We start from the raw sequence: 51,087 nt of genomic DNA on the forward strand, positions 1-51,087 counted from the left end.
CGCCCAGGAACAGCTCCAGCCGGTTGCCCGCGGGGATCGCGTAGCGCAGGAAGCCGTCGATGATGGCGGCCCCGTCGGGGGTGTTGATGCCGACCGCGGCCGCCACCGGCGCCGGCGTGATGCCGAAGGCCCAGGGCTCGACCACCGCGGCCACCGCGATGAACACCGCCGCCAGGCCGATCATGCTGTGGAAGAAGGCCACCAGCTCGGGCATTTGSGTCATCTCGACCGTCCTGGCCCGGTAGGCGCCGTAGCCCCCGCCGACCACCAGGCCCAGCAGCACCCAGGCCATGCCGATCGCCTTGCCGCCCGACAGCTGCACGATCAGCGCCGCGGTGGTCAGGATGGCGATCGCCATGCCCACCATGCCGAAGACGTTGCCGCGGATCGAAGTSGTSGGGTGGGAGAGGCCCTTSAGGGCCTGGATGAAGCAGACACTGGCAACGAGGTACAGCAGCGTGACGAGGTTCATGCTCATGCTGCATTCCCCTTGCCAGCGGCCGGTGCCTTTTTATCCTTCTTCTTGAACATCTCGAGCATGCGCCGCGTCACCAGGAAGCCGCCGAAGACGTTGACCGCGGCCAGCGCCACCGCCAGCACGCCCATGGTCTTGCCCAGGCCGGACTCGGTCAGCGCCGCGGCCAGCATCGCGCCCACGATCACGATCGCCGAGATCGCGTTGGTGACCGCCATCAGCGGCGTGTGCAGCGCCGGCGTGACGGTCCACACCACGTGGTAGCCGACGTAGATCGCCAGCACGAAGATGATCAGGTTGATGACGGTATGGGAAACGGGATCCATGTCTTCTCCTCCGGGGGTTCGCTTAGTTCTTGGTGACCTGGCCGTCYTGCGCCATCCGGCAGGCCGCCACGATGTCGTCCTCGAGGTCGATCTTGAGCGYGCCCTCCTTGGCCACGATCAGCTTGAGGAAGTCGAGCACGTTGCGCGCATACAGCGCCGACGCGTCCGCCGCCACCCGCGCSGCCAGGTTGGTCTCGCCSACGATGGTCACGCCGTGCCTGAYCACCGTCTGGTCGGCTTCGGACAAGGGGCAGTTGCCGCCCACGCCGCCAGGCCCCTTGCCGGCGGCGATGTCCACGATCACCGAGCCCGGCTTCATCGACTTGACCATGTCTTCGGTGATGAGSGTCGGCGCCGCGCGCCCCGGGATCAGCGCGGTGCTGATCACGATGTCGGCCAGCGCGACGCGCTTGGCGACYTCSACCTGCTGGCGCGCCAGCCAGCTCGCGGGCATCGGCTTGGCGTAGCCGCCGACACCGACCGCCGCTTCCTTCTCCTCGTCGGTGTCGTAGGACACCTCGATGAACTTGCCGCCCAGCGACTCGATCTGCTCCTTCACGCTCGGGCGCACATCGGACGCCTCGATCACCGCGCCCAGGCGCTTGGCGGTCGCGATCGCCTGCAGGCCGGCCACGCCGACGCCCAGGATCACGACCCGGGCGGCCTTCACGGTGCCCGCGGCGGTCATCAGCATCGGGAAGAAGCGCTGGTATTGGTCGGCCGCGATCATCACGGCCTTGTAGCCGGCGATGTTGGCCTGCGAGGAGAGCACGTCCATGCTCTGCGCGCGCGTGGTGCGCGGCGCGGCCTCCAGCGCGAAGGCCGTCAGCCCGGCGGCAGCCAGGCGCTGCAGCCCCGCTCCGTCGAAGGGGTTGAGCATGCCGATGACCACCGTGCCCGGCTTCATCAGCGCGCTCTCGCGCTCGTCCGGCGTGCGCACCTTGAGCACGATCTCGGCGCCGAAGGCCCCCGCCGCATCCGTGATCTCCGCCCCCGCGGCCTGGTACGCCGCATCGGTCACGCTCGCAGCCACGCCCGCGCCCGCTTGCACACGCACCACATGGCCCTGCGCCACGAGCTTCTTCGCGGTCTCCGGGGTCACGGCAACTCGGGTTTCGCCTGGCACAGTCTCGGCCGGCACGCCTATCTTCATACAGTCCGCCTCTCAGGATTCATTCGAATTCGATGATCACCGCGTCGAGCGCGAGCGCATCACCGCGGCCCACGTGAACCTTCGACACCACACCGGCGCGCTCGGCGCCGAGCGTGATTTCCATCTTCATGGCCTCGACGACGCACAGGGGATCGCCGGCCGCCACGGCCTGGCCCACTTCCGCGGAGATCGCGACGACCATCGCCGGCATCGGGCTGCGCAGTTGGGAACCGGTGGCCGCCTGCTGCCGCTTCGGCATCCACGCCAGCAGTTCAGCCTCGCGTGCCGACAGCACGCAGACCTCGGCCTGCGTGCCGGCATGGGCCAGCGTGGCGCCGTCGCCGGTGCGGCGAAACTGCATCGCCACCGCCTCGCCGTCGATCGAGCCCTTCCAGACCGGCTGCCCCGGAATCCAACCGGATATCACCTCGTGCACGATCCCCGGCAGATCGTCGAAGCCGACGCGCCAGTGGCCGCGCTGGCCCTCGACCGTGACCCGGTGCGCCGCAGCTCCCAGAAGCACCACACGACGCCCGACTGCAGCGGCGCCCCCATCGGCCAGCGCGTCCATCGAGGCAGCGACCGCGGCCATGCGTTGCGCCGTGAGTCCTTCAGGCGGCGGCAACACGAAGCCCCCCTTGAACTCGTCGGCAATGAAAGCCGTCGACAGCTTGCCGGCGCGCCAGCGCGGATGACGCATCAGCGCAGACAGGAATGCAATGTTGTGCCGGATGCCTTCGATGGCAAAGGCATCGAGCGCGAGCGCCTGCTGGTCGATCGCCTCGGCCCGCGTGGGCGCGTGCGTCACCAGCTTGGCGATCATCGGGTCGTAGTGGATCGATATCTCGCCGCCCTCGTACACGCCGGTGTCATTGCGCACCGTGACGCCATCGTGCTGGCCTTCGACGGGTGGGCGGTAGGTGGTGAGCCGCCCGGTCGCAGGCATGAAGTTGCGCGTCGGGTCTTCGGCATAGACGCGGCTTTCGACCGCCCAGCCCTTCAGCCGGATGTCTTCCTGAGCGAACGCCAGCTTGCCGCCGGCGGCCACATGGATCATCTGCTCGACCAGGTCGATGCCCGTGATCAGTTCCGTCACCGGATGCTCGACCTGCAGCCGCGTGTTCATCTCCAGGAAGTAGAAGGACTTGTCCTGCCCGCAGACGAACTCGACCGTGCCCGCCGAGTCGTAGTTCACGGCGCGCGCCAGCGCCACGGCCTGCTCGCCCATGCGCCTGCGCGTGGCCTCGTCGAGCAGCGGCGACGGCGCTTCCTCGATCACCTTCTGGTTGCGGCGTTGAATGGAGCATTCGCGCTCTCCGAGATAGACCACGTTGCCGTGCTTGTCGCCCAGGACCTGGATCTCGATGTGGCGCGGATCGACGATGAACTTCTCGACGAACACGCGGTCGTCCCCGAAGGACGATGCCGCCTCGGACTTGGCGCGCGCATAGCCCTCGGCCACCTCGGCGGCCGAGGCCGCGATGCGCATGCCCTTGCCGCCGCCGCCGGCCGAGGCCTTGATCATCACCGGATAGCCGATCTCGTTGGCGATCTCCACCGCATGGGCCGGGTCCGAGATCACGCCCAGGTAGCCCGGCACCGTCGAGACCCGTGCCGCGCTGGCGCGCTTCTTGGATTCGATCTTGTCGCCCATCGCCTCCATCGCGCCCGGGTTCGGTCCAATGAACACGATGCCGGCCGCCTTCAGCGCCGTGGCGAAGGCCGCACGCTCCGAGAGGAAGCCGTAGCCCGGATGCACCGCGTCGGCCCCGGTGCGACGGCAAGCCTCGATGATCTTGTCCATCACCAGGTAGGACTCGATCGCCGGCGCCGGTCCGATGTGGACGGCCTCGTCGGCCATCTGCACGTGCAGCGCCCGAGCGTCGGCATCGGAATACACCGCCACGGTCCGGATGCCCATCCGGCGCGCCGTCCTGATGATCCGGCAGGCAATCTCGCCGCGATTGGCGATCAGAATCTTGGAGAACATGGGGCTAGAGAGGTAGGTTGGCGTGCTTGCGCCAGGGCTGCGCACACGACTTCTGCGCCAGCAGTTCCAGCGCCTGCACGAGGTGCCCGCGGGTCTGGCGCGGAACGATGACATCGTCGATGTCGCCGCGGCGCGCCGCAGCGTCGGCCGCGAGGCGTTGCTGCGCCGCTTGCGGATCGTCGCCCAGCGCCACGGCGCCCTGGGCGTTCAGGAGTCCGATCTGCGCGTCGGGCCAGGCATAGACCAGGTCGGCGCCGAGCGCGCGCGATCCCATCGCACCGCCCGCACCGCCCAAGGCCTTGCGCAGCACCACCGTCACGAGCGGGACTGTGGCCTGCGCGTAGGCGCACAGCAACTTGCCCACGTGCCGGGCCACGCCGCCGTGCTCCTGCGCGACGCCGGGCAGGAAGCCGGGCGTGTCGACGAAGCTGAGCACCGCGATGCCGAAGGCGTCGCAGAAGCGCACGAAGCGCGCCATCTTGCGGGCCGCGTCGCAGTCGAGCACGCCGGCCAGCACCGACGACTGGTTGGCCACCACGCCGACGGTGCGGCCATCGACCCGCGCGAAGCCGATGACCGCATTCGGGGCGAAGTCGGACTGCAATTCGAAGAAGTCCGCTTCGTCGCTCACCTGCACGATGAGTTCCCTGACGTCGTAGGCGTCCGCATCGGCTTGCGGCACCAGCGTGTCCAGTGCAGGCGCCTCGCGGGCCGCATCATCCAGGCAGCGCCGCTGCGTCGGCCCCGCGCGGTTGTGCAGCGGCAGGAAGCCGAACAAGCGGCGCAACCGACGGATCGCCTGCACCTCGTTGTCGAACGCCCCATCCGCCAGGGACGAGGTCTTTCTGTGCACGCCTGCGCCCCCGAGTTGCTCGGCGCTCACCTCTTCGCCCGTCACCCGTTGGACCACGTCGGGTGCGCTGAGGAACAGGCTGCTGTCGTCGTTGGCCATGAAGACGAAGTCGGACAGCGGCGGCAGCAAGGCATCGGCGCCGGGACATCCGCCGACGATCAGCGAGATCTGCGGAACGACGCCGGAAGCGGCTGCGGCGTTGCGTACGATGGCGCCGTGGCCGGCCAGCGCATCCATGCCGCTTTCAAGCCGCAAACCGGCCGTGTCGAAGATTCCGATGATCGGCACCCGGCCTTCCAGCGCGAGTTCCTGCAACCGCCCTATCTTGCGGGCATGCACCTCGGCCAGTGTGCCGCGGCTCACCGACATGTCCTTGGCGAACACGCACACGGCGCGGCCGCCGATGGTGCCGCGCACGGTGACCACGCCGTCGCCGCTGCAGGCGTCGTCGCGGCCCAGGCGGGGCCCCAGTTCGGTCGACGAGCCTTCGTCGAGCAGCAACTCGACGCGTTCGCGGGCCGTCAGCCTGCCGCGGGCGTGCTGCGCTTCGGCCCAGGCCGCCCGCCCAGGGGCCGGCCCCGGCGCGCGGCATGCGGCCGACCGGTCGAGAATCGCTGCCATCGCCGGCTTCAGCGCTTCTTTTCGGCCACGTAGGCACGCAGGCGCGGAACGATCTCCTTGGCGATGATCTCGATCTGGTCCATCTCGTACTTGTACGGAACGAAGACCAGCTTCTGGACGCCGACGTCGATGTGCTCCTTGAGCTGGGCCACGCACTCGTCGACATTGCCCATGATGGCGCTGTCCATCGTCGACTGGCTGCCCTGGGCGATGTCGAAGTCGACATTCAACCACTCCATCATCTTGCCCTGCACGGCTTCGCGCGAGGCCCCCACCATGATGGGCAGCTGGTTGCCGTTCATCAGCGTGGCCGGATCCTTGTCCGCTTCAGCGGCGTACTTGCACACCTTCGCCCAGGACTCGACGAACGCCGCCGGCTTGTAGAAGTAGGTGAGCCAGCCGTCGCCATCCACCGCGGCGCGCTTGAGCACGCGATCGGCATAGCCGCCGATCAGGATCGGGCAGGGATTCTGAACCGGCTTGGGGAACATCACGCCGGCCGGGATCTTGTGGTGCGTCCAGTCTCCGGAGACCACATCCTCGGTCCAGAAGCGCTTGAGGATCTGGAGGTTGTCGTCCATGATCTTGCCGCGCTCCTCGTAGGCCACGCCGACAGCGTCGAACTCGCGCTTGTACCAGCCGGCGGCCATGGCCATCAGCAGGCGGCCGTTGGACAGCTGGTCGATGCTCGACAGCTGCTTGGCCAGCACCACCGGATTGCGCAGCGGCAGCACCAGGATTCCGGTCGACAGCTTGATCTTCTTGGTGCGCGCGGCGATGGCCGTCAGCAGCGTCAGCGAATCGATGATCGGGAAGTGCGGATCGACGCCGAGCAGGATGTGGTCCCAGACCCAGATCGAGTCGAAGCCGAGTTCCTCCATGCGCACGCCGTACTGCACCAGCGCCTCCGCGTTCGGGATTTCCGGAAAGGCCGTGAAATTGCGCGCTGCAATGCCAAACTGTCCATGCAAGGTTGCCATCAATGTTCTCCAGTGGTTCGATCTTCGAAATGCAGATGCTCGACCCGCGTCATGCGATGTAGAGCCGGTCCGGGTCCAGCTTGCGCAGGGCCGCGAGTTCGGCCGCGCTCGGGACCTCGGTGGTCGCGATGTGCTTGTCGTGCAGCAGCGTGAAGCCGGTGTTGTCCTGCACCTGCTCCAGGGTGACGCCCGGGTGCAGCGCGACGATCTTCATGTGCCTGGTCTTGTCGTCGAAGCCGAAGATGCCCAGGTCGGTCACCACCCGGAACATGCCGCCGGCCAGCAGGCCGCGGTCGTGGCGGCTGCTGCCGCCATCGAGGAAGCCCGGGCTGGTGACGAAATCCACCTTGTCGACGAAGCGCCGGCGCTCATGGCGCATGGCGACGATCATGTTCGTCAGGCTCGAGATGTCGTTGCCGCCGCCGGTGCCCGGTAGCCGCGTCTTCGGGTGGGCCGGGTTGCCGATGTAGGACGAATTCAGGTTGCCGTACTTGTCGATCTGCGCGCCCCCCATGAAGCCGACGTCGACATGGCCGCGCTGCAGCAGCAGCAGCACGTCGGTGCTGCTCAGCACCATGTTGGCTCGCTTGGTGCAACGCTGTTCGTTGGTCGACGGCGGCAGCTTGCCCGGCTCGATGATCGGGCCCACCACGCCGCCCTCGAACAGAATCGTGAGGCCGGGGCAGCGCAGGCCCTGGGCCAGCGTCGCGGCCAGGAGCGGCACGCCCACCCCGGCGAAGACGACCTGCCCTTCGTTGAGCAGGCGCGAGCTCATGACGGCCAGGATCTCGCTGGCGGTGCAATCGGCGATCTCAGTCATTGAGCATGCTCCTTCCGCGGCGCGCCGCATCCAGCAGTTCGTCCAGCCCCAGCAGGTTCAGATAGTCGTTCCACGACTTCGGCTGCCGGATGTAGCGCTCGATGTAGTCCTGCATGGCGGCCACCGGGTCGGCGTTGACCAGCGAGGTGTAGTAGTCCATGTGCTTGAACAGCGGCTCGTAGACGTTGCTGCACTCGTGCGGCGCGCAGCCGTAGGGCACCTCGACCACGGCGTCGACGGCGAAGAACGGGATCTTGGTCTGGTCCGGGGATCGGCGGATCTGGTCGTTCGAGACGATCCGCTCGGTCGTCAGGATCACGCGGGTGGCGGCCATGGCCAGGTCGATGTCCATGAACTGCAGGCCGTCCATCTGGGCATTGCCGTAGGCATCGCAGCGCTGCACGTGGATGATCGCCACGTCGGGATTCAAGGCCGGCACCAGCAGCACGTCCTCCTGGGTGAAGGGACAGGTGATGGTCCGGGCTTCGGGCCGCAGTTCCAGCACGTCCGAGCCGAGCATCGAGCGCATCGGCAGGAAAGGCACCCCCATCGCTCCGGCGCGAAAGCGCATGCCCATGGCCAGGTGGCTCCACTCGTCGTAGCGCGCCTGCTTGCTCTCCACGTAGTGGCGCATGACCTTCGAGATGCCCCAGACGATGCCCTGGCTGAACCAGCTGGTGATGATGTGGTCCGAGACCCCCGAGGCGAACAGCAGGTCGCCCTCGCTCGAGACGATGCTGCGCGAGACCTGCAGATGTTTCTTGCGCTCGCGGATCAGCTGCCAGATCATCGCCGTCGGCGTGCGCGACAGCGTGCTGCCGCCGATGCCGACCTTGTCGCCGTCGTTGACCAGCGCGGCCGCATCCTCGAGCGACATGACTTTCTCTCGCAAGCTCCGGTCGCGCTGCGCGAGCTTGTTCCTCAGTTCGAGATAGGGTGTACCTTCCATATTGCCTCCTGCTTTCCCCACAGATCCTGTGGATGTGTTGACTACCGCTGTGCCCCTGTCTTCCCGTTGAACGCCTCGACCAGCGCGTCCCAGGCCGGCACCGACGCTTGCAGGCGACCCCAGAAGGCCTGGTCCTTTCGAGCGTCGAACTGGTCCACGGAAATTCCTTGTTGCTCCACCCAGGTGAAATAGCCGAGGTTGAAGATCCTCTTGCGCTGCGAATGCGTGAGTTCCAGCAGGTGGTCGTCCTCGATGCCGCCCAGATGGCGCGCGAAGAGTTCGCCGGCATGGACCTCATCGAAGCCCTGCGCATAGTGGCGCTGCACATAGCGCTGGCGTTCGCTGGCGTACATCGGCGCGCTGTCGGTCGCCACGGTGACGATGGCGTCGTCGGCGCCGAGGTCGAAGTGCTTCGCCACCTTGATCGCGGCGACCACGTTGGCCCAGCCCGAGATGCCGATGGCCGCCAGCGCTTCGACACACGCCGGATCGAGCTTCTGGCGCTGCATCAGGTAGCGCTTGCCGACCTCCGAATTGAACAGCTGGTTCAGCGCGTCCGAGCTGCGGTCCGACACGCCGACGGCGACGTCGGTGTTCAAGACGTTGTGGATCAGCGGAATGTGCTTGTCGCCGATGCCCTGGATGTTGTGTTCGCCGTAGCCGTTCTCCAGCAGGGTCGGGCACTCGCTGGCCTCGACGGCGACGATGCGCGCGCCGTGGCGCTGCTTGAGATAGTCGCCGGCGGCAAGGGTGCCGGCCGAACCGGTCGCCGACACGAAGGCCGCCAGCCGCAGCGCGGGCGTTTCGACCTGCAATGCGTCGAACAGACGCCCCATCGCTCGGCCGGTGCAGTGATGGTGCACGATGTAGTTCCCGAACTCGGAGAACTGGTTCAGGATCACGTTGTCCGGGACCGCTGCGAGCGCGGCGCAGCGGTCGTAGATCTCCTTGACGTTGCTTTCCGTGCCCGGCGTGCGGACGATGTCTTCCGGCGCCGCCACCCAGCGCTCCAGCCAGTCGAAGCGCTCCCTGCTCATGCCGGCGGGCAGCACCGCGATGCCGCGGCAACCGAGGATCCGCGAGATGGCGACGCCGCCGCGGCAGTAGTTGCCGGTCGACGGCCACACGGCCCTGTGCCGGCCCGGATCGAAGCGCCCCGTGACCAGGCGCGGCACCAGACAGCCGTAGGCCGCCAGCACCTTGTGCGCGCCGATCATCGGAAAGCGGTCGCCCAGCGCGATGACGATCCTGGTCTTGACGCCGGTCAGCGCCTCGGGCAGCACCAGGTGGCCCGGCACGCTGGCCGGGGCGTTTCCGGCGGCGTCGTTGAACCAGTGGACGCGCCACAAATTGGCCGGGTGGGGCTGGCCGGGATCGACCTGCGCCAGCGCGGCGAGGCGCTCGGGCGGAATCGTCTCGGGGTCGGCCAGCTGGCTCAGGGTCGGCAGCGCCACACCCGCTTCGCGCAGGCAGGCGTGCGCCTTCGAGAGCGTCCGCTCATCGACCACTTCCGGCGAAATACTCAACTGGCTCATGTCTCTCCTGGGCTGGCTCTGGCGATCAGTGCCTCGGCATCATATGATGCCATCAGCTGGTCGTCCTATTATTAGTATCTTATCAGCGAGTAAGGGCCCAGGCAAACAACGGCTCGTCGGTGAAAACCATGAGTCGGTGCACGACGCATCGATATACAGTAGTCCTATTGTTAGATAGATAGTTTGAGTGATTGCGCGACAGCTCGAATGCGCCGGCATCCCGCCGGACGATTCGTCCCCCACCTCTCTCTAAGGAGCGGAAGATGAAGCAAACCTGGCTGAGACCGAGCCTGGTCGCCGCGGCAGCGTGTTTCGCCGTCGCTGCGGCAGCCCAGTCCAACATCATCAAGATCGGCGTCAACCAGCCGCTCACCGGCGCCGTGGCGGCGTCCGGCAACTTCGTGACGAGCGGCGCGAAGATCGCCGCCGACGAGATCAATGCGAAGGGCGGCATCAACGGCGCAAGGATCGAGCTGGTGATCGAGGACAGCAAGAGCAATCCGACCGAGGCCGCCAACGCCACCGAGAAGCTGATCGTGCGCGACAAGGTCCCGGTCATCATGGGCGCGTGGAGTTCGACCTACACGCTGGCCGCGATGCCCAAGCTGATGGAATACAAGGTGCCGATGGTGGTCGAGACCTCGGGGGCCGACAAGATCACGACCTCGGGCAACCCCTATGTGTTTCGCATCTGCCCGACCAACGACATGGAAGCCAAGAGCTTTGCCCGCCATGTCGAGCCGCTCAAGATCAAGAAGGCCGATCTGCTGGTCGTGAACAACGACTGGGGCCGCGGCTCGGCCGAGTCCTTCCAGCGCATGCTGGAAGCCAAGGGCGTGAAGGTGGGCCGCGTGCTGACCATGGACGCCTCGGCGCAGGACATGACCTCCCAGTTGTCCCAGCTCAAGGCCACGGATGCCGACACCCTCTTCGTCACCACGGCGGTCGAGCAGCTCACCCTGGTGCTCAAGCAGGCGCAGTCGGTGGGCCTGAAGCGCCAGATCATCACGCTGGGCGGCTCGCAGAGTCCGGACCAGTTGATCGAGCACGCAGGGTCTGCAGCCGCGGGCACCATGCACAACATGATGTTCGCGCCCTGGACGCCCGACGCCTCGGCCGATCCGGCCACCGCCAGGGCGTTCATCGCGGAGTGGAACAAGCGCAAGTACGACAAGGCCGGCCTGACCGAAGGCTTCCGCGGCTATGACGGCATCCGCACCATTGCCGCGGCCGTCACCAAGGCCGGCGCCGCCGATCCGGAAAAGATCCGCGCGGCGCTGTGGGACATCGAGCTGACCGGCCTGACCGGCAAGATCAAGTTCGAGAAGGTCGGCCCCTCGGGCCGCGAGAGCGGCCAGAGCACGCCCAACACCTACCTCGTGAAGATCGACAACGACAAGATCGGCATCGTCAACTAGCCGGCTGTATCGCCGTATCGCGCCCGGGCCGACTGTCGGCTCGACGACGGCGCAGTCCGGGCGTGGCCCCGTGCGTCGTGGAATCAGCGCTTTCCGCGATCGTTTCGTTCTTCCAGCGCGTGCGAGAAACCAAGTGGACCAACTCATCCAGCACATAGCCAATGCGCTGATCCTCGGAGGCACCTATGCGCTCCTGGGGATCGGCCTCACCCTGATCCTCGGGATCATGAAAGTCGTCAACTTCACGCATGGCGAGCTCTATGCGTTCGGCGGCTTCATGGCCTACTACTTCGTGTCCAGCCTCGGATGGAATTTCTTCCTGGCGATGGGCATGGCCATCATGCTGGGCATCCTGCTCGGCGCGCTGATCGAGCGCATCTTCCTGCGCCGCATGCGCAGCGCCGACATCGACTCGACCATGGTGGTCATGATCGGGTGCTGGATCGCCATGCAGAACATCGCGCTGCTGGTCTGGGGCGGCGTCGCCAAGTCGGTGCCGACGCCCTTTCCGACCGAGCCGCTGGTCATCGGCCCGGTGTCGATCTCCTGGCTGCGCCTGTTCGTGCTGGGCGCAGCGCTGCTGCTCATTCTCGCCACCTATGTGCTGATCCACCGCAGCCCCCTGGGCAAGGCGATGCGCGCCACCTTCCAGGACCGGGACACCGCCTCGCTGATGGGCGTCAACATCAACGCCATCTACACCGCCACCTTTGCGCTCGGCTCGGGCCTGGCCGCCGCCGCCGGTGCGCTGCTCGGACCGGTCTTCGTGGTCACCACCACGATGGGCAACACCGCCGCCCTGAAGGCCTTCGCGATCGTCATCCTGGGCGGCCTCGGCAGCATCCAGGGCGCGGCGATCGGCGGCTTCATCCTGGCTTTCGCGGAAGAGCTGGGCTCGGGCTACGTCTCGTCGGGCTACCGGGATGCGATGGGCTTCATCCTCATCATCCTGGTGCTCATGTTCAAACCTACCGGCCTGTTCTACGTACGCGGGGAGCGCATCGGATGAAAAACCTCAGAACCAGCCTGCTGCTCGTGGCGCTGCTCAGCGTGCCCCTCTGGGTCACGGACCAGTACTACCTGCACATCGTCATCACGACCGGCATCTTCATCATCGGGGCGATGAGCCTCAACCTGCTGCTCGGCTACACCGGTCAGCTGAGCCTGGGCCACATCGCCTTCTTCGGCATCGGCGCCTACACGAGCGCGCTGACCTCGCTGGGCTTCGACATTCCGGTCTTCTGGGGCGACGGACGCATCGTCCACACCCCCTGGCATCCAGTCATCGGCGTCCTGCTGGGCACTTTCGTGGCCGGCGTCTGCGGCTACATCGTGGGCAAGCTGTCGTTCAAGATCCGTGGCGCCTATTTCGTGATCGTGACGATCAGCTTCGCCGAAGTGGTGCGGCTGGTGGCGCTGAACTGGGTCGACCTGACGCAGGGGCCGCTGGCATTGAGCAACATTCCGCCGCTCGGCTTCAACTTGCCGCTGGTGGGCGAGAACGTGTTCTGGAGCAAGCTGCCGAACTACTACCTGGTGCTGGCGCTGGCCGTGGTCGCCTACGTGCTGATCCGCCGCGTGGTTCATTCCCGCATGGGCAGGGCCATGATCGCGCTGCGCGAGAACGAGTCGCTGGCAACCTCGGTCGGCATCGACGTCACGCGCTACCTGGTGTTCGCCGCCGTGATGTCCGCAGCCCTGGCGGGCGCGGCAGGCAGCCTCTATGCGCACTACATCCGCATCATCGATCCGGACATCTTCCTGTTCATCTACACGGTGACGATGGTGATCATGGTGGTGACCGGCGGCAAGGGCACCCTGGCCGGACCGATCGTCGGCGGCGTCATCTTCGGCGTGCTGCCGGTCGGCCTGCGCGCGGTGGCCGCGCCGGAGGTGCAATGGGTGGTCTACGGCATCGTGATGGTGCTGATCGTGTTCTTCCTGCCGCGCGGCATCGTGCCGGCGGTGTGCGACTTCTGGGCCCGCAGGACCGGTGGCATCCAGCGCCACCAGCGCGCCACACCGGCAGCGCCGGCGCAGGCCTCGCCACCCGAGTCGGCGGCCAAACTGAACGGCGCAGCCGGCTGACCATGCAAGCAACCATGAACCCCCCGATCCGACCCGCCGCGCCGGCCACCTCGAGCGGCAGGAAGATCCTGTCGATCGACCATGTCGCCGTGCATTTCGGCGGCCTGGTGGCCATCTCCGACATGAGTTTCCACGTCAACGAAGGCGAGCTGGTCAGCCTGATCGGCCCCAACGGCGCCGGCAAGACCACCGCCTTCAACGTGGTGACCGGCTTCCTGCGCCCGACCAAGGGCGAGGTGCACTTCCGCGACGTCGCGCTGCACAGGCTCAAGCCGCACGAAGTGGCCGGTGTGGGCCTGGTGCGCACCTTCCAGAAGACCAGCCTGTTCACCACCAACACGGTGTTCGAGAACGTGCTGACCGGATTGCACCGCCACGGCAACGCCTCCGCCTGGTCCACGCTGCTGGCGCTGCCGGGCATGCGCCGCGAGGAGGCCCGGCTGCGCGAAGCCGTCTGGGAGACGCTCGACTTCGTCGGCATCGCGCACCGGGCCAACGAACTCGGCGGCTCGCTGCCCTACGGCGAACAGCGCCTGCTGGGCGTGGCCGTGGCATTGGCGGCCAACCCGACGCTGCTGCTGCTCGACGAGCCGGCCGCCGGCATGAACCCCTCGGAGACCGGAGACTTCATGGCGCTGCTGGCCCGGATCCGCCAGCGCGGCATCTCGATCCTGCTGGTGGAACACGACATGCCGCTCGTGATGGGGGTCTCCGACCGCATCGTGGTGCTCAACTACGGCAAGATCATCGCCGACGGGTCGCCCGCGGAGATCCAGGCCAATCCGGAAGTCATTCGCGCCTACCTCGGCCAGGGGATCAAGCATGCTTGAGATCGACAACATCGTCTGCCGCTACGGCAAGGTCGACGCCATCAAGGGCGTCTCGCTGAAGGTCCGCAAGGGCGAACTGGTGACGGTCATCGGCGCCAACGGTGCCGGCAAGTCGTCCACCCTGAAAGCCATCTCGGGTCTGCTGCCGCCGGCCAGCGGCACCATTCGATTCGAAGGCGTGGACATCACGCGGGCCACGCCGCAGCGCATCCTGTCGATGGGCATCGCCCACTGCCCGGAAGGCCGACGCGTCTTTCCGCAGATGACCATCCAGGAGAACCTCGAGATGGGCGCCTACCGCCGCAAGGACAAGTCGGGCATCACGGCCGACATGGCGCGCATGTTCGACAACTTTCCGAAGCTCGCCGAACGGCGCTACCAGATGGCCGGCACGCTGTCCGGTGGCGAGCAGCAGATGCTCGCCATCGGCCGCGCGCTGATGTCCCGGCCCAAGCTCGTGATGTTCGACGAGCCGTCGCTGGGCCTGGCGCCGAACATCGTCGAGAAGACCTTCGAAATCATCCAGAAGGTGCGCGCCGATGGCGCCACGGTGCTGATGGTCGAGCAGAACGCCTATGCCGCATTGGACATGTGCGACCGCGCCTACCTGTACGAGTCAGGCTCGTTGGCGCTGGAGGGGACGGGCAAGGACATGATCCACGACCCCCACGTGCGCAAGGCCTACCTGGGGGGCTGATCCGGGACCGGACATCCATCCGGCGGCGCAATGAGCACGAAGATGTCCTTGCCGATGATCTTCACGGGGAACACCGCGATCGCCTCGGTCGCGGGACGGCAGAGGGCCTGGCCGGTCCGGATGTCGAAGCGCGCCTGGTGCAGCGGGCACTCGATCTCGCAACCATCGAGATAGCCTTCGGAGAGATGGGCACGCTCGTGCGAACAGATGTCTTGCGTGGCGTGCACCTCGCCATCGATCCTGTAGAGGGCAATCGGGCGACCGCCCGCGTGGACGCCCTTCACCTCGCCCTCCGCCACCTGGTCGACGCCGGCGGCGCGCTCCCAGCCTCGCCCTGCTTGTTGCTCGTCCATGGCGGGCCTCAGATCGGGTAGACGATCGAATTCGGAACCAGCTCGCTGTCGAAGACGCAGATGCGCTCCTTGAACTTCAGCCGGCCCTCCTCGCTGACGATGGTGTCGATGTAGCGCCCGGTGTTGAAGACCTCCGAGAAGGCGTCGAGCTTGGTGCGCAGCACGACGTAGTTGGCTTCGGCGTGGATCACGCCATCCTCGCTGCCGAGGATCCTCGGAGCGCCCACGACGTGGCGCTGCATGTAGGGCGCGTGGTAGATGGTCTCGTTCATCCCGTAGACGCGGTCCTTCAGCATGGCCTTGCTTTCGAGCGCCAGCGCCGACATCTTCAGGCCGGCGTCGAAGTTCTCACGCGAGACGATGCGGTACATGCATTCGTCGGTGAAGAAATCGGGCCACTCCTGGTACTGGGTGTCGTCCACGCAGCGGACGTAGTCGGTGTAGAGGTCCTGCACCGCGAATCGGGTCGTCGCATCCATCTTCAGATCTCCATCACTTTGCGGTAGTACTCGTACATGCCCCGGATCAAGGTCTCCGAGATATGAGTGTCGGTGTCGGCGACCTCGCGCCCGCCCAGTTCGCACAGCGACTCCGCCTCTGCGTTCTGCGATACGCCCTCCTCCACCAGCCCGATGATTTCGCTGTCGTCCACCGAGACGAAGCCGGCCGGTCCGAACAGGTTGGCCTGGCGCAGCCGGCGCTGCGTCATCTCCGGCGAGTCGTCGGCGAAGCCCAGGTGGGTCCAGATGTAGTCGAAACTGCGCGGGCCGCGCGGAATCACCTGGCGCACGGCGACCGAGTTGATCTGCTGCTGCATGATCACGCTCGGGAAGATGCTCTGGATGACTGCGGTCGGGCCGTTCCACCACGGCTCGGTCTCGACATCGAGGAAGCGGCCGTCGTTGAGCGCCATGTTCTCGCGATAGCTGCTGACGCCGGAGGTCGCCTCGCCCTTGCCGCCTTCATTTCGCACGGTGACCATGGCCGAGTGGCGATGCTGGTCGTCCATGACATTGGCGGATTCATTGTCGGCGCGCCACAGGCCGTAGTTGACGAACCAGGTGTGCAGCAGCCCCGGGTGGTAGCAGTCCTTGAGGTTCTCGTGGATCAGCTTCCAGTTGCCCGGCACGCGCTGGCGGTTGTAGCCCAGGACCTTCAATTCGCGGCCGTCGAACACGCGGTCGAAGTACTTGAGCATGGTGGGGCCCAGGAACTCCTCGAAGCTCGGCACCTCCGGATGGAAGCTCGCGAAGACCACGCCGTGGCGCACCGCGACCTGGAGCCTGGTCAGGCCATGGTTTTCACGCTTGAAATCGGCGGGCATCCCGCCTTTGCCCTTGAGGCCGCGCATGAAGGGCACGCCGAGCAGGTTTCCCTTCAGGTCGTAGCTCCACTGGTGGTAGGGACAGATGAAGTCCTTGCGGTTGCCCGTGTGCGCCTGGCAGAACTGTGCCCCGCGGTGGGCACAGCGGTTCTCGACCACGTTGACGCTGCCGTCCTCGTCCCTCACGACGATCACCGAGCGTTCGCCGATCCAGCTGCGCTTGTAGTCACCCGGGCGCGGGATCTCGGACGTGAGCGCCACGTAGTTCCAGTGCGGGCCATTGAAGATCCGCTCCTGCTCGCGGCGGTAGATCTCCGGGTCGGTGTAGAGCCAGAACGGCATGCGCGACGAGCCGGGCCGGTGCCAGTGGCGTACGAAGGAAATGGGTTGAGGACTGTTCATCGTCTGCTCCTTGGAATGTGTCGGCGCCTCGCGGCACCGCATGGGTCAACGGGGGCTGCGGAACTCAGGCCAGCCACATCGGCATCGTCTGCGCCAGCGCGCCGGCGCTCTCGGTGCGGGCACCGTTGAGCGCGAAGCCGCGCAACTGTCCGGCTTCGTCGCGAAACAGCGACTGCACGCCGCTGGCATCGGACTCGGTGTGCCACTCGCCCGACACGTCGATCGGCGGCGGGCACACCACGGACGGACAGGCCGGCGTCTTGACCACCACCGGCATCGCCGCATAGCGCACCGTTGCGGCCTCGCCTGCCAGGTTGGCGGCAACCACCTTGGCGGCCGGTCCGATGGGCGCGATGTAGGGCAGCCACAGGCCATCCACCTGCGCGCAGTCGCCCAGCGCGTAGACATGCGAATCGCTGGTGTGCAGGCCGGCATCGACGCTGATGCCGTGCGCCACCGCGAGCCCGGCCGCACGCGCCAGCGCGGTGCGCGGGCGCAGGCCGATGGCGGACAGCACGAGGTCGGCGTCGAAGGCATCGCCGTTGGTGCACAGGATGCGCACGCCCTTGCCCTTCGCCTCGATGCGTTCGACGCCGGTGCCGAGATGCCAGTCCACGCCGGCTCGCTGAAGCGCCTCGTGCATGCAGCGGGCGTTTGCATCCGGAAGCAGGCGGTGGAGCGGCAGGCCGGCGATATCGATCACCTTGACCGCGAAGCCCGCATGCACCAGGTCATTGGCGAACTCGCAGCCGATCAGGCCGGCGCCGAGGATGGCGACCACCTTGCGGCCTCCTGCCGCCGCGCGAAAGCGCCGGTAGTCGCAGAGGTCGTTGACGCTGAGCACATGCGCCAGCGACTCCGCATCCAACGCAAGGCGCATCGGTTCGGCGCCCAGGGCCAGGACCAGGCGGTCGTAGCCGAGCCGGCCCCTGGAGGTTTGAAGCAGGCGGGCGGCCAGGTCCAGCTGCGTCACCCGCGTGTCGCGCCATACCTCGCCCTCGATCTGCGCGGCCATGGCCTCGGCGCTGCGCGAACTCAGCGCCGCCACGGGCGCGCCGAGACGAAAGGCTTCGGACAGCGTGGGCTTGGAATAGAAGTGGCCGTCGTCCGCCGTGACCACGACCAGGCGGGCCGTCTTGTCGCGCTTGCGGACTTCGCGCGCCACCGAGTAACCGGCCAGCCCGCTCCCGACGATGACGATGGACTGCATGCGACCTCCTCCAGGCACGGCCTTGATGTCTTGCGCGTCGGCCGGCACCGCCGCGCTGTCCTTGTCAAAAATGTAGGCGGCCGCATACCATACGTAAATCGCACGAGGTCGATTCATGGTATTCAAGAAAATAGATATTGCCGATCTCGACCTGAAGCTGCTGGTGGCCTTCGAAGCGGTGCTGATACAGCGCAGCGTCACGGCCGCGGCGGACCGCATCGGCCTCAGCCAGCCGGCCATGAGCACCTGCCTGGGCAAGCTGCGCAAGGTGCTGAACGACCCGCTGTTCGTGCGCACATCGCGCGGCATGGAGCCGACGCCCTTCGCCATGGAACTGGCAGAGCCGATCCGCCACGCCTTGCATCTGATCCGCCAGACCCTGAACCACGACAAGCATTTCGACGCCGCCACGTCGACTCGCACGTTCCGGATCATCATGACCGACATCGGCGAACGGGTCTTCCTGCCGGGGCTGCTGCAGCGGCTCAGCGAGGTCGCGCCGGGTGTCAACCTGCACACGGTGCAGCTCCCCATGAAGGAGATGCGCGAGGCGCTGGAATCGGGCGAGATGGACCTGGCGGTCGGCTTCATTCCCGACCTGGCCGCCGGCTACTACCAGCAGCGGCTGTACAACCGCTCCTATGTCTGCGTGACCCGCAGCGACCATCCGGTCATCGGCCGCAAGCTGAGCCTCAAGCAATACCTGGCGGCATCGCACGCCATCGTGTCGGCGCCCGGCACCGGCCATGACGTGGTGGAGCGGGTGCTGAGCGAGAAGGGCTACACACGCAGGGTGGCGCTTCACGTCACCCACTTCCTGGCCATCCCGCTGATCGTGGCCAACACCGACCTGGTCGTGACGATCCCGACCATGCTGGCCGAGTCCTATCTGCCGACCAGCAACATCAAGCTGCTGACCCCGCCGCTGAAGATGCCGGTCTACGCCATCAAGCAGTATTGGCACGAGCGTTTCCACGAAGACCCGGCCAACCGCTGGCTGCGCGAGCTGTTCAGCGATTTGTTCACGGACTGACGAGGCGCGCTCCCTGGCCTCCGCCGCATCATGGTGTTAAGATTCTATTAATAGAACCTTTACATCGGACTGCGAACGAAGGAGTACGCATGGTCAGCATCACCTACATCGAACCGTCAGGCCAGGCGCTGACACTGGAACTGTCCGAGGGCTGGAGCCTCATGCAGGGCGCGGTGGCCCACGGGGTCGACGGCATCATCGGCGAATGTGGCGGCTCCTGCGTCTGCGCCACCTGCCATTGCTACGTGGACATGGATCGCCTGACGCAGCTGGCGCCGCCGAGCGAAGAGGAAGGCGAGCTGCTGGCATGCGCGGCCGCCGAGCGCAAGGCCAACAGCCGGCTGGCATGCCAGATCAAGGCCAGCCCCGCGCTGGAGGGCCTGGTCGTGACGATCGCCCCCTTGCAGGGCCTCGGCGTGTGATGAAGCACATCGTGATCGTCGGCGCTGGCCAGGCCGGGCTCCAGGCCGCCGAGACGCTGCGCGCCGGCGGCTTCGATGCGCCGATCACCCTGCTGGGCGACGAGGCGCACCTGCCCTACCACCGCCCTCCGCTCTCCAAGGCCTGGCTGGCAGGCAGCCTGGGCGCGGACCAGTTGGCGATGCGCACCGAGGCGGCGCTGGAGCGCAAGAAGATCGCCGTGCGAACCGGTGCCAAGGTCGTCGCCATCGATACGGCGGGACGGTCCGTCGCCCTGGCCGACGGTAGCCGCCTCGGCTATTCGGGCCTGCTGCTGGCCACTGGCGCCACGCCGCGGACCCTGCCCTGCGCCGCGGCGGCGACCGACGCCGTGCGCGTGCTGCGCTCGCGCGACGATGCCGACGCGATTTCGGCACGCCTGTCGCATTGTGCGCAGCGCGGCCTTGCGCTGATCGTGGTCGGTGGCGGCTTCATCGGCCTCGAAGTCGCCGCGACCGCGCGCGCGCTCGGCGTGGCCGTGACCATCCTCGAAGCCGCGCCGCGCCTGCTCGAACGGGTGCTCGCCCGGCCCCTCTCCGACTGGTATTTACGGCTGCACCTGAGCCATGGCGCGCGGGTGGTGCTGGATGCGCGCATCGGCGGCATCGAGGCCGCGGCCGACGACACGGTCGAAGTGCGCCTCGCCGACGGGCGCATCTTTCCCGCCGGGCTGGTCCTGATCGGCATCGGCGTCGACGCCAACGATACCCTGGCGCGCGACGCCGGCATCGAGTGCGCTTCGGGCATCGTCGTCGATGCCCATGGCCGCACCTCGGCGCCGGGCGTCACGGCAGCAGGCGACTGCACGATCCGGCGACTCGACGATGGCGAGCTGCTGCGTCTCGAGTCGGTGCAGAACGCGGTCGAGCAAGGCCGCGCCGCCGCCTCCACCTTGCTGGGGCTGGATCGCCCCTTCGCGGGTACGCCCTGGTTCTGGTCGGACCAGCACGGCAGGAAGCTGCAGATCGCGGGCCTCTCGGGCGGCGCCGACGGCTGGACCGTGCGCGGCGACATGCAGGGCCACGGCTTCTCGGTCTTCCACTACCGCGACGCGCGCCTGATCGCGGTGGATTCGATCGACGCCGCACGCGATCACCTGGTCGCGCGCAAGCTGCTTGCGGCCGGCGCCTCGCCGACCCCTGCGCAGGCGGCCGACCTCGCGCTCGACCTCGCGACGCTGATCGCCGGCGCCTGACAGGCGCTACGCGAAAAGGGCCTTCGATCTCGAAGGCCCTGCGGCCTCAGCGATCGGCCCCGGCCGTCTCGCGCTCGATCAGGCGGTCCACCATGCGCCGCATCTTGCGCGGCGCTGCATCGATGCCCAGCACGATGCGCTTGTAGTCGGCGTTGCGCTCTTCCTCGCACTGAATCCGCTCGAGAATGACCTTGTCCTCCTGGAAGGCCTTGTCCAGGTCGGCCGTGAGTTCGGCGTCGATGTCCTGTTCGTCGATGCGGAAGTTGCGCACATGAAACCAATGCTGCAGCACGGTCCGTTCGTCCACCGGGGTGAGCACGTGACAGGCATGCATCTGGATGCCTTCGTGGCGATCGCCGGCGTCGGGGATGGTGCCGCTGACGCAGGAGCCCATGTCGATCGCGAAGAAGCAAGGTGCCGTGTAGTTGTAGTAGTGCCAGCGGTCGACCGCACCGCTGAGCTTCCCGTACTTGGCGAACAAGGGGATCGCCTGCGCCCCGCGGATCCAGCGCCAGACGGTGATGGCATCGTCGCCGTACTCGTTGTTCACCGGAACCGTCGCGCCCGCGGGCGTGCCCAGCGTGGTGGTGTGCACGAAGGTCACGTGCGCCGGGTCCAGCAGGTTGTCGCACAGGCTCAGGTAGTTGCACTCGATGCGCAGCGTCTGGCCCTGCACCGCATGCCATCCTTCGGCGCCGTACTCGTCGAGCTGGAAGATCTTCGCCGTGTCGGCGGCGGCGGGGTCGCCCATCCAGACCCAGACCAGGCCGTACTTCACTTCGAGCGGATAGGCCGCGACCGTCGCATTGGCGGGGATGATCTCCTGCCCGGGGATGCGCACGCACTTGCCGGCACAGTCGAAGGTCATGCCGTGGTAGCCGCATTCGACGGTGTCGCCCTTGAGCTTGCCGAGCGACAATGGCGCGAGCCGGTGCGGGCAGGCGTCCTGCAGCGCGACGATGCGGCCGTCCTCGCGGCGGAACAGAACGAGCGGCTGTTCCAGCACCACGTGGCGCGACAGTTCCCTGCCGATCCGGTCGGCCCACACCACGGGGTACCAAGCGTCCTTGACGTATTTCACTTTGTCTCCTTTCGGTTGTTGCAAGAATCGATCGGGCTGCCGCGCTCTGCGGCGCGCGCGGGCGGCAGGCCGATGCCAGGGGTCAGTGGTAGTAGGCGCCGCCGTCCACGACCAGCGTCTGTCCGGTGATGAACGCCGAGTGCGGGCCTGCGAAGAAGCCCACCGCGCCCACCACGTCGCCTGGCAGCATGTCGCGCTTCAGCGCACGGTTCTGTACCGAGAAGCCCGCCACGGTGCTGGCAAGTTCCGGATTTCTGTGCACGCCGTCGCTGAGCGTGAAGCCCGGCGCCACGCTGTTGACCAGCACGCCATGCGGACCGAGTTCGCTCGCCAGGGTACGGGTCATCGAGACGATCGCGCCCTTGGACGCCACGTAGTGCAGCATGCCCGGGTTGCCCTTGAAGGCGACGCCCGACGAGATGTTGATGATGCGGCCACTGCCCTGGGCCTTGAAGGCCGGCAAGGCGGCGCGGCAGCAGAGGAACTGCCCGATCACGTTGACGTCCAGCATCTTGCGCCAGTCGGCCACGGTCAGTTGCTCGAAGGGCTTCAATTGCAGCGTGGAGTAGATGGCGGCGTTGTTCACCAGGATGTCCGCGCGCCCGAAAGCCTCCAGCGCCGTCGCGACCATGCGCGCGGTGTCGTCCTCGCTCGACACGTCGGCATCCACGGCGGTCGCCCGGGCGCCGCCTTGCCGCAGCTTGTCCGCCGCGGCCTTGCCGCCGGCCAGGTCGGCGATGACGATCGAGGCGCCGCGCTGCGCCAGCGCCTCGCAGATCGCATAGCCGATGCCCATCGCGCCGCCTGTGACGATCGCAACCTTGTCTGCTAGATCCATTCGTGTTCTCCTTGTTGAAACAATGTGATCGGCGGGCAATAGACGCCCCTGCCGATGGGCCCGGGACCGCCCGCCCGGTCGAGGATCGCGAGATGAACCATCGGCGCCGTACGGCTCGCACGGATGCGATCGAGATCGACAAGTCCCGAGGCCGGGTCGACGATGCGCATGCGCCGCGTCAACGCATCGGCGGGCAGCACGGCGGCCCACTCCTCGCGCAGCGCCGGTGCGTGCTGCAAGGCCTGGCCGCCGAAGCCGCAGGCGTCGACCAGGGCGCTGTCGCCGATGGCGCCCAGCGCCTGCGCGGCCAGCTCAGGCCGAAAGTACTTGCCGAGCGGTGGCGTGGCCGCTGCGACTCTCCAGGCGGTCTCGCCGCGCGGGCGCCATCCGAACTCGATGCCGTTGCCGCCTATCGCGGCGATCCGACCGCCCTCCACCTGGATCTTCCAGGCGCTCCAGGCCATCCAGATGCCGAGCACGAAGCCCGGGTTGGCCAGCAGCAGCGCCTTCGCCGCGGGGCTGAGCCCGGTCAGCGCGTTGACGAAGAGCACGTTGCCGGCCGAGGTCAGGGCGTGGCAATCGTCGCCGAGCTCCAGCGCGGCGCGCATCAGGGCTTGCGGGTCGGGCAACTGCGCGAGCAAGGGATTGATGGCCGCGGCGATCTGCCCGCAGCCCTCACGGGCGCGCTCAACGCAGCCCGGGTCGCTCGACCCGAAGCGCAGCGCGGGCGGCACGCCCTCGCTGACCGGCGCGTAGCCGCGATGCCCCTCGTCGCCGACTTCGAAGCACCACATCGAAGGCGCCAGCACCTGGGCCAGCGGCGCGGCAATGCCGAAGTCCTGCGCCGGGCGCAGCGCGATGCGCCGCGCGCCGATCATCTCTCGCGCCTCGGCCGGGTCGCCGGCCAGGCCGCCGATCACCGCCGCCTGCGCCGCCGCCGCCGCGACGGCCCCGGGCGGCGCGCCGCGATAGGGCGGCCCGGCATGGAACAGGGTCCGGGCTGGAAGCTGCGGCAGCGCCTCTTCGAGGCGAACCAGCCGGATCAGTCGCGCGAGCCGCTTCATGGGTTGGCGAGCCGGTCCGAACAGCCGGACCCTGCGAGCGCGTGCGCAAGTCTTTCCGGCCGGACAGGTCCGCCAAGGTGCTCGTCCAGATGCATCGCCGTTCTCCGATTGGATTTAACGTTCTATTTATAGCACGATAGAACTCTATGCGAGCAGTAAAAACCATGACCCCGCTGCCGGACCATTGGTATTTAAATATAGTCATCCTATTGTTAGGCCAATAGGGTGACTAGCTCGGGATGCGCCGGCACTCCGTCGGTGCGCCAAGCGAGGACAACAGGAGACGACGAGATGAGAAAGACACTGACAAGAATCGCACTGGCTGCGGCCGTTGCGTGCCTGGGGGCGACCGCCGCGGCCCAGGACGTCATCAAGATCGGGGTCAACCAGCCCCTCACGGGCGTGGTCGCGGCATCGGGCAACTATGTGACCACCGGCGCGAAGATCGCCGCCGACGAAATCAACGCCGGCGGCGGGATCAACGGCAAGAAGATCGAACTGGTGATCGAGGACAACAAGAGCAATCCGACCGAGGCCGCCAACGCCGCCGAGAAGCTCATCGTGCGCGACAAGGTGCCGGTGATGATGGGCGCATGGAGCTCCACCTACACGCTGGCCGTGATGCCCAAGCTGATGGAGTACAAGGTGCCGATGGTGGTCGAGACCTCGAGCGCCGACAAGATCACGACCTCGGGCAATCCCTACGTGTTCCGCATCAGCCCCACGAACGGGATGGAAGCCGTCAATTTCGCCCGCTTCGTCGCGCCGCTGAACATCAAGAAGGTCGACTTCCTGGTCGTCAACAACGACTGGGGCCTGGGTGCGGCCTCCGAGTTCGGCAAGATGCTCAAGGAGAAGGGCGTCACGGTGAACCGCACGCTGCACATGGACGCCTCGGCGCAAGACATGTCGGCGCAGCTCTCGACCATCAAGGGCACCGACAGCGAGACGCTGTTCATCACCACCGGCCCCGAGCAGATGACGCTGCTGCTCAAGCAGGCCCAGGCACTCGGTCTCAAGCGACAGGTCGTCACCACCGGCGGCACGGTTCCGGACCAGCTGATCGAGCAGGCCGGCGTCGCCGCCAACGACTCGCTGCACGACGCGATGTTCGCCCCGTGGTTCCCGGAGACCGCGCCGAACCCGGCGGCCGCGAAGCGCTTCGTGACCGAGTGGGCGAAACGCGGCGTGCCGGCCGCGGGCATGCCCGAAGGGGCCAGAGGCTACGACGCCATCCACACCATCGCAGCGGCGATCGCCAAGGCCGGCAGTGCCGACTCCGAGAAGATCCGGGCCGCGCTTTGGGATGTGAAGGTCAATGGCCTCACGGGCAACATCTCGTTCAACAAGGTGGGACCGAGCGGCAAGGAAAGCGGCCAGAGCCCGGCGACCACCCACCTCGTGAAGATCGAGAACGGGAAGATCATTCTGGTCAGCAAGTAGGTGGCTTGAAAACGCGGCGACCGGGAGCGCCGGCACCGCGATTCGGGTGATCGGCGATCACCCGCCTCCGCCCGCGTCACGCGGGCGGATGTCCTATCCGCGGCCGAAGAGCGAGCGGAAGAAGCCGAGGATGCGGTCGCGCAGCACCGAGAACACCAGCGCACCTGCATTCAGCTCGGCGGCGGGCTGCGGCAATGCCGCACCGCGGCCGGCGCCGCTGCCGTCATGGCTCAGACGTGCACGCAGGTTCTCGGCAAAGGCATCGGTCATGCGCTTGGCGATGTCCTTGACGATGCTGGAGCGGCTGAACTGCGCGAGCGACCCCGTCAACGCGAAGCCCACCTGCACGTCGACGCGGGTCGCGGCGCCATCCTTTTCCTCGAAGAGGTCGTAGCGGATCTCGCCGCGCGTGGCCGAGCTGGACTTGGTGTCGCGGGCGCTGCCGAAGATGGTGCCGCTGAAGTTGGCGGGATCGCGCTCCACATCGGCCGCGCCCTCGAAGTCGGCCACGATCGGGCCCACCTTGATGCGCAGCTTCGGCTCGACATGGGTGTCGGTCGGCGGCGCCAGCAGCGATGCGCCGGGCAGGCAGGTGGTCACGTCGGCCAGGCGGCCGAAGAAATCCCAGACCTTGTCACGCGGGAAGTCGACGCTGAAGCTCTGGTTCAGCGTGGTCATCGGCTTGCTGCTGTCGACCGCCGGACGGACCGCAGCGGCCTTGCCGGCTGGCGCCGGATCGGGCGCCCTGGCGACCGGCACGGCCCTGGCCGCCGCAGCGGTGCCCCCGCTGCCCGTGCTGCCCGCCGCCATCGGCGGCGCATGGCCCGAACCGACCGGGCCCAGCGTCTCGCGCGCGCTGACCGCGGCGATGATCCCGGCCGCCTTGCGTTCCGCGATGACGCTCTGCACGGCGCGCACGATGCCGACATAGCCGGTGCAGCGGCAGAGGTTGCCGCTCATCGCATAGCGGATGTCCTGCTCGGTGGCGTCGGGCATGCGCAGCACCACGTCATGGGCCGAGGCCAGCATGCCGGGCGTGCAGTAGCCGCACTGCAGCGCATGTTCGCGCGAGAAGGCCGCGCGCAGGGCACGCATCACGACATCGTCGTCCATGCCTTCGATGGTCGTGATGCTGGCGCCGTCGCAGGCCACCGCCAGCGTGATGCAGGAGCGCGCCGGCACGCCGTCGATCATCAGCGTGCAGGCGCCGCAGACGCCATGCTCGCAGCCCAGGTGGGTGCCGGTCAGGTCCAGCGAATCGCGCAGGAAATCGGCGAGTTGGGTGCGCGGTTCGACGGCCGTCGCGCAGACGGCCTTTCCATTGACGGTCAGCTGAATCGTTTTCATGGCTGTTCGGCCCGGTCGACGGCGCGCTTCAACGCGGCGAGGTGAATCTGGTTGTCCAATGCATCGGCATGGCCGGCATCGGTCAGGAGCTTGCGGGCGGCATCGACGTCGAGACGGCGGCCGTCGGGAAACAGGGGCCGCGCATCGCGCATCACGATCGGCCTCGATTCGGTCGCGCCGAGCACCACGCGGCACACGGCGCGTTCCGGATCGTGCAGCACCACACCGATCGCATGGGCGAACTCCCCGGTCTTGCGGCACAGCTTGTGATAGCCCCAGCGCGCACTGCGCGACAGGCGCGGGATGCGCACCGCTTCCAGCATCTCGCCCGGGCCGAGGTCGACCTCGAAGACGCTGGTCATGAAGGCGTCGATCTGCATGCGGCGCTGGCCCGAAGGCCCGGCGATGAGCACTTCGGCGCCGATGGCGGCCAGGCTGGAGATCCAGTCGGCCGAGGGATCGGCATGCACCAGGCTCCCGCCCAGCGTGCCGCGGTTGCGCACCGCGCGATAGGCGATGCCGCGCGCCACACGCGACAGCGCCCCTCCGGTCACGTCGGGCACGCGGCCGTCCTCGATGTCGGCATGCGTCACGCAGGCGCCGACGACGATCGCGTCGTCGCCGACCTCGACCCGCTTGAGTTCGGGGATGCCGGTGATGTCGACCAGCAGGTCGGGCTGGACCAGCCGCAGGTTGAGCATCGGGCCGAGCGACTGGCTGCCGGCAACGATCTTCACGACGATGTCGTCGCGCTGTATCAATCGAACCACCTCGGCGAGGCTCGCGGGACGTTCGTAGTCGAAACGGGATGGCTTCACACCACCTCCGCCACGGGCATGGTCACCGGCGCCGAGGCGCTGCGCTCGCGCTTCAATGCGGCTTCGGCGATGGCTTCGAGCACGCGGCGCGGTGTCACCGGCGACACGTAGATCTCGGCGCCGAGCGGGCGCAGTGCGTCGTTGACCGCATTGCCGATCGCCGCCGGCGGCGGAATGGCGCCGCTTTCGCCGACGCCCTTGACGCCGAATTCCGTGTAGGGCGAGAGCGTTTCCATGTGGAACAGGCGCGGCTCGGGCACTTCGGTCGGCCCCGGCAGCAGGTAGTCGGCAAAGGTCGATGCCAGCGGCTGGCCCGAAGCATCGAAGGGCATTTCCTCGTACAGCGCGGTGCCGATGCCCTGCGCCGTGCCGCCGTAGATCTGGCCGTCGACCACCATCGGATTGACCAGCTTGCCGCCGTCTTCCACGATCACGTAGTCGAGGATCTCGACGTCGCCCGTTTCGGGGTCGACCGCCACCAGGGCCGCATGGGCGCCATAGCCGAAGGTGCCCGAGTCGCGTTGCGGCTTGTAGCCCTCGGTGACTTCCAGGCCGCCGCCATTGACTTCCGGCGGCAGGTCCTGCGGGCGGCGGAACCAGACATGGGCGACCTCGCCGATGGTCACGCTGCGCTCCGGCCCCGCCACGATGCCGTCGCGCACCGTCACCTTGTCGACCTCGGTGCCGAGCATGAAGGCGCCGATCAGCGCCACCCGCTTGGCCAGCGTCTGACAGGCGCGCGAGACGGCGCCGCCCGACATCACCATGCAGCGCGAGCCCCAGGTGCCGGTGGAATACGGCGTGAAGGCGGTGTCGCCGTGGATCAGCTTCACCTTCGAGACATCGATGCCGAGGATCTCGTGGGCCACCTGCGCCAGGGTTGTTTCCAGGCTCTGGCCGTGCGAGTGGGCGCCGATGCGCAGTTCGAGGCCGCCGTCCGGCGTCAGCCGCACGGTCGCCTGTTCATAGCCCGGCACCATCGGGATGCCCCAGCCCGCATACACGGAGGTGCCGTGCGCCGCCTGTTCGCAGTAGATCGCCAGGCCGACACCGATCAGCCGGCCGTCGGCTTCGCCGCGCTGCTGGCGCTTGCGCACCGCCGGAATGTCCATCGCCTCGATGGCCTGGCGCAGCGCGGCCGGATAGTCGCCGCTGTCGAAGTGCTTCTTGGTGATGTTGTCGAAGGGCATCTGCTCCGGCCGCACCAGCGATTGCAGCCGTACCTCGTGGGGCTCGATGCCGCATTCGTGCGCCACGGCATCGAGGATCAGTTCCATCGCGAAGCACACGCCGGTGCGCGCCACGCCGCGGTACGGCAGGATCGGACACTTGTTGGTGGCCACCGAATAGGTCTTGCAGCGATAGCCCGGGAAGTCGTACGGGCCCGGCAGGATGCTCGCGACCTGGGCCGCCTCCAGGCAGGCCGAGAACGGGTAGGACGAATAGGCGCCGGAGTCGACGGTGGCTTCGCAGTCGATCCCCAGCAGGCGTCCTCCGCGGTCGGCATAGGCGGTGATGCGGTAGTGGTGCTCGCGGCAGTTGGCACCGGCCGTCAGGTGCTCGCGCCGATCTTCGATCCAGCGCACGGGATGTCCGCGGTGGATGGCCAGCCAGGCCAGCGCCACCTCTTCGGTCAGCAGGATGCCCTTGTAGCCGAAGCCGCCGCCGACGTCGGGCGAGATCACGCGAACCTGGCCCTCGTCCAGCCCCAGGCATTCGGCCAGGCCGGTGCGAACGATGTGCGGGATCTGGGTCGATGTGTAGACCACCAGTTGCTCGAGCCGGCTGTCCCAGTGGGCCACCACGCCGCGCCCTTCCATCGGCGACATCGCCTGGCGCGACGTCCTCAGCTCGCGCGTGACCTGGATCGGCGCGTCGAGCACCTGCTCGATGCCGACGCTGACGTTGGCCTCGAGGAAGACATTGTCGGACCACGCCTCATGCAGACGGGCGGACTCCGGCTCGCGGCCGAGCAGCATGTCGTGCACCGCCGGCATTTCGTCCAGGTCGAGCCGGACCGCGGCTGCGATGTCCTCCGCCTCGGCGCGCGTGCGCGCCACGCACATCGCCACGGTTTCGCCCACATGCCGGACCTTGCCCTGGGCCAGTACCGGCTGTTCCGAAATCTTGAAGCCCGGCAGGCCCGAGACGGCCCGCACCGGCTTGACCGAGCCCAGGTGCGCCACCGTGTACACGCGGTCCTCGAATTCCGGCGGGACCTCGATGCCGACGATGCGGGCATGCGCCAGCGGGCTTCGCACGAAGGCCACATCCTGCATGCCGGCCAGGCGGATGTCCGCCACGAACTGCCCGCGTCCGCGCATCAAGCGGTCGTCCTCCTTGCGAAGAACCCGGGCCCCAACACCTTGACCTGCCATGGACTTGCTCCTCCAGCCACTGGCTGCGCCGTCGTCGTCCGCAACGCTCATTTGGCGAACGACCCGACGGAGCAACCGAAGATGAAACGATGGCGACGAGACTTTCGCCGCTTGGTCAGCCTAACATACTATTCATAGTATGTTGATCATTTCACGTGTCCTGACAGTAGGGAAATCCAGAATGGGCAGTTCAGGCGGCCTTGCGCGCGATGGCCGCCGGGGCGTCGTTCTCGAAGAAGTCGATCGACATCTTCACGCAGTCGGCGCGGTAGGTGATGTCGGCCACGTAAATCGCGGTGTCGGTGTCGTCGCGCACCACCCAGCGCACCTCCGCCGTCGGCGCGCTCAGCGAGACCTGCAGCAGTTCGGCGATCTCCGGGTCGGCGGTGCCGATCACCAGCGTCTGGTGCGCATGCCGGATCTTCAGGTTCATGGCGGCCAGGATCGGCAGCGCCGTGTGCTTCAGGAATTTCTCGCGCCGGCGATCGAAGACGGGCTTGGCGATGTGCAGGTTGGCGACGGCGTAGGGAATGTTGTCCTTCAGCTGGACGCTGCGCAGGAACACGTACTTGTCGGCCAGCACGCCTTCGCCCTCGCGCAGCCGGGGCGCAGCCGGCGGCGTGTCGACCTTGATGAACTGCGGCACGTTGTCCTTGATCGATGCGAGCACCGAGTCCCACGAGGTCTCGAGCGTGAGCCAGCGCTTGTCGTTGACCGTGGCGTTGACGAAGGTGCCGCGCCCCTGCTGGCGGGTGACCAGACCCTCGCGCTCCAGCAGGTCGACTGCTTGCCGGACGGTCACGCGCGCGACCTGGAACTCCTCCTCGAGCTCCTCCAGCGTCGCGATCTTTTCGCTGGGCTGCCAGTCGCCGGTTTCGATGCGGCGCCGCAAGGCGGCGGCGACCTGGATATAGGCGGGTATCTTTCCGCGTCGATCGGAACTATGTATTGTTGGCATTTCTACGATCCCGTCATACTGACTATAGGTCCACAGAATAATACATGGACGTGCCCCCGCCGGCGCTGCGGCCGGGCTCAATCTGTAGCACTGGCGACACCACTGATCAGGCTCTGCGTATACAGCGACGCGACATCGATCGCCGCCGCGGCATCCACCGTGCGCAGTGTCGCCAGGCTGCGGTCAAGCGCGGCCTCCTGCGCACGGCGCAGGCCTTCGGCCTCGCTCACACTCACGGCCGAGAAGCGCAGCGCGCGCCCCGGCCGGCGCCGCCCGAGCACCGGGATGTCGGCGGAGATCACGGTGGCGATCTTGGGATAGCCACCGGTGGTCTGCGCATCCGCCATCAGTACGATGGGCAGTCCCGAGCCCGGCACCTGGATCGAGCCGCAGACGATACCGTCCGAGACGATGTTGTAGCCCTTGGCGTGTGCGAGCGGCGGGCCGTCGAGGCGGAAGCCCATGCGGTCCGACTGCGCCGAAACCACATACTCGCCGGCCAGGAAGCGCGCCAGCTCGGCCTCGGCGAAGAAGTCGGCCTGCGGTCCCAGCACCACGCGGATCGTCTGATCGAGCGCCAGGTCGAAGCGCTGGGCCAGCATCTTCTCGGCCCGCGGCGCCGCACTTCCCGGCCGCAGCGGCAGGCGGTCGCCGCGCTGCAGCGCCCGGCCGCCGAAACCGCCGAGGCGCGCCCGCACGTAGGTGGCGGCACTGCCCAGGCACAGCGGCAGTTCGAAGCCGCCCTCGACGGCCAGATAGGCACAGCCGGCGTCGCCCAGATGCGCGACGCGAAAGCGGTCGCCGCGCAACAGCCGCGCGCTGCGGCCGGCCGCGATGCTTCGCGCGTGGGGGCCGCTCACCTCGATCACGCCGTCGCAGCCGGCCAGCGCGACCCGCACCGCATCCGCCGCCACCTCGAAGCCGGGCCCCTGCAGGATCATCTCCAATGCGGGCGTGCCGGGCGCATTGCCGACCAGCGCGTTCGCCAGCCGCAGGCCGATGCGGTCGAGCGGGCCGGACACCGGAACGCCGGCGTCCTGGAAGCCGCGGCGGCCGCCGTCCTGCACCGTCGTGTGGATACCTGGCGTGACCACCTCGAGTGCCGCACTCATGACGCCATGCCTTCGCAAGCGAGTTGGTAGCTGCCGTCGACGCTGGCTTGGCGGATCTGCTCGAAGCGCGCGCCATCGACAGGTTCGAAGCGAAGCTTGTCGCCGGGGCAGAACAGCGCGGGGCGCGGCCGCAACGGGTCGAAGATCCGAACCGGCGTGCTGCCGATCAGGTGCCAGCCGCCGGGGCTTTCCAGCGGGTAGATCGCTGTCATGGTCGAAGCGATGGCGATCGAGCCCGCCGGGACGCGGATGCGCGGATCGGCGCGGCGCGGCAGAACCAGCGCCTCGGGCAGGTCGCCCATGTAGGGATAGCCCGGCACGAAGCCGATCATGTAGACGTGGAAGAGCGTCTCGGTGTGCAGGCGCACCACCTCGGCCACGCAGAGGCCGGTGCGCAGCGCCACGTCCTCCAGGTCCGGCGCATGGGCGCCTTCGTAGCAAGCCGGCACCCGCCACAGCCGCCCTCCCGTATCGGCGCCCGTCGTGTCGTCCTCCAGCAGCGCGACGAGCCCGCGCTCGAGGCTCTCCCGGTCGGTGCGCAAGGGGTCGTAGTGGACCATCAGCGAGCGATAGGTCGGCACCGTTTCGACCACGCCCGGCAGCTGCGTAGCGCGCAGCCTTGCCGCCAGCCGCAGCACGCGGTCGCTCAGCGCCCGGTCGATGCGCTCGCCGAACTCGACCACCAGCGCGGTATCGCCCGCACAGAGAAATCGCACATCCATTCCTGCTCCTTGTCTTTGTCGCCGAGCGACAATCGAATTGGTATTGTCTTTCTATCTTTGGTACCATATACTAACTCGGACCGGCAGCAGACCTCAACCGGAATCCCACGCAAGGACCAAGGAACAGCAAATGGCACTCTCGATCAATCTCAATGCGGACATGGGTGAAGGATTCGGCGCGTACGACATCGGCAACGATGACGCCATCCTCAAGATCATTCGCTCGGCCAACATCGCCTGCGGCTTCCATGCCGGCGACCCGATCACCATGCGCCGCGTGGTCGAGCACGCCAAGGCCGAAGGCGTCAGCATCGGCGCGCATCCGGGCTTCAACGACCTCTGGGGCTTCGGCCGCCGCCGCATCGACATGCGGGCGGACGAACTGGAGAACATGATCGCCTACCAGATCGGCGCGCTGCAGGCGATGGCCGCCTTTTGCGGCGAGAAGGTGACGCACGTGAAGCCGCACGGCGCGCTGAACAACATGGCCGCCGAGAACGCCGACTACGCACTGGCCATCGGCCGTGCGATCAAGGCCGTCGACCGGGACCTGATCTACGTCGCGTTGTCGGGCTCCGAGATGGAGAAGGCGGCGCAGAAGCTGGAACTGCGCCTGGCGCGCGAGGGCTTCTGCGACCGCCAGTACGAGGACGATGGCAACCTGACCTCGCGCAAGATCCCCGGCGCCGTGATCAAGGACCCGGCCATCGCGACGCAGCAGGTGGTGCACATGGTGCTCGAGGGCGAGATCGTCTCGCGCAACGGCAAGCGCATCAAGCGCCGGGTCGACTCGCTGTGCGTGCATGGCGACGAGCCGACCGCGCTGGCCCTGTCGGCCGCGGTCCGCGCCGGCCTCGAGGCCGCCGGCGTCAAGGTGGTTCCACTCACCGAGATGAAGCTGGACTGACCCCCGACGCTGCTTCATATCCTCCCAGCCTCCCCTGCACTCCCCAAGGAATCAAGCCATGCAAACTCGCCCCACCCTCGCCATCATCGGTGGCACCGGTGCCCTCGGATCCGGCATGGCCAAGCGCTGGGCCGCGGCCGGCTATCCGGTCATCGTCGGCTCGCGTTCGGCAGAGAAGGCGCAGGAAGCGGCGCTGAAGATAGAAAACGGCAACGGCGCGCCGCCCGTGCGCGGCGACAGCAATACCGGTGCCGCGGCAGCCGCCGACATCGTGATCCTGGCGATCCCGTTCTCCAACCACGACGCGACGCTCGACGAACTCAAGGATGTGGTGGGCGGCAAGATCGTGGTCGACGCCGTGGTGCCGCTGGTGCCGCCGAAGGTCGCGCAGGTGCAGCTGCCGCGCGAGGGCTCGGCCGGCCAGATCGCGCAGCAGCGCATCGGCGAAACCGCCCGCGTGGTCTCGGCTTTCCAGAACGTCGGCGCCGCCAAGCTGCAGGGCGGAGGGCCGATCGCCTGCGACGTGCTGGTCTGCGGCAACGACAAGGAAGCGCGCGAGGCCGTGATCGAGCTGGCGGTGGCCGCGGGCATGCGCGGCATCGATGCCGGCCCGATCGCCAACGCCGCCGCCGCCGAGGCGCTGACTTCGATCCTGATCGGCATCAACAAACGCTACAAGGTGGATTGCGCAGGCATCCAGATCACCGGCATTCCCGCCTAGGCAAGAGGAAGCATCCGAGATGCAAAGCGCAGCCGTCGCGCTCACCGCGCTGCCGGACTTCCCGCTGGTGGCGCCGGGTGACGACCTCGCCGGCCTGATGGCCGACAGCCTGCGGCGCGCCGCCATCGCACCGCAGCAGGCCGACGTGCTGGTGCTGGCCCAGAAGATCGTCTCGAAGGCCGAGGGCCGCTACGTCAGCCTGCGCGACATCGTGCCCTCGCGCCGGGCCATCGGGCTGGCGGCCGAGACCGGCAAGGACGCGCGCATGGTCGAGCTCATCCTCTCCGAGAGCCGTGCCGTCGTGAAGTACTGCCCCGGCGTCCTGATCGTCGAGCACCGGCTGGGCCTGGTGATGGCCAACGCCGGCATCGACCAGTCCAACATCGATCACCCCGACGGCGACGAACGCGCGCTGCTGCTGCCGGCCGACCCCGATGCCAGCTGCGAACGACTGAAGGCGCAACTCGACGCCGCCTTCGGCGTCGAGCTCGCAGTGGTTGTCAACGACAGCTTCGGCCGACCGTGGCGCCGGGGCGTGACCGGCGTGGCGATCGGCGCCGCCGGCCTGCCCGCACTGCTGGACATGGTCGGCGCGCCCGACCTGTTCGGCCGTGCCATGCGCGTGACCGAGATCGCGCTGGCCGACGAGATCGCCGCTGCCGCCTCGCTGGTCATGGGCCAGACCGACGCCGGCCGGCCCGTCGTGCACCTTCGCGGCCTGCGCTGGAGCGCACCTGCGCGACCCGCGGCCGAACTGCTGCGCCCCAAACACCAGGACATGTTCAGATGAGCGCCTCCTCCGTCCCGTCCTCTTCGTCCGCGCCGCTGTCGCAGCGCGGCCGCGTGGTGGCCTTGTGCGGCGGCGTCGGCGGCGCCAAGCTCGCGCTGGGCCTGGAAGACACGCTCGACGCGGGCCGCCTGACCGTCGCCGTGAACACCGGCGACGACTTCGACTTCCTCGGCCTGCGCATCTCGCCCGACCTCGACACGGTGCTCTACACCCTGGGCGGACTCAGCGACACGACGCGCGGCTGGGGCCGCGCCGACGAGAGCTGGAACTTCATGGCGGCACTCGCGCAATGGGGCGGCGAAGCCTGGTTCTCGCTCGGCGATCGCGACCTGGCCCTGCACGTGGAGCGCACGCGTCGACTGGGTGCCGGCGAGACGCTGACCGCCATCATGGGCGACATGGCGCGCCGCGCCGGCATCCGCGCCGAGCTCCTGCCCATGAGCGACGAAGCGGTTCGCACCATCGTCCACAGCACCGAGGGCGATCTGCCCTTCCAGCACTATTTCGTCAAGCATCGCTGCGCACCGGTCGTCACCTCGATCTCCTTCGACGGCGCCGACGATGCCTCGGCCAATCCGGCGCTGACGCGCGCGCTGGCCGATCCGCACTTGAGCGCGGTGGTGATCTGCCCGTCGAACCCCTTCCTGAGCATCGATCCGATCCTCGCGGTGCCCGGGGTGCGCGCGGCGCTGCGGCGCACGGCCGCGCCGATCGTCGTCGTCTCGCCGATCGTCGGCGGGCAGGCCGTGAAAGGACCGACGGCCAAGATCATGGGCGAACTCGGCCACCGCGTGAGCTCCGCCACCATCGCGGCGCACTACGCGGACTTGATCGACGGCCTGGTGATCGACGACAGCGACGCGGCCGACGCCGACGCGCTCGACATCCCGACGCACGTCACCCGCACGCTGATGCACGACGTCGACGACAAGCGCGCGCTGGCACGTGCGGTACTCGCCTTCGCGGACTCCCTCAGCCAGGAATCGGCCGCCGTGAGCGCGCGCCGGATCGCATGATGAACGCCTCGCTCCTGTGGGCCGTCATCCCGGTCAAGCGCTTCACCCGCGCCAAGCAACGCCTGGCGCCGCTGCTGGACGCGCATGAGCGTGCCGGACTGGCGCGCGCGATGTTCGAAGACGTGCTCCAGGTGCTGGCGGGCTGTCCCTTCGTGGCCGGCACGCTGGTCGTCACGCAGGACCCCGAGGCGGCGGCGATCGCACGCCGCGCCGGCGCCGAGGTGCTGGCCGACCCGCCCGAAGCCGGGCTCGCCGAGGCCCTGCGGCACGCGGCGCGCACCCTTTGCGCCGCGCGCTGCGCCGGCATGCTGGTGGTGCCGGCCGACCTGCCGCAGATCACCTCGGCCGACATCGAGCTGATCGCGCTCGGTCATCGGCGTTCGCCGGCCGTGACGCTGGTGGCCGCCAGCAGCGACGGCGGCACCAATGCGCTGGCCTGCTCGCCGCCCGACGCGATGCCGCTGCTCTTCGGCGAGGACAGCTTCCGGTGCCACCGGGACGCCGCGCTGGCGCTGGGCCTGGCGCCGAAGCTGTTGACCCTGCCGCGCTTCGGCCGCGACATCGACCGGCCCGACGATCTGCTCGCCTGCCTCGATGACCGGTCGAGCCTGCGCACCCACGCCTACCTGGCCGGCAGCGGCATCGCGCACCGGCTGCGCCAAACGCGTCCGCACATGCCCATCCGCACGGCGGCGCATCCGACCCACTCCACCCGAAGGGACCCGACTCCATGACCACGCCCATGCTTGCAGCCCACCACCCGATGTCGCGCGAAGAGGCCTACCAGCTGGTGGACATGGGGCTGGACCTGCTGATGCCGGCCGCCGCCGCGCGCCGCGATGCGGCGCATGGCATGGTCGTCAGCTATTCGCGCAAGGTCTTCATTCCGCTGACCCAGCTGTGCCGCGACGTCTGCCACTACTGCACCTTCGCCCATGCACCGCGCAAGGGCGAGGCCGCCTACCTGTCGATCGAGAAGGTGCTGGAGATCGCCCGCGCGGGCGCGGCGGCGAATTGCAAGGAAGCCCTCTTCACGCTCGGCGACAAGCCGGAACTGCGCTACCACGCGGCGAGCGACGCCCTGGCGGAGATGGGTTACGACAGCACGCTGGCGTACCTCGAGGCGGCCGCGCGCGCGGTCTACGACGAGACCGGCCTGCTGCCGCACCTGAACCCGGGCCTGCTCGAACTCGACGACCTGCGCCGGCTGCGCCAAGTGTCGATCTCGCAGGGCATCATGCTCGAGAGCAGCTCGGAGCGGCTCTGCGAGCGCGGCGGCCCGCACCACGGGTCGCCGGACAAGAAGCCGGCCGCGCGCCTGGAAACCATCCGCCTGGCCGGCGAAGCCGGCGTGCCCTTCACCACCGGCATCCTGATCGGCATCGGCGAGACGCGAACGGAGCGCATCGATGCCCTGCTGGCCCTGCGCGAGCTGCACGAGCGCTACGGCCACATCCAGGAAATCATCATCCAGAACTTCCGCCCCAAGGCGGGCACCCTGATGGTCAACGCGCCCATTCCCACGCTCGAGGACCATCTGTGGACCATCGCCGCGGCGCGCCTGATCTTCGATCCGTCGATGAACATCCAGGCGCCGCCGAACCTGCGCCCGGGCGCGCTGCGCCCGCTGGTCGATGCCGGCATCAACGACTGGGGCGGCGTGTCGCCCGTCACGCCGGACCACGTGAACCCCGAGGCGCCCTGGCCGCACCTGGACGCGCTGGCCAAGGCGACGAAGGCCGCCGGCAAGGAACTGACCGAGCGTCTCGCGCTCTACCCGGCGCATGCGCGCGAGCTCGAGCGCTGGGTAGACCCGGCATTTCGCACGCCGCTGCTGCATCGGCTGGACAGCGACGGTTTCCCGCGCACCGACAGCTGGTCGCCGGGCGCCCATGAAGCCCCTCCCGCGGCCGATCTGCAGCTGATCGCCACCCACGCTGCCCCCCGGCCCGGCGCGGAGGTCGAACGCATCCTGGCACGCGCCCAGGCCGGCGAAACGCTCGGCGAAGCCGAGATCGTGCGGCTCTTCCGTGCGCGCGGCGATGAGTTCACCGCCGTCTGCGCCGCTGCCGATGCCTTGCGCCGCCAGATGAACGGCGAGGTCGTGAGCTTCGTCGTCAACCGCAACATCAACTACACCAACATCTGCGCCTACCGCTGCCAGTTCTGCGCCTTCGCCAAGGGCAAGACCACCGAGGACCTGCGCGGCAAGCCCTACGACCTGCCGCTGGAGGAAATCCAGCGCCGCGTGCGCGAGGCCTGGGACCGCGGCGCCACCGAGGTCTGCATGCAGGGCGGCATCCACCCCGCCTACACCGGCGCCACCTACCTGGAGATCTGCCGGGCGGTCAAGGCCGAGGCGCCGGGCATGCACGTGCACGCCTTCTCGCCGCTCGAGGTATGGCAAGGCGCCAAGACACTGGGCCTTCCGCTGCGCGACTACCTGGCCCAGCTGAAGGACGCGGGCCTCGGCACGCTGCCGGGCACGGCCGCCGAGATCCTCGACGACGAGGTCCGGCAGGTGATCTGCCACGACAAGGTCGACACCGCGCAATGGCTCGAGGTGATGCGGACCGCGCACGGGCTGGGCCTGCGCAGCACCTCGACCATCATGTTCGGCCACATGGAGAAGTTCGAACACTGGGCGCGCCACCTGCTGCACCTGCGCGCGCTGCAGATCGAAACCGGTGGCATCACCGAGTTCGTGCCGCTGCCCTTCGTGCACATGGAGTCGCCGATCTACCGCAAGGGCAAGGCGCGGCGCGGGCCGTCGTTCCGCGAGACGGTGCTGATGCATGCGGTCGGCCGGCTGGCGCTGCATCCCGTGATTCCGAACATCCAGGCCTCCTGGGTCAAGCTCGGGGCCGAAGGCGTGAAGGCCTGCCTGCGCGCCGGCGTCAACGACATGGGCGGCACGCTGATGAACGAAACCATTTCGCGCGCTGCAGGCGCCTCGCACGGCCAGGAGATGACCGCGATGGACATGGAGGCGATGCTGCGTTCGATGGGCCGCGTTCCGCTGCAGCGCACCACCGCCTACGGCACGCCGCCGGCCGATGCCAAGGCCAGGGCGCGCGCCGTCACCACGCCGGTGTCGCCGGTGCGCATCGACTTCCGCAAGCGCGAGCCGGCCGTGGCGACGGCCACCCACGGCAGCTGCGCGGCCTGAGCCGCAGCCCCGCACGAGGCGAGTCGGACATGGGAACGCTGGCGCATCTTCTGCAGAACAACCGGGCCTGGTCGGACGAAGTCCGCTCGCGCGATCCGGGCTTCTTCGAGCGGCTGGCAGCCCAGCAGACGCCCGACTATTTCTGGGTCGGCTGCTCCGACAGCCGGGTGCCGGCCAACATCATCACCGACCTGCCGCCGGGCGAGGTCTTCGTGCACCGCAACGTCGGCAACATGGTCCAGCATTCGGACATGAACTGCCTGTCGGCGATGCAATTCGCCGTCGACGTGCTGGCGGTCAGGCACATCATCGTCTGCGGCCACTACGGCTGCAGCGGCGTCAAGGCGGTGCTGGCCGGCGACCGGCTCGGCCTGGTCGACAACTGGCTGGCGCCCATGCAGGCCATCCGCGACAAGTACGACGAGCGGCTCGCGCACTGCACCGGCGAGCGCGCGCGGCACGATCTGCTGTGCGAACTGAACGTCATCGAACAGGTCGCCAGCACCTGCCGCAGCACCGTGGTGCAAAGTGCCTGGGGCGCCGGCCAGCCACTGACGGTGCATGGCTGGATCTACGGCCTGGACGACGGCCGCATCCGCGACCTCGAGGTGTCGCAGCACACGCCGCAGCCGCGGGATGGCATCGATGCCGCTTGGGCGCGCAAGCTGCCGCCCGCCTGCGCGGCGCTGCTCACGGCGCGCGAGAAGGACATCGTCGAACGCGTGGCGATCCGCAACTCGTCGCCGGACTGCATGTGGGGCCAGGACTATGGAACCTGAACTCGGCATCGCCACGGTCGCCGCCGCGCTGCTCGGCAGCACGCGACTGCAATGGATGGCGCGCCGCTCGGTGCGGCGCTACCTTCCGAAGCCGATCCCGCCGGAGCTGGTCGACCAGCTGCTCGAAGCCGCCGCCACCGCGCCGTCGGCGCACAACCGGCAGCCCTGGCGCTTCGCCATCCTCGACACCAGCCGGCACAAGATCGCACTGGCCTGCGCCATGGGCGAACAGTTGCGCCAGGACCGGCGCGGCGACCGCGATCCCAACGCCGACATCGAGGCCGATGTCGCGCGCTCCTTCGCGCGCATCACGGGCGCGGCCACGGTGATCGTCGTCTGTCTCAGCATGGAGGACATGGACGTCTATCCCGATGCCGCGCGCAATCGAAAGGAGCACCAGATGGCGGTGCAGAGCACCGCGATGGCAGGCCAGAACCTGCTGCTGACCGCCCACGCTGCCGGCCTCGGAGCCTGCTGGCTGTGCGCACCGATGTTCTGCCCCGAGACCGTCCGTGGCGCGCTCGGGCTGCCCGGCCACTGGGAGCCGCAGGGCATGGTCACGCTCGGCTACCCGGCCGATGCGGGCAAGCCTTTCATGCGCAAACCGATGGCCGACGTCGCGATGCGCCTGCGCGACGCGCCCTGAACGCACGGCGCCTCCATTACGCTTATCTCTTCTAAAGGAAAACCCATGCTGGTCCACAACCGCTTCGCGACCCGAGCGCCGTACGGCGACGATCTGCGCGCCGTCATGAGCATCGCCCGCGCGCACGAGAGCCGCGAGTGGCTGTCGCACTGGCCCGAACTCACGCGCGAGGCGACGCCGCTCTTGTCGCTGGCCGGATTGGCGCGGTCGCTGGGCGTGGCGCGGATCGACCTCAAGGACGAATCGAAGCGGGCCTCGCTCGGCAGCTTCAAGGCGCTTGGCGCGCCGATCGCGCTGGTTCGCCTGATCCAGCGCCAATGGCCGCAGAAAAATTTCACCGCCAGGGACCTGTTCCTCGGCAGGCAGGCGCGGGAGCTGCAGGACTTCACCGTGATCAGCGCCACCGACGGCAACCACGGCCGTGCGCTGGCCGCGGCGGCGCACGACATCGGCTGCCGCTGCGTGATCGTGCTGCACAAGAACGTCAGCGTCGAGCGCGAGCGCTCGATCGCCTCGCACGGCGCCACCATCGTGCGCATCGCCGGCAACTACGACGCCTCGGTCGAGGAAGCGGCGCGCCTGGCTGCCGAGAACGGCTGGTTCGTCGTTTCCGACACCTCCTACGACGGCTACGAGGAGATTCCGCGCGACGTGATGCAGGGCTACGGCACCATCCCCGCAGAGATTCTCGAGCAGCGCGGCGCCGAAGCTAGCGACGGCTGCCCCTACACCCACGTGTTCCTGCAGGGCGGCGTGGGCGGCATGGCCGCGGGGGTCGCCAGCTACCTGTGGGAGCGGTACGGCGCGCGCCGGCCGACCTTCATCGTGGTCGAGCCGCAGCAGGCCGACTGCCTCTATCAAAGCGCGATCCGCGGCCAGGCCGCCAACGCCACGGGTTCGGTGGACTCGGTGATGGCCGGCCTCGCCTGCGGCGAGACCTCGCCGCTGGCGTGGCGCTTCCTGCAACCGTCGATGGACTTCTTCCTGACCATCGAGGACGACGAGGCGATCGAAGCCATGCGCACCCTCGCGGCCGGCAATGAAGCCGACATGCCGCTGGTCAGCGGCGAGTCGGGCGTGGCCGGCCTTGCCGGCCTGACGCACCTGGTGCGCGATATCGAGCTGCGCCGCCAGACCGGACTGGGCATCGACGCGAGCGTGCTGCTGCTGTCCACCGAAGGCGCCACCGCGCCGAGCGTCTACCAGCAATTGGTCGGCAGGGCGCCACAGCAGGTCTGGGCAGCCGGCGAGCAGCACCGCGAGGCCGGCCGGCTGGCCAGGACCTAGCTAGCCAAGGCGCCCTCGCTCCCCACTTGGCGCGGCGGCGGGCTGGCCTCCGCGGCGTCGCAGTGCCAGCGTCGCCACGACCACCGCCAGCGCCAGGCCCCACAGCGGCCAGAGCCCGAAGCGCGACACCCAGACCGCGTAGGGCGTGCGCCCGCCCCGGCCTTCCACCTCCGCCTTCAGCACGCCGCGCGTGAGCCGCGGCAGTTCGTGCGTCACCCGGCCGCGATGGTCGATGACCACGGTCGCCCCGGTATTGGTGGCGCGCACCATCGGCCGCTGGAACTCCAGCGCGCGCATGCGCGAGATCGCGAGGTGCTGGTCGATCGCGATCGAGTCGCCGAACCAGGCGATGTTGCTGACATTGAGCAGCACCGTGGGCGCATCGTCCACGCTGCGGAAGTTGGCACCGATCTCGTCGCCGAACAGATCCTCGTAGCAGATGTTCGGCGCGATGCGCTGGCCCTGCCAGGCAAAGGGCGCCTGCGCCAGCCCGCCGCTCGCGAAGTCGCCGAGCGGGATGTTCATCAGGTCGGTGAACCAGCGGAACAGCCCCGGGATGAATTCGCCGAAGGGAACCAGGTGGTGTTTCTCGTAGCGATAGGGCGTGCCCTCGCCGGGCCGGAAGCCGATCACCGCATTGCTGTAGGAACGGCCGTCGCCGACCGGCAGGCCGACGATTGCCGCCTGGCTGCCGCTCGCGTAGCGCGCCGCGATCGCATCCAGATAGCCCGGCGGCAGTTGCGAGGGCAGCAGGGGCAGCGCCGTCTCGGGCGTGATGACCAGTGATGCGCTCGCGTCGCGCAGCTGCTCGCCGTACCACTGCAGCGCAGTCGCGATGCCGCCGCCCGGGACGAACTTCTCGTCCTGCGGGATGTTCCCCTGCAGCAGTTCGATGCCGATGCGACCGCGCGATCGCGCAGCGTCGTCCGCGGGCGTGCCGCGTGCCAGGTCGATCAGCGCCGGCACGCAGAACAGCACCAGCGCCAGCCCCACGGGCAGCGCGAAGGCGCGCCCGCGCGCATGGCGGAAGGCCAGCGGCACCAGGGTCGCGATACCGGCGGCGATCGCCCCGATGCCGTAGACGCCCACCCACGGCGCATAGACCGCCAGCGGCCCGTCGACATGCGCATAACCGCCCGCGCCCCACGGGAAGCCCGTGAACCAGCTGCCGCGCAAGAGTTCGGCCAGCGTCCACAGCGCGGCGAAGAAAGCGGCCGAGCGCAAGGGGCTCGCCGGCGCGAAGGCCACGTACAGAGCGCAGCCGAGCGCATAGTAGAGCGAGAGCGCCGCGGCCAGCGCGAACACCGCCACCGCGGCCAGCGGTGCCGCCAGGCCGCCATAGGTGTGCATCGAGATGAAGAGCCACCAGAAGGTGCCGCAAAGCCATGCAGTAGCGAACACCCAGCCCAGGAACGCCGCGGCTCGCCATGGCCGCGGGCCGTCGACAGCGGCACGTTCGGCGGGACGCAGCGCGTCGAGCTGCCAGACCAGTGCGGCCAGCGACAGCAATTGAAGCCACCACAGCGGCTGGCCGTCCCAGGGCGCGGCGATCGAGACCGCCTGGGCCAGCCCCGCGAACCCGAAGCCCAGCGCGCGAACCGAGGTTTTCAATCGGCCGCGTCGTCGCCGCGCGCCGGCGAGACCTTGAACCAGCGCACCGCACCACCCTTGGTGTGCAGCACGACGAAATCGAAGGCGCCGATGGCGTAGTGTTCGCCGCGCTTGGGCACATGGCCCATCTCGTGCGCGATCAGGCCGCCGATGGTGTCGAACGCCTCGCTCAGCGCCTTGTCGTCGAAGCGGATGCCGAAGGCCTCGGCCACGCGCTCGATCGGTGTGTCGCCCGAGACCCGATAGGTATGATCCGCGAGGCCGAAGATATCGCCCTCGTCCTCGGCGATGTCGAACTCGTCCTCGATCTCGCCGACGATCTGCTCCAGCACATCCTCGATGGTGATCAGGCCCGCCACGCGGCCGAACTCGTCGATCACGATCGCCAGGTGGTTGCGGTTGCCGCGGAACTCGCGCAGCAAGTCGTTCAGCCCCTTGCTCTCGGGAACGAAGGTCGGCGGGCGCAGCAGCGCACGGATGTTCAGTCCCGGCGCGCGCTGCAGCTTGAGCAGGTCCTTCGCGAGCAGGATGCCGATGATGTTTTCCTTCTCGCCCTCAAAGACCGGAAAGCGCGAGTGGGCGGTGTCGATCACCAGGTGCAGCAAGGCGTCGTACGGCGCGTCGATGTTGACCAGGTCCATCCGCGGCGCCGCCACCATCACGTCGCCGGCGGTCATGTCGGCCATGCGCAGCACGCCTTCGAGCATGACGCGCGACTCGGCGCCGATCACGTCGTTGTCCTCGGCGTCGGCGAGGGTCTCGATCAGTTCGTCGCGGGAATCGGGCCCGGGATGGATGAATTCGGCGAGCTTCTGGAGAAAGCTGCGCTTGTCTTCGCGTTCGACGGGCGCGCGATCAGGGTGAGGGTCGGCCACTGCGGGAGGGCGGAGTTGGGGAACCGAGAGGATAACCCACCCCCGAAGCTTGCTCACTGCGTGTAGCAAGCCTCCCCCTCAAGGGGGCGCCCCCGACGGCCCGGCAAAGCCGGATCCGTGGCGGCCCACGATGACCGGCGCGCTGCGCGGCCGGACTTCAGGGCGGCGGCCAGTGGTCCACTACGCGATCGCGATCCATGAAACCGGCGCAGCCAAATGCCAGAGATACCGCGGAACCGGCTTCGCCGGGCCGCCGGTATCGCCCCCCTTGAGGGGGGAAGCGCCGCAGGCGCTTCGGGGGGTGTTTCTTTTCAGGCGGCGGATTTGTCTCGCGCGGCGCGCACGCCGCTGCGGATTTCCTGCAGTTCGCCCAGGAAGGACCAGAACTGCTTGGCGCGCGTCTTGAGCTGGTAGTCCACCTGCGCGAAGTGCTGCAGTGCGATCTCGCTCATGCGGCTGTCGAAGGTCGCAGCGGGCAGTTCGAGATGGGCTTCGGACTCGGAGCCACTGCGCACCACGGTGGCGCCGGCATTGCGCGCAATCTTCAGCATGGCGGCGTTTTCGCTCAGCGCATGGATGAACAACATGCCCACGCCCTCGTTGCGCGCCACGACCACCGCGCGCTCGAACAGGCGTGCGCCATAGCCGCGCCCGCGAGCGTGCACGGAGACCGAGACGCCGAACTCGGCGCAGTCCTGCTGCTGGTCGGCCGGCGCGAAAGCCAGGTGGGCCATCGCGATCAGGTCGAGCCGGCGGTTGTAGATGCCGAACAGTTCGTCGCGCTCGAAATCGAGCCCGTCGACGTAGCGTTGAATCTGCTCGTCGGAGGCCGCATAGCCGAAGCGCAGGTAGCGGTCGTGCGGGGGCAGGTCGAGCAGGTGTTGAGCGATGCGGTCGCGTTCACGCGGGCCGATCGAGCGGATCGGCACCATCACGGGATGCGGCGCGGCGGCGCGCGGTTGCGCCTCAACCACCGGCGCCTTCAGGAACGAGCCGACGCCGAGCGAGGCTATGAGGAGGGCCTTGGCGGTGAACATGCATCGAATATAAGGGTTTTCCCTAAACCTACAAGGGGGCGGGGATTGCCGGGCTCACCATTCGCGGACAAATGCCCAGCCGTCGACGATCTTTCGAATCAGGTTGTTACACCGGCACTGCGGTCGTCGCCTTGACCCGATCGAGCACGAAGCTGGTCTTGCAATCCTGGACGCTGGGGTGCTTGAGCAGGGTGTTCATGATGAACCGGCTGTAGTGCGCCATGTCGGCCACCACGACGCGCAGCAGATAGTCCATCTCCCCGGTCAATGCCGCGCATTCGACGACCTCGGGCCAAGTCTGCACGCTGGCGCGAAACAAGTCCATTGGATTTCGCTTATGGCTCTCGGTGAGCTTCTCGAGCCGCACGTTGAGGTAGGCCGTGAGCCCCAAACCCACCGCCTCGGGCTTGACCAGCGCGACGTAGCGGTCGATCACCCGGTTCTCCTCCAGCCGCTTGACCCGTCGCAGCACCGCGCTGGGCGACAGGCTGACCTGTTCGGCCAATTGGTCGTAGGTGGCGCGGCCATCGGACTGCAGCGTGCGCAGAATGTGGCGATCGATCTTGTCAAGTGCATCCATGCATTGAATTTTGCATGTTTCCTGCGTGAAATGGCGAATCGAGGCCCAACAACGCCGAAATCATGAGGGCTTGCGCTTTTACAGTTCCCCCATGGACGCCAGCCACCCCGCGGCGGCACACTGAATCCACCTCGCCCCCACGGAGAGCAAGAATGAGCACCACCGACACCCCCGCCTTCACACCCTGGGAGAACCCCATGGGCACCGACGGCTTCGAGTTCATCGAATACGCCGCGCCCGATCCGGCCGCCATGGGCCGCGTCTTCGAGCAGATGGGCTTCAAGCCGATCGCCAAGCACCGCCACAAGAACGTGCTGCTCTACCGCCAGGGCACGATCAACTTCATCATCAACTCCGAGCCCGACTCCTTCGCCCAGCGCTTCGCGCGCCAGCATGGCCCGAGCATCTGCGCGATCGCCTTTCGCGTGCAGGACGCCAAGGCGGCCTACGAGCGCGCGATCGGCCTCGGCGCCTGGGGTTTCGCCCCGGGCGCCGGCCCGGGCGAGCTCAACATCCCGGCCATCAAGGGCATCGGCGACAGCCTGATCTACTTCGTCGACCGCTGGCGCGGCAAGAACGGCGCAGCGCCCGGCGACATCGGCAACATCGGCTTCTATGACGTCGATTTCGAGGCGCTGCCCGGCCTCTCGGCGGTCGAGGCGCTGGCGCCCGAAGGCCACGGCCTCACCTATATCGACCACCTGACGCACAACGTGCACCGCGGCCGCCTGAAGGAATGGGCCGACTTCTACGAACGCCTTTTCAACTTCCGCGAGATCCGCTACTTCGACATCGAAGGCCAGGTCACGGGCGTCAAGAGCAAGGCCATGACCAGCCCCTGCGGCAAGATCCGCATCCCGATCAACGAGGAAGGCAACGAAAAGGCCGGGCAGATCCAGGAGTACCTGGACAGCTACCACGGCGAAGGGATCCAGCACATCGCCATGGGATCGCGTGACCTCGCGCACTCGGTCGACGCGCTGCGCGCCTCGGGCGTGAAGCTGCTCGACACCGTCGACACCTACTACGAGCTGATCGACAAGCGCATCCCGGGCCACGGCGAGAACGTGGCCGAGCTCAAGAAGCGCAAGATCCTGGTGGACGGCAAGAAGGGCGCGCTGCTGCTGCAGATCTTCAGCGAGAACCAGCTCGGTCCGATCTTCTTCGAGTTCATCCAGCGCAAGGGCGACGACGGGTTCGGCGAAGGCAATTTCAAGGCGTTGTTCGAGAGCATCGAGCTCGACCAGATCCGCCGCGGCGTGCTCGCCGCCGCGCAGTAGGTTGCCCGGCCCGCCTTCGATCGGAGGCGATGGCCTCAGCCGTCGAGCAGTGCGAGGGACTCCCGTCTGATCCGGTCGTCGAAGGCCATCTCCACATGCCCCCGCCCTGCGGCGAGCCGGTTGTCCGCGCCCGGCAGCGTGGCCACCGAGGCAGGAAAGACGATGTTGTCGCAGTTCGAATGCCAGCAGGTGAAAGGTACTTGCCGGGGGCTCGCCCGCTCGCAGTCGATCCGTTGCAGCCACTCGCCCCCCATGCGCATCTGCCGACCGTTGACGGTGCGACCGAAGCGCGCCAGCCAGGTGCCTCGGTGCGGGGTGCCGATGGTCAGGATGCGATGCACGCGCGCGCCATCGGCGTCGCGCAGCCAGGCGCGGGCCGCGAGCCCGCCCATGCTGTGGCAAATCAGGACCGGCGGCAGGCCTGTCGCCGCGGTCACGCGCACGATGGCGGCTTCGATGGTCTGCACATAGCGATCGATCGAACCGAAGACCGGCTCGAGGTCGACCGCCACGAAGGCGCGGTCGGCCGTGCGCAATTCGTGCAGCCACGGACTCCAGAACGCGCGATTGCCGACGAACCCATGGATCAGCACCGCCCCTCGGCGGCGCCCGTGCGGCAGATGATCGGGAATCGCGCGCCAGCGAAAGGGCTGGTACCAGCCGAACACGCGCGGCGCCGCCACGCATTCCGCCAGCCATGCCCTGAAGAATTGCCAGGTGCTCGCGCGGGGCAGGGGGTCGTGCGCGCCGATCCGATGGCTCAACGCGAACTCGAGCGCGAGGAAGAGCGCATGGGAACAGCTCAGCACCAGCAGCCCGGCGATCGCGGCCGCGGGCGACCGGTCCCACCAGAAGCCAGTCCACGCCAGCGCGAGGACCAGCCAACCGAATACCAACCACCGCTGAGCACGTGCAACCATGCACCGACTATCGCACGCGCGACAGGGCCGAACGCCACCTTGCGCCCCCGCGCTCCAGTCGCTTCGTGTCCTCGCTGCGCCGACCCTAGGACAAGCCCGCTGGCGGCAGCCCGTCGCTCGCTCCGACAATCCGCGCCAAAGGAAACCGAATGCAGACCTCAGTGCTTCAGAACTACCCGGCCGGCGTGCCACACGAAGTCCACCCCGAACAGTACCGCTCGCTGGGCCAGCTCTTCGACGAATCGTTCAAGCGCTATGCCGAGCGGCCGTTCTCGGTCTGCATGGAGCAATGGATGTCCTATGGCGAGCTCGACACGCTGTCGCGCGCGATGGGCGTCTGGCTGCAGTCCCTCGGGCTCGAGCCCGGTGCGCGCGTCGCGGTGATGCTTCCCAACGTGCCGCAGTTCGCGGTCACGATCTGCGGCGTGCTGCGCGCAGGCTACACCTGCGTCAACGTCAACCCGCTGTACACGGCACGCGAACTCGAGCACCAGCTCACAGACTCGGGCGCCACCGCGATCGTGATCCTCGAGAACTTCGCCTCCACGCTGGAGCAGGTGATCGATCGCACCACCATCAAGCACGTCGTCGTGACCGCGATGGGCGACCTGCTGGGCGGGCTCTACGGCGCCTGGATCACGGTGGCGGTGCGGCACCTCGCCAAGATGGTGCCGCCCTACAAGATCGCGCTGTCCGACGGCCGCACGGTCACGCCCTTCCCCAAGGCGATCGCCGCCGGCCGCGGCCGCGCGCTGGCGGCCGACCCGAGCACGCTCGACTCGATCGCCTTCCTGCAATACACAGGAGGCACCACCGGGCTCTCGAAGGGTGCGGTGCTCACGCATCGCAACATCGTGGCCGCGACGCTGCAGGCCGAGGCCTGGTTCACGCCGGCGCTCGGGCGTGCCGGCGACCTGTCCAAGGTCAACAGCATCGCCGCGTTGCCGCTGTATCACATCTTCGCCCTGACCTTGTGCCTGCTCGCGATCCGCCAGGGCTCGCATCTCACGCTGATCCCGAACCCGCGCGACACAGCCAAGTTCATCGCGGTGCTGAAGAAGCGGCCCTTCCACATGCTGCCGGCCGTGAACACCCTTTTCAACGCACTGCTGGTCCACCCCGAGTTCAAGACGCTCGATTTCTCGAAGCTGTTCGTCTCGCAGGCCGGCGGCATGGCGGCCTCCGAGGGCACCGCGCGCAAATGGGCCGAAGTCACCGGCTGTCCGATGATCGAGGGCTGGGGCATGAGCGAGACCTGCGCGATCGGCACCAACAATCCGGTGACCAACACCGCCTACACGGGCAACATCGGCCTGCCCTTGCCGAGCATCGAGATCGCGATCAAGGACGACGAAGGCCGGTCGCTGCCCGCGGGCGAGGCCGGCGAGCTCTGCATCAAGGGGCCGAACGTGATGGTCGGCTACTACAACCAGCCTGCCGAGACGGCGGCGGCGTTCACTGCCGATGGCTTCATGCGCACCGGCGATATCGCGGTGATGCAGGAGGATGGCTACAGCCGGATCGTGGATCGCAAGAAGGACATGATCATCGTCAGCGGCTTCAACGTCTACCCGAATGAACTCGAGAACGTGATCTCGCTGTGCCCCGGCGTGATCGAGTGCGCCGCAATCGGCGTTCCCGATGAGAAGCAGGGCGAGGCCATCAAGGTCTTCGTGGTCCGCAAGGACCCGGCGTTGACCGAGGAGTCCGTCATGCGCTACTGCCACGACCAGCTCACTGGCTACAAGCGGCCCAAGCAGATCGAATTCCGCGATGCGCTGCCGAAGACGAACGTCGGCAAGATCCTGCGGCGGCAATTGCGGCCGGGCGCAGCATCTTGACATCCGCCGAAGGCATTCCGACGCAACTCCAGGTCTTCGAGCGGGGCTGGCTGTCGGCCAACAACATCCTCTTCACGGGGCGGGATCAGACGGCCCTGGTCGACACCGGCTATGTGACCCACTCGGCGCAGACTGTGGCGCTGATCGAGAGCGCGCTGGGCGCGCGACCCCTCGACCATCTGCTGAACACGCACCTGCACAGCGACCACTGCGGCGGCAACACCGCCCTGCAGCGACGCTATCCGGCGGTCCGCTGCCTGATCCCGCCCGGCGAGGCCGCGTCGGTGCAGCGCTGGGACGAGGACGCCTTGAGTTTTCGCGCGACGGGCCAGTGCTGCGACCGCTTCCGCTTCGACGGCCTGCTCGAGCCCGGGCAGCAGATGCAGCTGGGCGACCTCGCCTGGGAAATTCATGCCGCCAAAGGCCATGATCCGCACTCGGTCATCCTCTTCGAACCGGCATCGAAGACCCTGATCTCCGCCGATGCACTCTGGGAGAACGGCTTCGGAGTAGTGTTTCCCGAACTGCTCGGCGAAGCGTCGTTCGAAGAGGTCGCCGCGACGCTGGACCTGATCGAGTCGCTCGGGCCGCTGCACGTGATTCCCGGGCACGGGAGCGTCTTTCATGACGCGCCGGGCGCCCTGCGAAAGGCCCGCAGCAGGCTCGACGGCTTTGCGCGCGACCCGGTCAAGCATGCGCGGCATGCGCTCAAGGTCTTGTTGAAGTTCAAGCTGCTCGAACTGCAGTCCGTCGGCCAGGCCGAATGGAACGCGTGGCTCGCGCAGACCCCCTATTTCGAGACGATCCGAGCGCGCTTTTTTGGCGCGCTCACACTGATTCCGCTAATGGCAGGCGTTGTGGATGAGCTCATCGCGGTCGGAGCTGCATCGGTAGAGGATTCGAGAATTCTGAATCGCTGAATCGCCGATTGATCGTCGGAAGGCGAAACGCAAAAAGCCCAGCCTTTTGAGGGGCTGGGCTATTTGGGGCTGTAAGAGCCTGACGATGACCTACTTTCACACGGGAACCCGCACTATCATCGGCGCTGAGTCGTTTCACTGTCCTGTTCGGGATGGGAAGGAGTGGGACCAACTCGCTATGGTCATCAGGCATAAAGGGTTGTCATGCTGACTGGGTCAGCACAACGAATTCATAG

General features: G+C 67.8%; 48 protein-coding genes and 1 rRNA gene. 21 read left to right on the forward strand and 28 right to left on the reverse strand.

From position 1 onward, the window contains the following. The 9 genes from AC1D2O_RS33120 to AC1D2O_RS33160 form a co-directional block, all read right to left on the reverse strand. Positions 1–478: NAD(P)(+) transhydrogenase (Re/Si-specific) subunit beta (locus tag AC1D2O_RS33120; RefSeq protein WP_478158584.1), on the reverse strand; the 478-nt coding region annotated here is incomplete at its 3' end. Further along, positions 475–801, reverse strand: coding sequence for an NAD(P) transhydrogenase subunit alpha part 2 (locus AC1D2O_RS33125; protein WP_478158585.1), 327 nt, complete (start codon positions 799–801; stop codon positions 475–477). The genes AC1D2O_RS33120 and AC1D2O_RS33125, both read right to left, overlap by 4 nt. 22 nt (positions 802–823) lie before the next feature. Further along, positions 824–1,954, reverse strand: coding sequence for a Re/Si-specific NAD(P)(+) transhydrogenase subunit alpha (locus AC1D2O_RS33130; RefSeq protein WP_478158586.1), 1,131 nt, complete (start codon positions 1,952–1,954; stop codon positions 824–826). Positions 1,955–1,973: 19 nt separating this feature from the next. Further along, positions 1,974–3,944 (reverse strand): acetyl-CoA carboxylase biotin carboxylase subunit, encoded by a 1,971-nt coding sequence (locus tag AC1D2O_RS33135; RefSeq protein ID WP_478158587.1) that lies wholly within the window; start codon positions 3,942–3,944, stop codon positions 1,974–1,976. Between the two features lie 4 nt (positions 3,945–3,948). Next, positions 3,949–5,418, reverse strand: a complete 1,470-nt coding sequence (locus tag AC1D2O_RS33140) for an acyl-CoA carboxylase subunit beta (RefSeq protein WP_478158588.1) — start codon at positions 5,416–5,418, stop codon at positions 3,949–3,951. 8 nt (positions 5,419–5,426) lie between these two features. Then, the gene (locus AC1D2O_RS33145) at positions 5,427–6,398 is read right to left on the reverse strand and encodes an LLM class flavin-dependent oxidoreductase (RefSeq protein ID WP_478091818.1); all 972 of its coding nucleotides are present in this window, start codon (positions 6,396–6,398) and stop codon (positions 5,427–5,429) included. A 49-nt stretch (positions 6,399–6,447) separates the two neighbouring features. Then, positions 6,448–7,218, reverse strand: a complete 771-nt coding sequence (locus tag AC1D2O_RS33150; protein ID WP_478158589.1) for a CoA-transferase subunit beta — start codon at positions 7,216–7,218, stop codon at positions 6,448–6,450. Continuing rightward, positions 7,211–8,167 (reverse strand): CoA transferase subunit A, encoded by a 957-nt coding sequence (locus tag AC1D2O_RS33155; RefSeq protein WP_478091822.1) that lies wholly within the window; start codon positions 8,165–8,167, stop codon positions 7,211–7,213. Before AC1D2O_RS33155 ends, AC1D2O_RS33150 begins: the two co-directional genes overlap by 8 nt. A gap of 41 nt (positions 8,168–8,208) precedes the next feature. Then, a complete protein-coding gene (locus AC1D2O_RS33160; RefSeq protein WP_478091824.1) occupies positions 8,209–9,702 on the reverse strand; it encodes a pyridoxal-phosphate dependent enzyme in 1,494 nt (497 codons plus the stop codon). Between the two features lie 263 nt (positions 9,703–9,965). Between AC1D2O_RS33160 and AC1D2O_RS33165 the strand changes: the two genes are divergently transcribed. From AC1D2O_RS33165 to AC1D2O_RS33185, 5 genes are all read left to right on the forward strand, one after another. Then, the gene (locus tag AC1D2O_RS33165; protein WP_478091826.1) at positions 9,966–11,120 is read left to right on the forward strand and encodes an ABC transporter substrate-binding protein; all 1,155 of its coding nucleotides are present in this window, start codon (positions 9,966–9,968) and stop codon (positions 11,118–11,120) included. 133 nt (positions 11,121–11,253) lie between these two features. Next, positions 11,254–12,129: a branched-chain amino acid ABC transporter permease gene (locus tag AC1D2O_RS33170; protein ID WP_478091827.1), complete on the forward strand. Its 876-nt coding sequence runs from the start codon at positions 11,254–11,256 to the stop codon at positions 12,127–12,129. Continuing rightward, positions 12,126–13,208 (forward strand): branched-chain amino acid ABC transporter permease, encoded by a 1,083-nt coding sequence (locus AC1D2O_RS33175; protein ID WP_478158590.1) that lies wholly within the window; start codon positions 12,126–12,128, stop codon positions 13,206–13,208. Before AC1D2O_RS33170 ends, AC1D2O_RS33175 begins: the two co-directional genes overlap by 4 nt. A gap of 14 nt (positions 13,209–13,222) precedes the next feature. Continuing rightward, complete coding sequence (locus AC1D2O_RS33180; protein ID WP_478089638.1) at positions 13,223–14,038, forward strand: ABC transporter ATP-binding protein; 816 nt, start codon at positions 13,223–13,225, stop codon at positions 14,036–14,038. After that, positions 14,031–14,735, forward strand: coding sequence for an ABC transporter ATP-binding protein (locus tag AC1D2O_RS33185; RefSeq protein WP_478089639.1), 705 nt, complete (start codon positions 14,031–14,033; stop codon positions 14,733–14,735). The genes AC1D2O_RS33180 and AC1D2O_RS33185 overlap by 8 nt, the downstream gene beginning before the upstream one ends. Here the strand turns inward: AC1D2O_RS33185 and AC1D2O_RS33190 are convergent. The 4 genes from AC1D2O_RS33190 to AC1D2O_RS33205 form a co-directional block, all read right to left on the reverse strand. Continuing rightward, on the reverse strand, positions 14,720–15,088 hold the full coding sequence (locus AC1D2O_RS33190) for a non-heme iron oxygenase ferredoxin subunit (RefSeq protein ID WP_478089640.1): 369 nt from the start codon (positions 15,086–15,088) through the stop codon (positions 14,720–14,722). The two genes, AC1D2O_RS33185 and AC1D2O_RS33190, sit on opposite strands and share 16 nt — an antisense overlap. Before the next feature lie 8 nt (positions 15,089–15,096). Beyond that, entirely contained in the window at positions 15,097–15,567 is a 471-nt protein-coding gene (locus AC1D2O_RS33195) for an aromatic-ring-hydroxylating dioxygenase subunit beta (RefSeq protein WP_478089641.1), read from the reverse strand. A 2-nt stretch (positions 15,568–15,569) separates the two neighbouring features. Then, a complete protein-coding gene (locus AC1D2O_RS33200; protein WP_478089642.1) occupies positions 15,570–16,814 on the reverse strand; it encodes an aromatic ring-hydroxylating oxygenase subunit alpha in 1,245 nt (414 codons plus the stop codon). A gap of 64 nt (positions 16,815–16,878) precedes the next feature. Next, positions 16,879–18,024, reverse strand: coding sequence for an NAD(P)/FAD-dependent oxidoreductase (locus AC1D2O_RS33205; protein WP_478158591.1), 1,146 nt, complete (start codon positions 18,022–18,024; stop codon positions 16,879–16,881). Positions 18,025–18,139: 115 nt separating this feature from the next. Here AC1D2O_RS33205 and AC1D2O_RS33210 point away from each other — a divergent pair, with 115 nt between their 5' ends. From AC1D2O_RS33210 to AC1D2O_RS33220, 3 genes are all read left to right on the forward strand, one after another. After that, positions 18,140–19,057 carry a LysR family transcriptional regulator gene (locus AC1D2O_RS33210; protein ID WP_478158592.1) on the forward strand — a complete coding sequence of 306 codons (918 nt, stop codon included), beginning with the start codon at positions 18,140–18,142 and terminating at the stop codon, positions 19,055–19,057. 89 nt (positions 19,058–19,146) lie between these two features. Further along, positions 19,147–19,479: a 2Fe-2S iron-sulfur cluster-binding protein gene (locus tag AC1D2O_RS33215; RefSeq protein WP_478158593.1), complete on the forward strand. Its 333-nt coding sequence runs from the start codon at positions 19,147–19,149 to the stop codon at positions 19,477–19,479. Beyond that, entirely contained in the window at positions 19,479–20,711 is a 1,233-nt protein-coding gene (locus tag AC1D2O_RS33220) for an NAD(P)/FAD-dependent oxidoreductase (protein ID WP_478089646.1), read from the forward strand. The genes AC1D2O_RS33215 and AC1D2O_RS33220 overlap by 1 nt, the downstream gene beginning before the upstream one ends. A 46-nt stretch (positions 20,712–20,757) precedes the next feature. On the opposite strand, the gene AC1D2O_RS33225 is transcribed toward AC1D2O_RS33220, so the two are convergent. The 3 genes from AC1D2O_RS33225 to AC1D2O_RS33235 all read right to left on the reverse strand — a co-directional run bounded on the left by AC1D2O_RS33225 (position 20,758) and on the right by AC1D2O_RS33235 (position 23,694). Next, the gene (locus AC1D2O_RS33225) at positions 20,758–21,792 is read right to left on the reverse strand and encodes an aromatic ring-hydroxylating dioxygenase subunit alpha (protein ID WP_478089647.1); all 1,035 of its coding nucleotides are present in this window, start codon (positions 21,790–21,792) and stop codon (positions 20,758–20,760) included. Positions 21,793–21,874: 82 nt separating this feature from the next. Further along, positions 21,875–22,630 carry an SDR family NAD(P)-dependent oxidoreductase gene (locus AC1D2O_RS33230; RefSeq protein ID WP_478089648.1) on the reverse strand — a complete coding sequence of 252 codons (756 nt, stop codon included), beginning with the start codon at positions 22,628–22,630 and terminating at the stop codon, positions 21,875–21,877. Then, the gene (locus AC1D2O_RS33235; protein ID WP_478089649.1) at positions 22,621–23,694 is read right to left on the reverse strand and encodes an oxamate carbamoyltransferase subunit AllG family protein; all 1,074 of its coding nucleotides are present in this window, start codon (positions 23,692–23,694) and stop codon (positions 22,621–22,623) included. The genes AC1D2O_RS33230 and AC1D2O_RS33235 overlap by 10 nt, the downstream gene beginning before the upstream one ends. A 291-nt stretch (positions 23,695–23,985) precedes the next feature. Between AC1D2O_RS33235 and AC1D2O_RS33240 the strand changes: the two genes are divergently transcribed. After that, on the forward strand, positions 23,986–25,137 hold the full coding sequence (locus AC1D2O_RS33240; RefSeq protein WP_478089650.1) for an ABC transporter substrate-binding protein: 1,152 nt from the start codon (positions 23,986–23,988) through the stop codon (positions 25,135–25,137). Between the two features lie 93 nt (positions 25,138–25,230). Here AC1D2O_RS33240 and AC1D2O_RS33245 read toward each other — a convergent pair whose 3' ends face one another. The 6 genes from AC1D2O_RS33245 to pxpB form a co-directional block, all read right to left on the reverse strand. After that, positions 25,231–26,484, reverse strand: coding sequence for a xanthine dehydrogenase family Fe-S subunit (locus tag AC1D2O_RS33245; RefSeq protein ID WP_478089651.1), 1,254 nt, complete (start codon positions 26,482–26,484; stop codon positions 25,231–25,233). Beyond that, positions 26,481–27,302, reverse strand: a complete 822-nt coding sequence (locus AC1D2O_RS33250; protein WP_478158594.1) for an FAD binding domain-containing protein — start codon at positions 27,300–27,302, stop codon at positions 26,481–26,483. Before AC1D2O_RS33250 ends, AC1D2O_RS33245 begins: the two co-directional genes overlap by 4 nt. Next, positions 27,299–29,680 carry a xanthine dehydrogenase family protein molybdopterin-binding subunit gene (locus AC1D2O_RS33255; protein WP_478089802.1) on the reverse strand — a complete coding sequence of 794 codons (2,382 nt, stop codon included), beginning with the start codon at positions 29,678–29,680 and terminating at the stop codon, positions 27,299–27,301. Before AC1D2O_RS33255 ends, AC1D2O_RS33250 begins: the two co-directional genes overlap by 4 nt. Before the next feature lie 190 nt (positions 29,681–29,870). Further along, a complete protein-coding gene (locus AC1D2O_RS33260) occupies positions 29,871–30,638 on the reverse strand; it encodes a GntR family transcriptional regulator (protein WP_478089801.1) in 768 nt (255 codons plus the stop codon). Positions 30,639–30,715: 77 nt separating this feature from the next. Continuing rightward, positions 30,716–31,750 (reverse strand): 5-oxoprolinase subunit C family protein, encoded by a 1,035-nt coding sequence (locus AC1D2O_RS33265; protein ID WP_478089800.1) that lies wholly within the window; start codon positions 31,748–31,750, stop codon positions 30,716–30,718. Continuing rightward, positions 31,747–32,472, reverse strand: a complete 726-nt coding sequence (pxpB, locus tag AC1D2O_RS33270; protein WP_478158595.1) for a 5-oxoprolinase subunit PxpB — start codon at positions 32,470–32,472, stop codon at positions 31,747–31,749. The genes AC1D2O_RS33265 and pxpB overlap by 4 nt, the downstream gene beginning before the upstream one ends. 130 nt (positions 32,473–32,602) lie before the next feature. Here pxpB and AC1D2O_RS33275 point away from each other — a divergent pair, with 130 nt between their 5' ends. From AC1D2O_RS33275 to AC1D2O_RS33315, 9 genes are read left to right on the forward strand one after another with little or no spacing between them, the layout of a single operon-like run. Further along, entirely contained in the window at positions 32,603–33,379 is a 777-nt protein-coding gene (locus AC1D2O_RS33275; protein ID WP_478158596.1) for a LamB/YcsF family protein, read from the forward strand. 58 nt (positions 33,380–33,437) lie between these two features. After that, complete coding sequence (gene npdG / locus AC1D2O_RS33280; protein WP_478089797.1) at positions 33,438–34,100, forward strand: NADPH-dependent F420 reductase; 663 nt, start codon at positions 33,438–33,440, stop codon at positions 34,098–34,100. Positions 34,101–34,119: 19 nt separating this feature from the next. Then, entirely contained in the window at positions 34,120–34,890 is a 771-nt protein-coding gene (cofE, locus tag AC1D2O_RS33285; protein ID WP_478089796.1) for a coenzyme F420-0:L-glutamate ligase, read from the forward strand. Then, positions 34,887–35,906, forward strand: coding sequence for a 2-phospho-L-lactate transferase (gene cofD, locus AC1D2O_RS33290; protein ID WP_478089795.1), 1,020 nt, complete (start codon positions 34,887–34,889; stop codon positions 35,904–35,906). The genes cofE and cofD overlap by 4 nt, the downstream gene beginning before the upstream one ends. Next, positions 35,906–36,640: a 2-phospho-L-lactate guanylyltransferase gene (gene cofC / locus AC1D2O_RS33295; RefSeq protein ID WP_478089794.1), complete on the forward strand. Its 735-nt coding sequence runs from the start codon at positions 35,906–35,908 to the stop codon at positions 36,638–36,640. Before cofD ends, cofC begins: the two co-directional genes overlap by 1 nt. Further along, positions 36,637–39,075, forward strand: a complete 2,439-nt coding sequence (gene cofH / locus AC1D2O_RS33300) for a 5-amino-6-(D-ribitylamino)uracil--L-tyrosine 4-hydroxyphenyl transferase CofH (RefSeq protein WP_478158597.1) — start codon at positions 36,637–36,639, stop codon at positions 39,073–39,075. The genes cofC and cofH overlap by 4 nt, the downstream gene beginning before the upstream one ends. A gap of 29 nt (positions 39,076–39,104) precedes the next feature. Further along, on the forward strand, positions 39,105–39,854 hold the full coding sequence (gene can, locus AC1D2O_RS33305; protein ID WP_478089792.1) for a carbonate dehydratase: 750 nt from the start codon (positions 39,105–39,107) through the stop codon (positions 39,852–39,854). Then, positions 39,844–40,500, forward strand: a complete 657-nt coding sequence (locus tag AC1D2O_RS33310; RefSeq protein ID WP_478158598.1) for a nitroreductase family protein — start codon at positions 39,844–39,846, stop codon at positions 40,498–40,500. The genes can and AC1D2O_RS33310 overlap by 11 nt, the downstream gene beginning before the upstream one ends. Positions 40,501–40,545: 45 nt before the next feature. Next, on the forward strand, positions 40,546–41,787 hold the full coding sequence (locus tag AC1D2O_RS33315; RefSeq protein WP_478158599.1) for a diaminopropionate ammonia-lyase: 1,242 nt from the start codon (positions 40,546–40,548) through the stop codon (positions 41,785–41,787). On the opposite strand, the gene lnt is transcribed toward AC1D2O_RS33315, so the two are convergent. From lnt to AC1D2O_RS33335, 4 genes are all read right to left on the reverse strand, one after another. Then, positions 41,788–43,398: an apolipoprotein N-acyltransferase gene (lnt, locus tag AC1D2O_RS33320; RefSeq protein WP_478093945.1), complete on the reverse strand. Its 1,611-nt coding sequence runs from the start codon at positions 43,396–43,398 to the stop codon at positions 41,788–41,790. Then, on the reverse strand, positions 43,395–44,273 hold the full coding sequence (locus AC1D2O_RS33325; protein ID WP_478093947.1) for an HlyC/CorC family transporter: 879 nt from the start codon (positions 44,271–44,273) through the stop codon (positions 43,395–43,397). The genes lnt and AC1D2O_RS33325 overlap by 4 nt, the downstream gene beginning before the upstream one ends. 311 nt (positions 44,274–44,584) lie before the next feature. Further along, positions 44,585–45,310 carry an N-acetyltransferase family protein gene (locus AC1D2O_RS33330; RefSeq protein ID WP_478158600.1) on the reverse strand — a complete coding sequence of 242 codons (726 nt, stop codon included), beginning with the start codon at positions 45,308–45,310 and terminating at the stop codon, positions 44,585–44,587. A gap of 106 nt (positions 45,311–45,416) precedes the next feature. Continuing rightward, the gene (locus AC1D2O_RS33335) at positions 45,417–45,890 is read right to left on the reverse strand and encodes an Lrp/AsnC family transcriptional regulator (protein ID WP_478158601.1); all 474 of its coding nucleotides are present in this window, start codon (positions 45,888–45,890) and stop codon (positions 45,417–45,419) included. Between the two features lie 152 nt (positions 45,891–46,042). Between AC1D2O_RS33335 and hppD the strand changes: the two genes are divergently transcribed. Then, a complete protein-coding gene (gene hppD, locus AC1D2O_RS33340; RefSeq protein ID WP_478093104.1) occupies positions 46,043–47,170 on the forward strand; it encodes a 4-hydroxyphenylpyruvate dioxygenase in 1,128 nt (375 codons plus the stop codon). A 35-nt stretch (positions 47,171–47,205) separates the two neighbouring features. Here the strand turns inward: hppD and AC1D2O_RS33345 are convergent, their stop codons facing one another. Continuing rightward, positions 47,206–48,090 carry an esterase/lipase family protein gene (locus tag AC1D2O_RS33345; RefSeq protein ID WP_478093107.1) on the reverse strand — a complete coding sequence of 295 codons (885 nt, stop codon included), beginning with the start codon at positions 48,088–48,090 and terminating at the stop codon, positions 47,206–47,208. Positions 48,091–48,239: 149 nt separating this feature from the next. Between AC1D2O_RS33345 and AC1D2O_RS33350 the strand changes: the two genes are divergently transcribed. Continuing rightward, positions 48,240–49,931, forward strand: coding sequence for an AMP-binding protein (locus AC1D2O_RS33350; protein WP_478093109.1), 1,692 nt, complete (start codon positions 48,240–48,242; stop codon positions 49,929–49,931). After that, complete coding sequence (locus AC1D2O_RS33355; RefSeq protein WP_478093111.1) at positions 49,925–50,851, forward strand: MBL fold metallo-hydrolase; 927 nt, start codon at positions 49,925–49,927, stop codon at positions 50,849–50,851. The genes AC1D2O_RS33350 and AC1D2O_RS33355 overlap by 7 nt, the downstream gene beginning before the upstream one ends. A 77-nt stretch (positions 50,852–50,928) precedes the next feature. Here AC1D2O_RS33355 and rrf read toward each other — a convergent pair. Then, positions 50,929–51,041 (reverse strand): 5S ribosomal RNA (gene rrf, locus AC1D2O_RS33360). Positions 51,042–51,087: the final 46 nt, after the last annotated feature.

The sequence above is a fragment of the Variovorax sp. P1_G12 genome (assembly GCF_056405555.1).

What these genes read in the sequence shown, in the direction of transcription:
- AC1D2O_RS33125 (WP_478158585.1), bottom strand. Translation starts at nt 801, where the DNA reads ATGGATCCCGTTTCCCATACCGTCATCAACCTGATCATCTTCGTGCTG.
- AC1D2O_RS33135 (WP_478158587.1), bottom strand. Translation starts at nt 3,944, where the DNA reads ATGTTCTCCAAGATTCTGATCGCCAATCGCGGCGAGATTGCCTGCCGG.
- AC1D2O_RS33140 (WP_478158588.1), bottom strand. Translation starts at nt 5,418, where the DNA reads ATGGCAGCGATTCTCGACCGGTCGGCCGCATGCCGCGCGCCGGGGCCG.
- AC1D2O_RS33145 (WP_478091818.1), bottom strand. Translation starts at nt 6,398, where the DNA reads ATGGCAACCTTGCATGGACAGTTTGGCATTGCAGCGCGCAATTTCACG.
- AC1D2O_RS33150 (WP_478158589.1), bottom strand. Translation starts at nt 7,218, where the DNA reads ATGACTGAGATCGCCGATTGCACCGCCAGCGAGATCCTGGCCGTCATG.
- AC1D2O_RS33155 (WP_478091822.1), bottom strand. Translation starts at nt 8,167, where the DNA reads ATGGAAGGTACACCCTATCTCGAACTGAGGAACAAGCTCGCGCAGCGC.
- AC1D2O_RS33160 (WP_478091824.1), bottom strand. Translation starts at nt 9,702, where the DNA reads ATGAGCCAGTTGAGTATTTCGCCGGAAGTGGTCGATGAGCGGACGCTC.
- AC1D2O_RS33165 (WP_478091826.1), top strand. Translation starts at nt 9,966, where the DNA reads ATGAAGCAAACCTGGCTGAGACCGAGCCTGGTCGCCGCGGCAGCGTGT.
- AC1D2O_RS33175 (WP_478158590.1), top strand. Translation starts at nt 12,126, where the DNA reads ATGAAAAACCTCAGAACCAGCCTGCTGCTCGTGGCGCTGCTCAGCGTG.
- AC1D2O_RS33180 (WP_478089638.1), top strand. Translation starts at nt 13,223, where the DNA reads ATGAACCCCCCGATCCGACCCGCCGCGCCGGCCACCTCGAGCGGCAGG.
- AC1D2O_RS33185 (WP_478089639.1), top strand. Translation starts at nt 14,031, where the DNA reads ATGCTTGAGATCGACAACATCGTCTGCCGCTACGGCAAGGTCGACGCC.
- AC1D2O_RS33190 (WP_478089640.1), bottom strand. Translation starts at nt 15,088, where the DNA reads ATGGACGAGCAACAAGCAGGGCGAGGCTGGGAGCGCGCCGCCGGCGTC.
- AC1D2O_RS33195 (WP_478089641.1), bottom strand. Translation starts at nt 15,567, where the DNA reads ATGGATGCGACGACCCGATTCGCGGTGCAGGACCTCTACACCGACTAC.
- AC1D2O_RS33200 (WP_478089642.1), bottom strand. Translation starts at nt 16,814, where the DNA reads ATGAACAGTCCTCAACCCATTTCCTTCGTACGCCACTGGCACCGGCCC.
- AC1D2O_RS33205 (WP_478158591.1), bottom strand. Translation starts at nt 18,024, where the DNA reads ATGCAGTCCATCGTCATCGTCGGGAGCGGGCTGGCCGGTTACTCGGTG.
- AC1D2O_RS33210 (WP_478158592.1), top strand. Translation starts at nt 18,140, where the DNA reads ATGGTATTCAAGAAAATAGATATTGCCGATCTCGACCTGAAGCTGCTG.
- AC1D2O_RS33215 (WP_478158593.1), top strand. Translation starts at nt 19,147, where the DNA reads ATGGTCAGCATCACCTACATCGAACCGTCAGGCCAGGCGCTGACACTG.
- AC1D2O_RS33220 (WP_478089646.1), top strand. Translation starts at nt 19,479, where the DNA reads ATGAAGCACATCGTGATCGTCGGCGCTGGCCAGGCCGGGCTCCAGGCC.
- AC1D2O_RS33230 (WP_478089648.1), bottom strand. Translation starts at nt 22,630, where the DNA reads ATGGATCTAGCAGACAAGGTTGCGATCGTCACAGGCGGCGCGATGGGC.
- AC1D2O_RS33235 (WP_478089649.1), bottom strand. Translation starts at nt 23,694, where the DNA reads ATGAAGCGGCTCGCGCGACTGATCCGGCTGGTTCGCCTCGAAGAGGCG.
- AC1D2O_RS33240 (WP_478089650.1), top strand. Translation starts at nt 23,986, where the DNA reads ATGAGAAAGACACTGACAAGAATCGCACTGGCTGCGGCCGTTGCGTGC.
- AC1D2O_RS33245 (WP_478089651.1), bottom strand. Translation starts at nt 26,484, where the DNA reads ATGAAAACGATTCAGCTGACCGTCAATGGAAAGGCCGTCTGCGCGACG.
- AC1D2O_RS33255 (WP_478089802.1), bottom strand. Translation starts at nt 29,680, where the DNA reads ATGGCAGGTCAAGGTGTTGGGGCCCGGGTTCTTCGCAAGGAGGACGAC.
- AC1D2O_RS33260 (WP_478089801.1), bottom strand. Translation starts at nt 30,638, where the DNA reads ATGCCAACAATACATAGTTCCGATCGACGCGGAAAGATACCCGCCTAT.
- AC1D2O_RS33265 (WP_478089800.1), bottom strand. Translation starts at nt 31,750, where the DNA reads ATGAGTGCGGCACTCGAGGTGGTCACGCCAGGTATCCACACGACGGTG.
- pxpB (WP_478158595.1), bottom strand. Translation starts at nt 32,472, where the DNA reads ATGGATGTGCGATTTCTCTGTGCGGGCGATACCGCGCTGGTGGTCGAG.
- AC1D2O_RS33275 (WP_478158596.1), top strand. Translation starts at nt 32,603, where the DNA reads ATGGCACTCTCGATCAATCTCAATGCGGACATGGGTGAAGGATTCGGC.
- npdG (WP_478089797.1), top strand. Translation starts at nt 33,438, where the DNA reads ATGCAAACTCGCCCCACCCTCGCCATCATCGGTGGCACCGGTGCCCTC.
- cofE (WP_478089796.1), top strand. Translation starts at nt 34,120, where the DNA reads ATGCAAAGCGCAGCCGTCGCGCTCACCGCGCTGCCGGACTTCCCGCTG.
- cofD (WP_478089795.1), top strand. Translation starts at nt 34,887, where the DNA reads ATGAGCGCCTCCTCCGTCCCGTCCTCTTCGTCCGCGCCGCTGTCGCAG.
- cofC (WP_478089794.1), top strand. Translation starts at nt 35,906, where the DNA reads ATGAACGCCTCGCTCCTGTGGGCCGTCATCCCGGTCAAGCGCTTCACC.
- cofH (WP_478158597.1), top strand. Translation starts at nt 36,637, where the DNA reads ATGACCACGCCCATGCTTGCAGCCCACCACCCGATGTCGCGCGAAGAG.
- can (WP_478089792.1), top strand. Translation starts at nt 39,105, where the DNA reads ATGGGAACGCTGGCGCATCTTCTGCAGAACAACCGGGCCTGGTCGGAC.
- AC1D2O_RS33310 (WP_478158598.1), top strand. Translation starts at nt 39,844, where the DNA reads ATGGAACCTGAACTCGGCATCGCCACGGTCGCCGCCGCGCTGCTCGGC.
- AC1D2O_RS33315 (WP_478158599.1), top strand. Translation starts at nt 40,546, where the DNA reads ATGCTGGTCCACAACCGCTTCGCGACCCGAGCGCCGTACGGCGACGAT.
- AC1D2O_RS33330 (WP_478158600.1), bottom strand. Translation starts at nt 45,310, where the DNA reads ATGTTCACCGCCAAGGCCCTCCTCATAGCCTCGCTCGGCGTCGGCTCG.
- AC1D2O_RS33335 (WP_478158601.1), bottom strand. Translation starts at nt 45,890, where the DNA reads ATGGATGCACTTGACAAGATCGATCGCCACATTCTGCGCACGCTGCAG.
- hppD (WP_478093104.1), top strand. Translation starts at nt 46,043, where the DNA reads ATGAGCACCACCGACACCCCCGCCTTCACACCCTGGGAGAACCCCATG.
- AC1D2O_RS33345 (WP_478093107.1), bottom strand. Translation starts at nt 48,090, where the DNA reads ATGGTTGCACGTGCTCAGCGGTGGTTGGTATTCGGTTGGCTGGTCCTC.
- AC1D2O_RS33350 (WP_478093109.1), top strand. Translation starts at nt 48,240, where the DNA reads ATGCAGACCTCAGTGCTTCAGAACTACCCGGCCGGCGTGCCACACGAA.